Raw genomic sequence first — 55,840 nt, forward strand, 5'->3', positions numbered from 1 at the left:
GTCCCCGCGTCCCCGCGTCCCCGCGTCCCCGCGTCCCCGCGTCCCCGCGTCCCCGCGTCCCCGCGTCCCCGCGTCCCCGCGTCCCCGCGTCCCCGCGTCCCCGCGTCCCCGCGTCCCCGCGTCTCGGCGTCCCCGCGTCCCCGCGTCTCGGCGTCTCGGCGTCTCCGCGTCCCCGGATCGCGTCGCCCGGGTCGCGTCGCCCGGGTCGCGTCGCCCGGGTCGCGTCCCTCGCCCCCGCCGCAGACATGACGGCGAGCGTATGGGAGCTGCGGAGCCCGTCGTTTCTGAACCGTTCTCAGCCTTTGGCGCCACCCGTCTCCGGGCGCTCTCGCGGCCTCAACCACAACCCAAGACCCTGCGTTCCACTGATCCGCCGTAAGGGCGCCCGGCATCCTGGAGTTGGTGGACGTAGTGGGGCTTCGGACCGTGCGGCTCGCTGGTCCGTTGGAGGGGCGTGCGGGGTCCTGGAGTTGGTGGACGTAGTGGGGCTTCAGATCGTGCGGCTCGCTGGTCCGTCGGAGGGGTGCCCGGCGTCCAGGAGTCGGTGGACGCAGGGGAGGCTGCGGGGGTTTCAACTCCGCGCGAAGGCTGGCCGCTTTGACTAGTGAATGTCAGCGAAACGACGAAGATATCGGTGAAATCAGGGGTGTGAGGGGCTTTGTCTGTGCTGGTCAGGGCATTGATCATGGGCTGTGACAAAGTCGGAGTCACTGGTTGCAGATCCCCTTCGCGAACCATCCCGCGGGGAGCAGACTGATGTCTGCGGCCATCGCTCTGCACTCCTTCGGTCTCGACTTAGGCCCTCGAAGGATCAAGCGATGGCCGTCACCATTTCACGACGCCATGCCTGTGAGCAGGCAAACTCATACGCCGCCCCCGCGGACGCAACCGCTCGTCGCTCTTGAATCTTCAATTCCCCACTGGTCGCTCGGGTTCGCTCGGTCCTATGACGCAACTCGCACGATCAAGCTGGGGTGGCGGTGCGCTGCGCCGGCTGCTGTCGTGGCCGAAAAAGGGGCCAAGATGAGGATGCGCGGCCAGGTGGCGTGACTCTCCTTCATGGTGCTCGGACCGCTCAACCGGGGGAAGGCGTCTGCCGAGGGAGACCAGGTCAGAAAGGAGGGTCCTGGAGCCGTTCACTGCAGCACAGATGAGAAGTCGCACATCCGCTAGAACGGACGGTTGAAAGGCCGTGTGCGTTCCAGGCGGGCCGGAGTCGGCAGGCCCCGGTCGCGGGTCTGGCCTGGTGGGAAATCCGGTCCCGGGTGCCCCCAGAGGTTGGCAATCCTGGCGAATCGACCTGAGCCATGGCTTGGCTCGTGCTTGAGCGTTGTGGTGATGTTCTGACTCCGGTGGCTATGGGTTGTTCCTGGGATGGGGTTGGGCTTGAGTGGGGCGGTGAAGTTTTCCGGGTGCCGTGGCGTGGCAGTTGGTGGGAGTGAGCTGGAGATGGGGGTTATGGGGTGAGTGGGGGTGTCGATCGTGAAGAAGTGGTGGGGGAGTTCGGGCGGCATCTGCGGTTTGAGCGGGATCTTTCACAGCACACAGTGCGGGCCTACCTGACTGATGTGAACTCCTTGCTCGACCATGTGGATGGGCGGCTGGAAGGACTTGATATCGGGGTGCTTCGCGAGTGGCTGGCTGGGCAGCATCGGGCGGGAAAGGCTCGGGCCACGTTGGCGCGGCGGACCGCTTGCATTCGTACCTTTACCGCCTTCTGCCACCGTCGCGGCTGGCTTGCAAGTGATCCGGGGTTGTTGCTGGGCAGTGCGAAGGCGGCTCGGCCGTTGCCGGCTGTTCTCGCTCAGAAGCAGGCGCAGGCCGTCCTGGAGGTGCCCTCGGCCGGGGAACCCAAGGAGCTTCGAGATCAAGCCCTTCTCGAGCTGCTGTACGCCACCGGTGTGCGGGTGAGTGAGTTGTGCGCGCTCGACGTCGATGACGTGGATCGGGAGCGGCATGTCATCCGGGTCCTGGGTAAGGGGCGCAAGGAGCGGTCTGTTCCTTTTGGGCTGCCTGCTCTTCGGGCGGTGGACAGGTGGTGCATTCACGGGCGGCCCTTGTGGGTTCGGGCGCGGTCAGGGGCTGCGCTCTTCCTTGGGGTACGGGGTGGTCGCATCGATGCGGGGACCGTCCGGCGGGTCGTGCATGCGCGGCTGGCCCAGGTGGACGGGGCTCCGGACATGGGGCCGCATGGGTTGCGGCACAGTGCGGCGACCCACTTGCTTGAGGGTGGTGCGGATCTACGGAGTGTTCAGGAACTGCTTGGGCATGCGTCTCTGAACACCACGCAGATCTACACGCATGTCTCGATCGAGCGCCTGCGGGCGGCCTACCGTCAGGCGCATCCGAGGGCCTGACGAGGGATGGAGATGATCAATCCCTCGAGTAGGTCGATGGTTGACTGGCTGATGCTGGTGATAGCACGGCGGGTCTGCTGTGACTGGGCGCATCGCTGGGTGATCTTCTAATTCCTGTCGTTCGCGGTTTTGCGGTGGCGGCCGGCCTTTGTGTTGGTGGTTGTGGGGCGGCTGGGCGATGGGTGCTTCTCATGACGATCCCGGGCGCTGGTGTTCTCCGGCTCTTGCTCTTCTCCCGTGGTGGCCCGGTGCTGGCCCCTTCTCCGGAGGCGGTGATTCGTTCGGGTACGTCTGTGGCTGCGCAGGGCTGTGATCAGGAGGCCTATTCCAAGCAGCGTGCCGAGGCCGATGGCGGATGTCGTGGTGGTCGAGGCCGAGCGGGTCAGGAAGCCGAGTGTTGTGGACGGAGGGGGGTGGCGTTTCTGGCGTGAGCTGATGGGAGTGAAGGGGCCTGCTCCTGACAGGGGGCGGCGCTGGCTTGGCGCGCTGTCGTGTCTGCTTTGCGATGAGGTGCCGGGGGGCAGGCTGCGGGACACGCGGGTGATCAAGGTGAGGGGGGCCGGCGTGGCAGCCAGGGCCTTTGGCGTTGTTGGTGGTGCAAAGTTGAGGGCAGCTGAGGATCTTCGTGGCTGTGTGGTGAGCGGTCTGGTGATCTTGCCATCTGATGGCCGGAGGGAATGCTCGTGTTCGTCGACATCCCGCAGAGAGTGCTCACTTACGGGGTTCTCGTCTTCGGGCCAGAAGGGGAGGAGGCGGATGGAGGCCTGGCCCAGGAGTAGGAGGGGATCGAGGTAGTGGGTGCCGCGTCGGAGGCCCCAGTGCAGGCATGACTCCGGGCAATGGCCTGGTGAGGCTTCTACGACGCCGAGCGTGGATCCCGGGGCGACGGGCTGGCCTCGCCGCACGGACGCTTTGACGGGGAGGTACGTCGTACGGAGGCCGCTCTCGTGCTCGATGGTGACCACGCCTTTTCCCGCTACGGGGCCGGCGAAGCGGACTGTGCCGGGGCCGGCTGCCAGGACCGGGGTGGAGGCGGGAACGGCCAAGTCGATGCCGCGGTGTCCGGCAAGCCAAGGCTCGGGTGGTGGGGCGAAGGGGCGCAGCACGCGAGGGATTCCGTCCAGCGGCCAGCGCCATGTGGGTGGAGACGCTCTTGCCGAGGTGGCGGGGAGGAGCAGGATCGCAGCGGCAGCGAAGAGCAGGGTTGTCAGGGCGCCTTGGGCTGCCATGAGGGCGTGGCGAGTGGACGGTGGTGCGGCTTCGTGCCCGGGTGTGTGGTGAGTGAGGGGTGGTGCGGCTTCTTGCCTGAGCGTGTGAGCGCGGGCCGTTGCGGCTTCTTGGGTGGGTGTGTGGGCGTGGCGAGCGTTGGGCGGTGCGGCTTCGTGCCTGGGTGTGAGGGCATGGCGACCGTGGGGCGGTCTGTCTTCTCGGGGCGGATTGAGGGGGTGGTGGGCCGGAGATGAGGTGGCATCTTGGGCCGGTCTTGGGGAGTGGTGGTTGAGCGCTGGCGGGGTGGCTGGTCTTGGCCTGCGGGTGTTGCGCGTTCTGTTGGGGTGAGGGGTTTGGAGGAGGCTGCTCAGGGCGGAGGCGCCGATGGGGTGGCGGATCTCGGGCTCTGTGGAGTGGTGGGGCAGTCCTGGGGGTGTGAGGGCGGTCGTTCGCGCTGATGGGTGGATTGCCGGGGTGGGAGGGAGAGAGGTCATGGCGCGAGTTTGGTTGAACGCGCGCTGGCGGTTGAGGGGCGAACGGGATTCTGGGGATGGAGTAGGTCCGGGGCTTGGGGGCTGTGGATAACTGGCGGGATGGTGGCTTGGGGTGGGATCAAGAACTGCGATGATGAGGATGCCGGTTCAGGCCTTAGGGTGGGGCGGCCCTGGTGCGGGGCCATGCAGGTCGCAGGGAGTGGATACCTGCTGGCGGTCTTGGGCGGGGCGTGTGGATCACGCAGGGTTGGCGTGTGAACGGGTCGAGCCGTGGACATGTGCTGGTGGTCTTGGGCGGGCTCGTACGTGGGAGCTCGGGTGGGCTTCGTGCAGAGGCGATTTGCCTGGCGATCCAGAACAGCCGCCCGAGATCATGGGCTATCTGCTCAACGACTCGCTCGCCGGGCAGCTCGGGTGGATCGCAGAGAGCTTCGAGCGGTCAACCGACCTGCCCTACGACCGGGAGCAGCTTCTCACAATCGCCAGCCTCTACTGGTTCACCGGCTCTGGGATCTCCGCCGCTCGTTTCCTGTACGAGCAGGCCCACTCTTCCGACTGGGGTGCGCCGCCGGCCGTGCCGCAAGGCTTCGCGGCGTTCGGCGCCGATCCCACCGTCCGCAAGCTCGTCAATCCGCCGGCCGAGGCCCACTGGTCTGAGTATGAGCGGGGCAGACACTTCCCGGCCATGGAGGCACCGGAGGTTCTGGCGACGGACCTTCGGGTCTTCTTCGGGGGGTGAAGTGATCGAACGCCCATGAATCGCTCTCACCCTTGCCCGCCTGGGCTCGGATTGGGCTTCGTCTGAGGGTGGGTCAGCGAGGAGCGTGGCGCTTGGAAGCGATCAAGGAGTTCGTGGTTTGGGCCGGGGACGGGTCGCTGCTGGGTTTCGTCAGGCCGGTGGGGCGTGGGTGGCGGCGAGGGCGTAGGGGGGATGTCCAGATCCAGACGGTGCTCAGGGCTATGCCTGCTGCGCAGATGAGGATGACCGGGCGGAGGCCGACGAATTCGGCGAGGATGCCGCCGGTCATCCCGCCGAGGGCCAGGACGCCTTGCACGGCGAAAGTCATGGTGGCGTTCACCCGGCCGCGCAGCTCTGGGGAGGTTTCGCGCAGGATGATCGCGCCCATGCAGGTGGCGAAGGCTACGACGATGCCGCCTGTGATCGTTCCGGTCAGGGCGAGCACGGAGAGTTTCCACCACAGGGGGCCGGTCAGCAGGCCTACCGCGAGGATCTCGATGGGGAAGAAGAGCACGGAGATGAGCAGGATGCGGTTCTCGCCGTGGCGCTTGGACAGGCGGGCCGTGACCCAGGCGCCCAGTACGCCGCCAAGGCCGCCCAACGCTATGAGCGCGCCTATCAGGGGCTTGGGGATATTGAGCGTGTTCACCATGTAGAGCATGTAGATGGCCGTGTACGCCATGGCGAAGAAGTTGATCGTGACGCCTGCGCCCAGGAGAGCGCGGAGTACGGGATGGGTGACGCTGGTCCGCAGACCCTCCATGACGTCGTTCCACATGCCTCGGGAGGTTGCCGGCTCGTGCTCCTCCCGGGTGCGGACGGCGCGGAGCAGGAGGGCTGAGGCCAGGAACGACAGTGCCTCCGCCAGCACGGCCAGCGGGGCCGTGAAAAGTTGGACCAGGAGGCCGGCCAGGCTGGGGCCGCTGACCGACGCCACCGAGTAGGAGGCGTGCAAGCCGGCCATCGCCTCGGTTCGCTGGGAAGGGGCGGCGATCGCTGTCACGTAGGGAAAGTTCGCCGCCTTGAAGAGTACGCCGGCTGCGCCGATCACCAGGGCCACGGTGATCAGCCATGTGACGCTGAGGAGGTCGAGGAGCCAGGCCACGGGGACTGTGGCGGCGGCTGCGCACGATATGAGTTCGCAGATGATCACAAGGGGGCGGTGCCGGGTGAGCCGGTCCACGATGGCGCCTGCCTGGAGGCCGAACACGAGGGCGGGCACCGAGGCTGCGGCGGTCAGCAGTCCCATCTGGGAGGGGGAGGCGGCCAACAGGGTTACCGCGGTCAGGGGGATGGCCAGCTTGGACACCTCCGAGCCGGTGACGGAGATCGTCCGGGCGGCCCAGAGGAAGCGATAGTCCCGCTGCTTTCTGAGTGGGACGGGTGAGTCTGAGCTGCGGTCATCGTGGTGCTGGTTTGGGCTGGGGGTGCGGTTGGCGGGGGTGTCGTCGCGGGCTGCTTGGTTGTGGTGGTTTGGGTTGGGGCTGGGGTGGGTGGGGGTGTCGTTGCCGGTTGTTTGGTTGTGGTGGTTCGGGTTGGGGCTGGGGTCGCCGGCGGGGCCGTCACCAGCTGTGTGGTTGTGGTCGGGGGTGTGGCGCTGGGGGATGCGGCCCTCGCTGGAGGCATGGTTGCCGGTGGTGGCGTGGCTGTGATCGGGGGCGCGGTTTTGGTTGGGGAGCTTGCGATCAGGCATTCGATCCTCGGTCATGGCGCTGTGGTCTCGGTCAATGGCGCTTGCGGTTCCGGGCGTGGTGGTCTCGGGCGTGGCGCTGCCGTCCCGGATGGGGGTCTGGGGCGTGGCGCTGCGGTCTCGGTGGTGGCTGGCGTGCGGGCGGGCGTACTGAGCTGATGGGTGGGCTGAGCTGACGGTGGGTTGAGCTGGCGGACGGGCTTGGTCACTGCCCTCGTGGTTGGCCATTGGGCTGTGGGGAGGAAGGGCTGGGCGGGTGGTGAGCGGTCGTAGGCGGTGGGGCTGGCGACCGGGGTGGTACCGCGCTGGGCGAGGTTGGCCTGGGCGTTGGGCCTTTGGGCTGGTTATGGGTTTGCGGGGATGCGGTCTGGGCTGCCCTCGGTCGCGGGGGTGAGTTGTTGCGTCTGTGGGTGATCGCGGTGGTGTTGGCGTCGGCGTTGTAGTGGCGGGACCGGCTGTGGTGGGGGCTGGCTGTGGTGGTGGAGCTGGCTTCGGGCTGTCCGGTGTGTCGCGGGGTGCTGGACGGGTCGGTTGGCTGTTGACGTCGCTGTTGTGGGGGTGGGACCCGCTGCGGTGGTTCGGGGCTGGTGTTGTGCGGTGGGTGGTGGAGTGCTGGACGGGGGTCAGTTGGCTGTTGGTGGCGCTGGGGGGTGGCATGGGCTGGTCGGGAGGGGTTTTGGCTGGTGGGGGTTAAGTTGTGAAGGGAATCCTTCATAACTATGAAGATATCCCTTCATAGTTATGAAGGCAATGCTTCAGATCTCGGGGCGGGTAATCTTGGCGCCATGAGTGAGGGGCTCAGTGATCCCAGGGCGATGCGGGCGCTTGCCCATCCGGCGCGCCTGATGATCCTCAACCGGCTGGGTCTCGAGGGCAGTGCGACTGCCACTGAAGTGGCGGAGATCGCGGGGATCACGCCCAGCGCCGCGAGCTATCACCTGCGCATGCTGGCCAAGTACGGCTTCGTGGAGGACGCGCCGCCGCGTGGCGATGGCAGGGAGCGGCTGTGGAAGGGCGTGAACAAGCCGATCAGTGTCGGAGTCAAACCGGGCGATCATCCGGACGTACGGGATGCCAAGGTGACGCTGATGCTGGCGTTCCGCCGGGAGGCGAATCAAGAGGCCGATCGCGCGCTGTCCGCCATAGAGGGCGAGTCTGACGAGTGGCGGGATGTCACGCGGTTCAACCGGATGCGGATCAGGGTGGCCCCGAAGGAGATGGCCCGCCTCAACGAGTCGATCGAGAAGCTGGTCGAGCCGTACCTCATCGCCAATCGCGACGAAAGGGCCGCACCCGATGAGGCCAGGGTTGCCGAAGTGCAGCTGAACCTCTTCCCGGTCGCGAAGAGGCCGACGCCGGGGCTGCCCACCGAGGATCACGACGCGGCTGGGTGATGTGGAGCTGCGGGTGGTGCCTCCGGGAACGGTGGAGCGGAGATGAGCCGGTCGACGAGGCCGGTGACGGCGCCGAGGCTGACACCGAGGCGGTGGGCGAGCTCCTGGCACTGATTGAGGTGGCCATGGACGGGCGGGGCTGTGGTTTTGGGGCTGAGCGTTCGTCCGTCTCGGCTGTGGTGTGGGTTTGGCTGTCCGCCTTCTGTGAAGTGCCGGTGCGGTGGTTGAGGGCGCGTCGTGTCGCAGGACCGTGCAGTGTCAGTGCCGGTGTGTCAGGTGTTGATGGTGTTTGGTGCCTGGATGCCTAAGAGATCACCATTGGGGGTGGGTGTGGAGCAGAGAGCTGGATGTCTGATTGACGGTTGACGGTCAGGCTGGGCTGGTGTGGGAGGTAGACTTTTCGGTGGCCTGTGACCACAGGCCGACTTCGCATGCCCCACTGCGGACCGCGCCATCGGTCCGGGCCATGTGCCCGGCTGGCGGGGTTTCGGGGCATCAGGGCGGCAGACGACGCGCTGCTGCGGCACAACCGAGAACCGCGCCCTTCGCAGGGCGCCAAGACCTGGAGGACCAGCACATGGCCCCCGTCGTCACCATGCGACAGCTGCTTGAGAGCGGCGTTCACTTCGGTCACCAGACCCGGCGCTGGAACCCGAAGATGAAGCGATTCATCTTCACCGAGCGCAACGGCATCTACATCATCGACCTGCAGAAGTCGCTCTCCTACATCGACCGTGCGTACGACTTCGTCAAGGAGACCGTCGCCCACGGCGGCACCATCCTGTTCATCGGCACCAAGAAGCAGGCTCAGGAGGCCATCTCCGAGCAGGCTGCCCGAGTCGGGATGCCGTACGTCAACCAGCGCTGGCTGGGCGGCATGCTCACCAACTTCTCCACCGTGCACAAGAGGCTTCAGCGGCTGAAGGAGCTCGAGGAGCTCGACTTCGACAACGTCGCGGGCTCGGGGCTCACCAAGAAGGAGCTCCTCATGCGCCGTCGCGAGAAGGACAAGCTTGAGCGCACGCTCGGCGGTATCCGTGACATGGGCCGCGTGCCCAGCGCGGTGTGGGTTGTCGACACCAAGAAGGAGCACATCGCGATCAGCGAGGCCAAGAAGCTTGGCATCCCTGTGGTCGCGATCCTCGACACCAACTGCGACCCCGACGAGGTCGACTACCCGATCCCGGGCAACGACGACGCCATTCGCGCCGTCGGTCTGCTGACCAGGGTCGTCGCCGACGGTGTCGCGGCCGGTCTGATGGCTCGCTCCGGCGCCGCCCGCGGTGACGAGAAGCCGGCCGCCGCCGAGCCGCTGGCCGAGTGGGAGCGTGAGCTCATCGAGCAGGGCACCGGCGACGCCGCGGCTGAGGCTGCTCCTGAGGCCGCTGCCGAGGCTGAGGCGCCCGCCGCCGTGGCTGAGGCCCCCGCTGCTGAGGCCCCTGCTGCTGAGGCCCCCGCTGCTGAGGCTGCTCCTGAGGCCGCCCCCGCCGAGGCTGACGCCGAGCCGCAGGCCTGACGTCTGCGCTCACGTACCCGGGGTTCCCCAGGTACGGGCCCGTCCCGGTCGGGTGGGTGAAGAGTCCACCAGGCAGGGCGCGCGCCTTGCTCCGGTGAACGGAACGGCAGGACGAGGGATCTCCCTGGTCCTGCTGTGATCGGGCAAGGAACGGGCCACGAAGACAAGTGAACTGTTGAGCTAGGGGCCGCGGCCTCGCCGGGTGAGTGATCGCCGGGCGAGGACGCTTCCCAGCCAGGCAAGGACCAAGCGTCCGGGTTCGGGCCGCGCTCGAAGGTCTGGGCCGCGGTTCGGGGCCGGGTCCATGAGGTCGTGGTTCAAGGGCCGCGACTGAGGCCGGGATCCAAGGTTCGGGCCGCGGGCTGAGGCCGTGACCAGAGGCCTGGGTCGCGGGCTGGAGCTGGGCGCTGAGCCGAGGTCCGGCCCCGAGGCCGGGGCTGAGGCTGTGAGCCGGGGTCTGGGTCCGGGCCTGAGGGCCAGGGCCGGGGCTGAGGTCTGGCTGGGGTTGTGAGCTGAGGTCCGGGTTGCGATCCAGGGTTGGGTCGGAGGCCGGGCCGGTGGTCAGCCGGGCCGTTCCGGGTGACCGGGCCGAGTGATCGGGCCGGTGGTCAGCCGGGCTGTTCCGGGTGACCGGGGCGGGTGACTGAGCCGGGTGACCGGGCCGGGTTGGGCCGGATGGTTCGGCGGGCCAGGGTGGTCGGCCGGGCCGGGGAGGGCGGGTTCGCCCGAACCGGGCGCGGCGGGCCGGCCGGGTGGCGTCGGTGATGGTCCAGGATGGTAAGCCAGGGCGAGGCTGGGCAGTATGCCAGGCGAGCCGGGCCCCGAACGCAAGACAGAGGCTGACGCAAGACAAAGGCTTCCGTACGGCAAGCGCCCGCCGTACGAACCAAGGGTGAGCAGGCGTGCCGTTGCCCACCTGATCCACGACGACGACGAAATCCCACAAGGAAAAGCAATGGCTTCCGTGAACATGGCCGATGTCAAGCGGCTTCGCGAAATCACCGCTGCCGGCATGATGGACTGCAAGAAGGCGCTCGAGGAGTCCGAGGGCGACTTCGACCGCGCTATCGAGCTCCTGCGCCTCAAGGGCGCCAAGGATGTCGGCAAGCGCGAGGCCCGTACCGCCTCCAACGGCCTGGTCGCGCTCAAGCAGGACGGCGACTCCGCCGCCGCGCTGCTCGAGCTCAACTGCGAGACCGACTTCGTGGCCAAGGGCGAGCGCTTCCAGGAGCTGGCCGGCCAGGTCGTGGCGCACATCCTCGAGACCAAGCCCGCCGATGTGGCGTCGCTGCTCGAGTCGTCCTTCGACGGCCAGACCGTCAAGGAGCACCTGGACACCGCCAACGCCGCGCTCGGCGAGAAGATCGAGATCCGCCGGTTCGCGGTGCTCGAGGGCGGCTACATCGGCTCCTACATGCACAGGACCGACCCGGCGCTGCCGCCGGCCGTCGGCGTGCTGGTCCAGCTCGACAAGCCGAACGCCGAGATCGCCAAGGACATCGCGCAGCACGCCGCCGCGATGGCCCCGCAGTACCTCAAGGCCGCCTCCGTCCCGGCCGACGTGGTCGAGAAGGAGCGCAAGCTCTTCGAGGAGATGACCCGCGAGGAGGGCAAGCCCGAGGCTGCCATCGCCAAGATCGTCGAGGGCCGCGTGAACGGCTGGTACAAGGACTTCACGCTCCTGCAGCAGGCCTTCGTCAAGGACAACAAGAAGAGCGTGGGCAAGTACGCCGAGGAGAACGGCGTCGAGGTCCAGGCCTTTGTCCGCTTCAAGGTCGGTCAGGCTTAGGCTTAGGCAAGCCCTCCGGCCAGGCAGGCTCACCGATCAGGGTGAGCCGGCCGGCCAAGGCAAGAGCAAGCCGAGAGCCCAGACTGATCCACCGAACGAAGGAGGCCGCCGCCGTGCAGGACCACCGGGAGCCAGCCCACGAATCCACACGGACGGCGGCTTCCTCATCTCAAAATCCGCAGAGCCCGCTCAGATGGAAGCGGGTGATGCTGAAGTTGTCAGGAGAGGCGTTCGCCGGTAGCGAGCCGCTGGGCATCGATCCGGTGGTCGTCGATCATCTGGCCGATTCGATCGCCGAGGCCGTCAAGGAAGGCGTACAGGTCGCGGTCGTGGTCGGCGGCGGCAACATGTTCCGCGGCGCCACCCTGTCGCAAGGAGGCATCGACCGCGCCAGAGCCGACTACATGGGCATGCTCGGCACGGTCATCAACTGCCTGGCCCTGCAGGACTTCCTCGAGCGGCGGGGCGTCGAGACGCGCGTCCAGACCGCCATCACCATGCAGCAGGTGGCCGAGCCGTTCCTGCCGCGCCGCGCGATCAGGCACCTCGAGAAGGGGCGCGTGGTCATCTTCGGCGCGGGGCTCGGCTCGCCGTTCTTCTCCACCGACACCGCGGCGTCCCAGCGGGCCCTGGAGATCGGCGCGGAGGCGCTGCTCAAGGGAACGCAGGTGGACGGGATCTACGACTCCGATCCACGCAAAAATCCGGATGCGGTCAGGTTCGACCATCTTGACTACGGCGAGGTGCTGCTCCGCGACCTCGCGGTCATGGACGCCACCGCGATCAGCCTGTGCAAGGACAACGACCTGCCGATCGTGGTCTTCGACCTCATGGGCGAGGGCAACATCCTGCGAGCGGTACGCGGTGAGAAGATCGGCACGCTGGTGAGTCCCGCAGGCAAATGAGGGAGCGAGCCCGATACCGCCAGCTAGAAGACAGGGAGCCGCTGTGATCGACGAAACCCTCCTCGAAGCCGAGGAAAAAATGGACAAGGCCGTCTCGGTCGCGAAGGAGGACTTCGCGACCATCCGTACGGGCCGCGTCACCCCCTCGATGTTCAACAAGATCAATGCCGAGTACTACGGCACGCCGACGCCGATCCAGCAGCTGGCGTCGTTCCATGTGCCGGAGGCGCGCATGGTGCTCATCCAGCCTTTCGACAAGAGCTCGATGGGCGCCATCGAGAAGGCCATCCGCGACTCCGACCTCGGCGTCAACCCCACCGACGACGGCCAGGTCATCCGCGTGACGTTCCCGGAACTCTCCGAGGAGCGGCGCAAGGAGTACATCAAGGTCGCCAGGAACAAGGGCGAGCACGCCAAGGTGTCGATTCGCAACATCCGCCGCTCCGCCAAGGAAGTCCTCGACAAGATGATCAAGGATGGCGAGGCGGGCGAGGACGAGGTCAGGCGGGCCGAGAAGGAGCTCGACGACCTCACCCAGAAGCACGTCGCGAAGGTCGACGAGCTGCTCAAGCACAAGGAAGCCGAGCTGCTCGAAGTCTGAGCGGCACGCTGCAAGTAGCAGCTTGGACCTGCGGGCCGCCGCAGGTAGCGGGTCTTGAACGGCCCTCGCCCCGAGTGGCGGGGGCCGTGGCTCTTGGAGAACTCTGTGGAAGAACGTACGGCTGACACCAGCTCGAGCGGCGGCGGCCGTACCGGAAGGAACCTGCCCGCCGCGATCGCGGTCGGTGTGGTGCTGGGCGCGCTGGTCATCGGCACGATCTACACGATCAAGGAGCTGTTCCTCGTGGTGGTCGCCGGGGCCGTGGGCGTCGGCGTGATGGAGCTGATCAAGGCCTTCGCCACCCGCGAGATCAAGGTGCCCGCCGTGCCGGTGCTCGCGGGCCTGGTGGCGATGCAGGCGGGCGCGTACTGGGGCGGGCCGGTGTGGCTGCTGGCCACGTTCGCGGTGTTCGCGTTGGTGCTCCTGATCTGGCGCATGTTCAGCGACGGGACCGACGGTTACGTACGGGACGCGTCGGCCTCGGTGTTCACGTTGTTCTATCCCGCCATGCTCGCGGCGTTCGTGCCCATGCTGCTGCGTTCCGCCGACGGCGACCACCGGGTGCTGATCTTCATCGCGGTGACCGTGGCCAGCGACATCGGCGGCTACTTCGCGGGCGTGCTGTTCGGCCGGCACAAGATGACCGCGATCAGCCCGAAGAAGACCTGGGAGGGGCTGGCCGGGTCGGTGATCGCGTGCACGGCCGTGGGGGCGTGGCTGGTGGTCTGGCTGATGCACGGCGCCATCTGGCAGGGCGCGCTGATCGGCGGGCTCGCGGCGCTGCTGGCCACCGTGGGCGACCTGATCGAGTCGATGATCAAGCGGGATCTCGGCATCAAGGACCTGGGCACGATCTTGCCCGGTCACGGCGGCCTGATGGACCGGCTCGACTCGCTGGTGACGACGCTGGTGCCGGTCTGGCTGCTGATGACGCTGTTCTTCTAGTGTCGTCCGCCTGAAATACGCCAGGTAAATCCGTAAGGTGTTGGATGGGGCGCATCCCAGGACCGTCCGCCGGTGGAGATCCGCTTATCGGACAGTGAGCGGGCTCAGCTGATCGGAATGTCGGCGGAGTCTTCGAGGGTGGCCGTGCGGGCAAAGATCGTGCTGGCGTGTGAGGGGCCGGGGATCAGCACCGCGCAGGTGGCGCGAGATCTGCGCCTTGCCGAGAGCACGGTGTGCAAGTGGCGTGCAGCTTTCGCCCGGGGCGGGCTGGAGGCACTGGCCGACAACGCGCGCACGGGCCGGCCCAAAGCTGAGTTGACGGTGTCCGATGCCGAGCGGGTGGTGCTGCAGCGATGGGCGCGGCGGGCCAAGTCCGCGCAGATCCTGGCGATGCGCGCGAAGATCGTACTGGCGTGCGCGGACGGCAAGGACAACAAGCAGATCGCCGAGCAACTGCGGGTGCACCCGGACACCGTCTCCAAATGGCGTCAGCGGTTCCTGCGCCTGCGGCTGGATGGGCTGATCGATGAGCCCCGCCCCGGCCGTCCACCGTCGATCAGCCTGGACCAGGTCGAGCAGGTGGTGGTGGCCACGCTGGAGGAGACACCGGCTGGCGCCACGCACTGGACCCGCGCCTCGATGGCCCGGCGCAGCGGGCTGTCGGAGTCGACGATCGGCCGGATCTGGCGAGCCTTCGACCTCAAGCCACACCGCACCAGCACGTTCAAGCTGTCGGCCGACCCACTGTTCGTTGAGAAGGTCGTCGATGTGGTGGGTCTGTATCACGACCCGCCAGAACGCGCGGTGGTGCTGTGTGTGGATGAGAAGTCCCAGATCCAGGCGCTGGACCGCTCCCAGCCGGTGCTGCCGATGATGCCGGGCATGCCCGAGCGGCGCACCCACGACTACGTCCGCCACGGCATCACCAGCCTGTTCGCCGCTTTCAACATCGCCGACGGGAGCGTCATCGGTGAACTGCACCGCCAGCACCGCGCCGCTGAGTTCAAGAAGTTCCTGGCCACCATCGACAAGACGATGCCGGCCGAGCTGGACGTCCACCTGATCTGCGACAACTACAGCACTCACAAGACGTCGGCGATCAAGGCGTGGCTGGCCCGTCATCCCCGCTTCCACATGCACTTCACCCCGACCGGCTCCTCCTGGATCAACCAGGTCGAGCGCTGGTTCGGCTACCTGACCGACCAGCTCATCCGCCGAGGAGTGCACAAGAGCGTCCAGGCGCTGGAGGACGACATCCGCGCTTGGATGGACCACTGGAACGCCGACCCCAAGCCCTTCATCTGGACCAAGACCGCCGAGGAGATCCTCGAATCCCTCGCTAAATATTGCCGACGAATTTCGGGCGGCCGACACTAGTGCTGTGACCGGAAACGTTCACCGGCTCCGCGGGCAGCCGGATGGGGCCTGTGTGATTTGATACACAACTGCCATGGAGATACAGGTCTGGGCTTCGCTGCTCGGTGTCGTGTTAGGAGGGCTGCTGTCGTATCTGGCTCAGTTCACTACCGTGCGAGTTGCCGCCAGGAACGAGGAGAAGCGGCAAGCGGCTCAGCGGGCCGAGGCTCGACGTTCGGAGCAGTTGGAACCGCTCCGCGAGTTCATCACGATCACGCAGGAGAGTATTCGCATCGCCGAGGAGCGCGATCAGGCCCCTGACTGGGATGCCGCCGGAACGCCTGAGTGGTTCGCGGCGGCCCGAGCGCCATCGACCGCCTCTGGGTGGCCGAGCGATGATCGTCCAGGTCTTGTTCCGTCCGGAGATGTACCGGCTCGCCCGGGCCTACGCGACGGCGGTTGACCATGTGCTGTGGCGCCTGCCTGACGAGATCGCAGCCGAGGGTCGATGTGGAACCACCTCAGAGGTCCGCAGCACGAGTTCCTGGAGGCGGCCCGCACAGCGATTGGTTCGCACTCTTGAGACGAATGGAAGGCGCCGGGGCCAGGTGAACGTTTCCGGTCACAGCACTACGCGGCTGATCGAGGACAGTAGACCGCCCGGTCTGAAACCTCCTTGTGGCGCAGGTAGGGCGGGTGGTGGAGTCGCCGACTTCGAAATCGGCCTGTTCACTTGTCGTCGGCGTTGTTCGCGACGTAGACATAGCCGGTGCGATGGCGTCGCGTCACGTGATGCCATGTCGCCGCGTCACACGATCCTGCGACGCGCTGAATCGCCTGGTCCCAGATGAAATAGCTTTCACCCAGGTCGAGCCAACTGTCTTTCCGCGCTCGCTTGTCCCAGCTTGCCGTCGGTATCTGTATGCAATCGTGCCGGTGCGACTTGTCTTGGCTGGTGATTTTCAGAACTTCTACGCCCTTCTCATGGGTGCGTATCACAAGACAAGGGCGAATTTTCCACCCAGAACGATCGGCGAAGTGGAGGGACGCCCAACAGATTTGTCCTGGGTGCAGCCGGGATCGCCAGGACGCGTTCGGAGGTTGGAGGTGCACCGAGGGGCGCGTGGCGGCCCGGCGTTGGGTGGTGTAGTTGGCAAGCCGCACAAGCAGGCTCATAAGGGCGATCAAGAACACGGTCCCGAGGATCATGACCAGCGGGGAGGGCGTTCTGCCGGAGGCGGCCATCGCATAAGCGGGCGTGTCCATCACCAAAGGCACCTTACATATACATCGCACACCACAGTGGCGTTTCCTCTGTCTCATCAGTCATGTGGAACGGGAGCCGGGGAACGCGTTCGGGAAGTTTGACGCGCTGCTGGCGACGCGGTTCAGGGAATGCACGGCTTGGGCGGTGTCACCTGCCGTTTGTCCTTGAGGAACGCACGTAGTGCCGCGGGGTGCAGGCCGGAATCGATGTAATGGACTCCGGCGTCGTACAGCTTCTGCCAGGCGCCGCTGTCGGCATGGTAGACGCGGAAATACTGGCCACGGGAGTTCGCCGTGCGTACGAGATGCCAGAGTACGGCCGGGTCGTTGTACGCGTCGGTCCAGGCGCTGCTCACCAGCGGGACCCGCTTGCAGCGGCCCATGCGATGAGGACCGTTCAGCTCGGAGGCCTCACCGTCGATTCCGACGAAACGCCAGCCGTCGATCACGGGATTCGTCGGCCTGTTTCCGGTCACGACCACGTCGACTCGGCCCGAGATCTTACGGCCGTCATGCCAGCGGGTGACCACGGTGCGGTAATGGTCGCGAAGCGTTTGATGCAGGAGTTCGAACGCTCGTCGGCCTTCCTGGCCGGTGGACTTGATGTCGATGAGCAACTGGAAGCGGCCGTAGTAGCGCGGCAGGACGGTCGGGCTGCCGTATTTCCTCCGGTTGTGCTCGATGACGTCGCGGAGTTTGTTCAGGTAAAGCTCGTCCAGCCTGCCGGCAGTGGGGGAGGTGTGTCCCACCTGGAGGCTTTCCTTGCCGGCGATGTTCTTGACGTACCAGATGTCGGCTTCCACGCTGGTGTGCCCGTTGAACAGCGCGTCGCACAGAGGCCGTCGGTTCTCGTAGTCGTTGTGGGAGTGGGCGTTCGGCAGCCAGGGCGGTTGGAACGCCGTGCAGGGCTGGAACGGTGGGGGTGGTTCCTTCGCGGCCGAGGCGGTGGTGGGATGGAGGAGCGCGGCTGCCAGGGCGGCGAAGGCGGCGGTCCGTGCCCGGGTAGTTCTGGTGGTCATCGGGACTCCCTTGATCAACGTGGGCAGGTGATGGAGGGGCCGCGCAGGGTCGAGGTGCGGTTCTGGGCGCCGCCGAGTGACACGTTGATGGTGATGTCCCCGTGGTACCGCTTGCCGGGCCGGCACGCCGCGGGCGTCTCGAGCGCGGTGTTGATGCCGGCCTGTGCGGGGTTCTGGAACCCGTCGAACTGGTACCACGTCTCGACCGCGTCCGGGAGTCCGCCCCGGTGTCGCCTCAAGGCTAATGTGGCCTTTACGTACCGAATGCGACGGTTATTGCATGAGAAGTAGTAATTTACTCTGATTCGCTGGCCGGCCACGATGTGCGGATCCGGCTGGTAAATGCGACATCCGGGGACGGGCGCCCCATCTGTGGCCGCTGCTGCTTCCGTAGCCGTTATCCCCGTGGGGATGAGCGCCAGAACCATGGTCGCGAAGAGGGCTTTGCCCCTGCTGTTTCTGTTCATGTCCCGACATTCGCGCCCCGGGAGGCCGGTGGGCAAGGGATGTCGTGTCCGCGGACACATTGCGGACAGAGCGCTCGCCATCAATGTCGGAATTCCGGCACAATCTCAGACGTACCGGTGACTTCGGGATTGGACAGATAAGTGGAAACCGGACAATGGTACGATTATCGCCACGTTCTCCGCCAGTTCTATGGTGACCTCGAAGAGTTGCGCAAATCTGCCAATTCGCCCAGTATGCGCAAAATTGCCGGTGCTATTAACCGTAGCAAGACCGTGGTCGGTGATCTCTTCTCCGGTCGTGGCATCCCGCCCGAACCGGCCGTGCGGGACATCATCGAGTATCTGGGCGGCGAGTGGGGTGAGTGGGAGCAGCGCGTCCGTGAGGCGCGACAGGCTGAAGCGAGAGTGCGCGCCGGCGAGCGATCCCCGCGGCCTGGTCGTCCGTGGCTGCGGCATCTCGTCATCGCCTCGGTCAGTGCGGTGCTCGCCGCCGGAGTGGGCCAACTCATCGGCGCCGCGCTGGAGCCGAAGACGACGACGCAGGCGCCGAACCCCGCCCAGATGCCCATCGTGGGGCGTCAGCACTGCGCCGTGGTGATCGTCGACTCGGCCCCCGTCTACCACCTGCCGGACCCGGAGGCGGGCATTCTCAGGGAGAAGAGCAGGCAGCAGCTCATCACGTATGACGACAAATACTCCGACAGATGGGTGAACGGAGTCCTGTTTCGCGCCGTGCGGACGCCGAACGACCGGCCTCAGTACCACTGGATGATGGCCGACCACCTCAAGGTGGCGGCATGCGCTCCCTAGCTAGTGCTGCGTTCCTCAAAGCGTGTGGGATTGCCTCTGGCCAGGAGCCTTGAGCAGGCGGATTGTCATGGCAGGAGGGTTTCCGCCATGCCGAAGCTACTGTTCGCGCGGGCTCCGCGCGATGAGAAGGAAGACCACGATGTGCGCCGGTTAGCCGGTGCCCGGCACGCTCCCGGTGACTGGATCCAGCGCGCCCGGATCGTCGTGGCCAGCTGGGACGGGCTGCGAGTCCCCGCGATTTCCGCCGCACTGGGCTGCCATGCTGAAACAGTGCGCCGGCGGTTACACCGGTTCAACGCTGAAGGAACCGATGGCCTGGGCGACCGGCCTGGGCCTGGTCGGCGGCCCCGGCTCACCGAAGGCGAACGCAGCCAGATCATCGCCCTGGTCAAGACGATCCCGCCAGGACGACCGGTACTCGATCCATGGCTGAACGGGCTGGCCGCCGCCGAGGAGGAAGGCAAGCCCGGCGTGTGGACGCTGGACTCGCTGACCGCCGCCGCCCAAGCCGCCGGAATCGACGTCCACCGCTCCCAAGTCCGCCGAATCCTGCTGAAAGAGGGGGTGAGATGGCGCCGCCCCCGATCCTGGACCACCAGCAAAGACCCGAATTCGCGGTAAAAGAACCCGGATCGTGGACCTCTATGAGCGCCCGCCGTCGGACGCGGTAGTGGTCTGCGCCGATGAACTCGGCCCCGTGCTGCCCTGGGCCTTCCCACCCGCGTCCGGCTGGTCGCCCGACGGGCACCGGATCAAAGCGCCGCTGGACTACGCCCGCGGTCCCGAAAGACCTGGGTCTACGGATGCCTGCGCATCGCCGACGGGACTGCGGTCACCATGACCGCACCGTCGCGCAGCAGCCTCTACTATCAGCAGTTTCTTGCCAAACCGCCCAGCTCAACGCCCAGGCGAAACCCTGGGTCTGGGGACGTCCACCACCGCCACCACGGCAGCTACGCCGACGGTTCACCTACACCCTTTGAGGAACGCAGCACACTAGCTACCGCTGCTGCGCCTGCAGCGTCTCGGTGGTGACCGGCGAGAGCCAGAGCCACCGTACGGCCTCACCCCCGAACGCGAATCCCGACATGTCGGGCATGTGGGGTGCGTTGGCAAGCATCAGGACCCCCGAGTACCGCGGCCCCAGCGGGAACGTCGAAGGCTCGTGATACCACTTCGCCGTGTGCCCGTGGCCGAGCCACGTGACCGAGTGCCATGGATACTGCGACAGCCACACCAGCAGCAGCGCCGCGTCGCGCGGATCCTCGCGGGTGGCCACGGCCAGCTCGATCCTGGCGTACGCGCCCGGCTTGTCGATCCACTGCTCGACCGTGGGCATGCGCTGGCAGCTCATCCCCACCGTGGACAGCACGGTGTAGGCGCGGCCCTGATGCGGCGGCCGTTCGGTGATGCCGACGGTCGGCAGCCGATCGCCGCTGGCGTCCCAATAGCGCCCCGCGGGGCCGAGCGCCCCGTCCAGGTGCCCCATCACGAACTGCTGGAACGACGGCCACGACCCCTCGCTGTGCCGCCAGTCCCAGTAGGACCTGGCGTTGGAGATGCGGGGCTGCAACCCTTCGAGCGCCTCCGACAGCGCCCACGCGAACGGCGACTCGCCCACCGCGTCGCGGGCGTAGCCGGGCATGCCCCTGCTCATGTCGGCCCAGCCGGGGATGACCGCCAGCAGCTCCTCGTCCTCGTACAGGGCGACCCCGTCCCCCTCCTCGAACCAGAGGGCGGTGAGCTGGCCGAGCGGCCTGCGGCCGTCCGGGTGGAGGGTGTTGGCCCTGGGCATCAGCGGTGGCAGGCCGGCGTTGAGCCGGGCCAGGTCGACCAGCGCCGGCGCGGGGCGATGGTTGGCGAGCCAGACGGCGCCGTGCACCGCGCCGTCGGGCGAGCACAGGTAAGCTACCGAGGAGTCCTCGTCACGCTCGACCACGAGCGTCCGGCTGCCGTACGGGTTACCGGCGGCGAGAACGACCTCGGCGCCACCCTCGCCAGATGCCGACCGAAAAATCGCCATACGAGATGACTGTAGATCCGGGGTATCCATGACGCGAGGAATGCCACCTCCGATCCGAACGTTCACTACCCTGATTGACAGCCACTCAAAGCAAAGGCAGGAACGTGTCCCAGCCCCCAGGCCAGCTCACCTTTGTCGCGCCCCGGCGGGCCAAGCCCGCACGGCACCTGGCCGACCTGTCGATGGCCGACCGGCGGGCCGCGGTCACCGAGCTGGGCGAGAAGGCGTTCCGCGCTGACCAGCTTTCGCGCCACTACTTCGAGCGCCTCACCACCGACGTCGGCGCGATGACCGACCTGCCGGCGGCCTCCCGCGAGAAGCTGGCCGCGCTCCTGCCCGACCTGCTGACCTCGGTCAGGGAGCTGACCACCGACGGGGGCACCACGCGTAAGACGCTGTGGCGGCTGTTCGACGGGGCGCTGGTCGAGTCGGTGCTCATGCGCTATCCCGACCGGGTCACGATGTGCGTCTCCTCGCAGGCCGGCTGCGGCATGAACTGCCCCTTCTGCGCCACCGGCCAGGCGGGCCTGACCCGCAACATGTCCACCGCCGAGATCGTCGAGCAGGTCGTCGCCGGCGCCCGGGCGCTGGCGGCCGGCGAGGTGCCCGGCGGGCCCGGCCGGGTGAACAACGTCGTGTTCATGGGCATGGGCGAGCCGCTGGCCAACTACAAGCAGGTCATCGGGGCAGTGCGGCGGCTGGTGGAGCCCGCCCCGCACGGGCTGGGCATCTCGGCGCGGGGCATCACCGTCTCCACCGTCGGGCTGGTGCCCGCGATCGGCAAGCTCGCCGACGAGGGACTGCCCGTCACGCTGGCGCTGTCACTGCACGCGCCCGACGACGAGCTGCGTGACACGCTGGTGCCGATCAACACGCGGTGGAAGGTGGCCGAGGTCCTCGACGCGGCGTGGGCGTACGCGGCGAAGACCAAGCGGCGGGTCTCGATCGAGTACGCGCTGATCAAGGACATCAACGACCACGAGTGGCGGGCCGACCTGCTGGGCAAGCTGGTACGGGGCAAACTGGTGCACGTCAACCTGATCCCGCTCAACCCGACGCCGGGGTCGAAGTGGACGGCTTCCCGGCCTGAGGACGAGCGGGCGTTCGTGCGGCGGCTGGAGTTCCACGGCGTGCCGGTGACGGTGCGCGACACGCGCGGCCGCGAGATCGACGGCGCCTGCGGCCAGCTCGCGGCCGCCGAATAGCCACCCAGCCTCCGCGACCCGGACTAATGGGGGGCGATCGAGCGGGCGGCGAAGCCCTCGATCAGATCGGCGATCATGGCGGCGCCCCGGCTGTTCAGGTGGATGTTGTCCGTGGTGAGCTGGAGGCCGCGCCCCCTGGAGATGGCGTCCAGGCTGCGGCCGAGCAGGAAGTGCTGCATCGCGGCGGTCTGTGCCAGCCGCCCCTCCGCCTGATAGCGGGTGCCGGGAGCCCGGCCCCGCTCCTCCAGGTACGCGGTCATCCGCTCGTTGAGCGGCAGGTACGTGACGCCCTCGGCCGCCGCGCCCCGCCGGACGATCTCGCTGTACTCGGCGGCCCGCCGCGCCGGGACCGAGTCGAGCTCCTCGCCGATGACGGGCAGGGAGAGCAGCGCCACGCGGGCCATCGTCTCGTCCTGGAGACGGCGGGCGATGGTGGTGAGGTTGGCGGCGTAGGACTCCGGTGCGGGGTCCGCGGAGAGCTTCCAGCGCTTGCGTAGCGTCTTGAGGAGTTTTCCGCTGAGCGTGGAGTTCGCGTCGTTCGTGCCGATCAGTACGGTCACCACGTCGGGGTCCTGGCCCACGACGTCGTCGAGCCGCTTGACCGTCTCCGACGACGGCTCGTAGTTGACCCCGGCGTTGATCACGCTCGCCTCGGGCAGCCGCGAGCGCAGCATGGCCACGTAGTCGGCGCTCACCTGTGCGCGGGTGATGCTGTCACCCAGGCAGATCATTTTCACCGTCGTCTCCTCTAGGGTGAGTGAGTGCTCACTAACGTACCCTACGCCGGAGCCACACGTACGCCCCCAGGCCGATCAGGCACCAGGCCAGGGAGATCGCGCCGAGTTCGGGGAGCTGGTCGAGGAGGTGACCCGTGTTCGCCGCCTTCATCCAGGCGATGAGCGGGACGGTGAGCCAGTGCAGGGAAGAGGAGCTGAGCAGCAGCATCGCCAGGAACCCCAGCACCAGTCCCATGATCGAGAGCGCGGGGGAGCGGATGACCGCGCGGCTGGTGAGGGCGCCCAGCGCGGTGCCGGTGAGCGCGGCCAGGGCGTTCAGGGCGATCGCGGCGGCCAGCACGCCACGCGACGGAGCCTGGCTCACGCCGAGCAGGAGCGCCGCGCCCATGCTGAGCGCCGCGAACCCCGCGCACGTGGCGAAGGCCGCCATCAACCCCGCCGCCACCTCCCTGCCCCGGCCGCCCACCTGGATGGCCGACAGCTCCCGCTGCTGGTCGGGCTCGGTGTCGAGGAGGCTCCTGGTCGCCCAGGCCAGGATGGGGATGATCAGTACGGCGCCGTCCGTGAGGGCCGCGGCCTCGCCGCCGCGCGGCGCCCGGCTCCCGTAGACGATCGCCAGCATGGCGAAGGCCAGGAGGAGCGCCTGGAACATGCGGTGCGAACGGATGTAGGCGGCCAGGCGGAACGTGGCCAGGGCGATCATCCGGACTCCTCGATCTCGCGGGCCAGGTAACCCTCGCCGCGCATCCTGGCGAGGAAGTCGGTGAGCTCGGACGCGGGCACCGTGACGGCCACGACCGTCTCCCTCTCCTCGACCGGTTCGAGGCCGGGTGCCGTCGTGCTCTCCTTGAGGCGGCCGTCCACCAGCGACCAGTGGCGCATCCCGGGCAGGGAGCGCAGGCCGCCCTGGTGGTCGCTGACGATGACGATGCCGCCACGGCGCGCCACCTCGCCCGCGATCGAAGGGAGCGCTTCACGGGTGTCCACGTCGAGCCCCGCGAACGGCTCGTCCAGGATCAGCAGTCCCGGCTCCGCCATCAGCGCCTGGACCAGCCCGACCTTGTGCGCGCTGCCTTTCGACAGCTCGCCCAGGGAGACGGTGAGGAGGTGGTCCATGTTCAGGCGCTCGGCCCACGGCTCCCAGCGGGCGCCCCCGCGTACCCGGGACATGTGGCGCAGATACGCCGTGACCGTGAACGGCTGGGCGGTCGGGAAGCGGTCGGGAGCGAAGCCGACCACCTCGGGACGGTCGGCGACCGTGCCGGTCGTGGGCCGGGTGAGGCCCGCCAGGAGGCGGAGCAGCGTCGACTTGCCTGCTCCGTTCACGCCGGTCAGCTCGATCACGTCGCCGGGGGCGAGCTGGGTGTCGACGTCTTCGATGACGAAAGGTTCACGTCTTCGGTAGCGGAAAGAGACCTTGGACAGACGCATGGTCCTGTAACGCTATATGTCGGGTCGCATCACCCACATAAAGAGCCTCACAATGGAGACACCCCCAGCACGTTCTCAAGAGGAGTGGGCTTGAATCGCTTTCCGCGCGTCATGGGTATGCGTTCAGGCTATGACCCCGCCGAAGTCGACGCCCTGATCGGCCGGATCGAGTCGACCCTGGGCAGGGGCATGCCCACTGTGGAGCCCGTCAGCGCGGACGACGTGCGACGGGCCACGTTCCGTGCCAAGCGTGGCGGCTATGTCGAGACCGCGGTCGACTTCGCCCTGGAGGCGTTCGTGGTGGCGCTGGAGACCCAGGCCAAGCGGCCGGTACGGCTGGCCATGGCCGAGCCGACCGGCGAGATGCTGCGCGAGGAGTGGTTCGAGACCCAGGCGGCCCGCGTCGAACGGGTGGCCTTCCGCCCGGGTCGCATGGGCACCGGCTACAACGAGGACGAGATCGACGCCTTCCTCGACCGCATCGTCGCCACCCTGCGCGGGACGACCGACTTCCCGGTGACGGCGAAGGAGGTGCGGGCGGCGAAGTTCTCGACCGTGCTCTTCCGCTCCGGCTACCTCATCGCGGACGTGGACTCCTTCCTGGCCGGCATCGCGGACGTGCTGGAGCAGCGCCGTTAGGCGTTCTCGACCACGGAGAGGAGCCCGCCGAGGTCGGGCAGCAGCTGCTGGATGATCTCCTCGTCGGCGGGCCGCTCGTGCTCGCGGTTGATCCACACGCGCGGGATGCCGAGACGGTGGGCGGGGACCATGTCGTGGAAGTAACTCTGCGCCACATGAACCCATCGATCCGGTTCGTACGAGCGCCTGAACGTCTCGAAGTGCGCGTCGGCCGGCTTGTACGCGCCCACGTCCTCCGACGTCAGCACCGCGTCGAACGGCACGGGCAGCCGCCGCCGCGTCTCGGCGATGAGGTCGCGGTCGCAGTTGGTGAGCAGCGCCAGGCGCCAGCCGGCGTCGCGCAGCTTCGACAGCTCGGTGCCCACGTCGGGGAACACCGGCCAGTACGGGAGCGTCGTGCCCAGCACAGAGGCGCTGTCCTCGTTGAGCTCCACCTTCTCCTCGGCGCAGGCCCTGCGCAGCGCCTCGGCCAGCACATGGCGGTAGCGGAGCGTCGGGGACTCGGCCTGCACGACGTGCTCGTACCGGTTGTACGCCTCCAGCAGCCGCGCCCCCTGGCCCGGAGCGATCAGCTCGGCGCTGGTGCGGATGCCGTGCCGCCAGTCGACAAGTGTTCCGAAGCAGTCGAACGTTACCCATCGCATAGATCTCATAATGAGGGACATGGCGATATCCGTGCGTCCCATCGAGCCGCAAGATCTCGCGAGCGTCACCCGGGTGCTGACCGGGAGCTGGGGCGGCTCGACCGTGGTGGCCCTGGGCCGCGGGGAGCTGATCGACGCCGCCGCGCAGCCGGGCTTCATCGCGGAGATCGACGGCGAGCCGGCCGGGGTCATCACTTACGCCCGGCGTGGCGACTCCGTGGAGATCATCACGATCGACGCCGTGGTGCCGGGCAAGGGGGTGGGGGCGGCGCTGCTGGACGCGGTACGCGCCGTCGCGGCCGAGGGCGGGGCGGCCAGGCTCTGGCTGGTCACCACCAACGACAACACGCACGCCCTGCGGTTCTACCAGCGGTACGGCTTCGACCTGATCGCTCTGCGCCGCAACGGGGTGGACCGGGCGCGCGAGCTCAAGCCGGGGATCCCCGCCGAGGCCGACGGCATCCCGATCCGGCACGAGCTGGAGCTGGAGCTGCTCCTCTGACCCCCGCTTCCCGCGGCGGGCCGGTGAGGGTCGGCGCGCGGAGCCGGCGCGCCGCGGCCGTTGATGGACGGGGCCCTCGTTGAGGCGGAGCGTGGTCGCTGGGGGGCATTGAGCGGTGGGGGGTGCCCTGGGCCGGGGGCGGCTCGCCGGTGGGATCGGGCGGGGTCAGTGGAGGATCTGGTGGAGGGCGGTTGTCAGGCGGGTCGCCGGATCGTCCTCGCTCGCCGGATCGTCCGAGCGCCAGGCCACGTAGCCGTCCGGGCGTACCAGGACCGCGTCGCAGCCGTACCGCGACTCCCAGCGACCCTCGACGTCCACGAGCTCGGACCCCACCCGGTACACCCGCACGCCCTCGACCGCCGTCCCCGCCCACTTCTCCCCGCCGGGCCCGCACAGCAGCACGAACGAGTCGTGGAACAGGTCGTGCACGCCGATCCGCCGCCCATCCAGAGAGAGCCAGAGGTGCGGGGCCCGGGTCCCGGGGCGGGCGTGCTGTGACACCCCGTCGCCGAACACCGACTCGGGCAGGGTCCCGGCCATCGCCGTGGACGCGTACCGCTGCCCGAGCACGCACGTGATCGGGTCGACCGGGTCGTCCTCCGGGTTGGGGCTGAACCTGGCGGCCTGGCTGCGCACGGTCAGGTCGGCCAGCTCCAGCGCCACCGGGCGGCGCTCGGCCTCGTAGGTGTCGAGCAGCGCGTCGGAGGCCCGCCCCGCGAGCACGGCGGCGAGCTTCCAGGCGAGGTTGTGCGCGTCCTGGACGGCCGAGTTGGCGCCCAGCCCCTGGGCGGGCGGCCACACGTGCGCGGCGTCCCCGGCGAGGAAGACCCGGCCGGAGCGGTACCTGTCGGCCACGCCGACCGCCTCCGTCCAGGACGCCTTGCTGACGATCTCGACCGGTACGTCGCGGCCGATGACGGCCTTGGCCGCGGCGACGCAGCGCTCGTCGGTGAAGTCGTCAGGCGACTCCTCGTCCGGGTCGTAGAGCAGGGACAGACCCCAGTGGTCGCGCAGCGCGTGGGAGACGAACGCCGCCGAGGCGGTGCCGCCGGGTTCGCCGACGATCCAGAACAGGGCCCGCTTGGTGATGATCTCCGACAGGTCCGCCTTGAAGACGAAGGTCACGAAGTGCCGCAGGGGGCCGAGGCCGGTGCGGGCGATGCCGAGCCGCTCCCTGATGGCGCCGCCGTAGCCGTCGGCGCCGATCACGTACCGGGCCCTGATCGTGTGCCGCTCGCCGGTGGCGCGCTCCTCCACCACGGCCGTCACGCCGTCGGCGTCGGGCTCGATCGATCGGCACTGCGTGTCGAACCACAGCTCCGCACCGTTCGCGCGGGCGGCCTCGATCAGGATGGGCTCGACCGTGCTCTGGTCGGCCAGGCAGTACTCGCCCGCGGTCAGCTCGGGCAGCGCCCGCGGGGACTCGTCACCGAACAGCCACTGCCACTCGCCCGCCAGCGTCGCGCAGCGGGCCACGCCGGCCTCCTCGTCGAAGGGCCGGCCCGCCTCCTTCACGCGCTCGTCCAGGCCGAGCGGCCGGTAGATCTCGAGGGTGCGCGGGTTGATCCCCCGGGCCCTGCCGAGGAGCGAGGCGCCGGCGTGGCGGTCGACCAGCAGGCAGGGCACGCCCTGGTGGGACAGGAAGAGCGCCGAGGCGAGGCCGGCGTAGCCGCCGCCGACGATCAGGACGGGGGTCTGCTTCATGACGCCCTCTCCAGGCTGCGCGCGGGGTCGTCGACGCTCGGGTGGGTGCCGTTCCTGTGGGCCTGGCGGACGTCGCGTACGTACTCGGGGGACAGCATCGCGGTGATGATCGCGACGCCGCCGCGGCGGACGCGGATCTCGCTGCCGGCGGCCCTGCCCACCAGGCGGATGCGCCGCGCGGAGCCCTCCGCGGGCGCCTGGTGGTCCTTGACCTGGCCCCTGCCGCTCCAGCGCAGGTCCCGGTGCTCGACTGTGGCGTCCTCGGGGACCAGCAGCTTGACCACGCCGTGGTCGAGGTCGAGCCGGAGCTCGATCTCGGCGGGCAGGCCGGGGGAGCGCAGATCGACGGTGGTCTGCCCGTAGCGGGTGCGGACCTCGAAGCGGCCCGCGGTGGTCCAGTTGCCCAGACGCCGGGTGACGGCGTGATCGGTGTGGATTCGCTCGATATCGCTCATGGCTTGATAGTTGCAATGAAACTAGTTTCTCGTCAACTAGTAATTTTGAGGCTAGTATTGGCCCATGGCTCTGGATCGCGGCTCGCCGCTCGCCCTGACCGTGCTGGCCCTGCTGCGCCACCAGCCGCTGCATCCGTACGGGATCCAGCGCCTGCTCAAGCAGTGGGGCAAGGACCTGGTGGTCAACGTGGGCCAGCGGGCCGGCCTCTACCGGACCATCGACCGGCTGCTGGAGGCAGGCCTGATCAGCGTCAGGGAGACGGAGCGCGACCAGCAGTACCCGGAGCGCACGGTCTACGAGCTCACCGCCGAGGGCGAGGCGGCGGTGCTCAAGTGGCTGGACGAGATGCTGAGCACGCCGAAGCAGGAGTTCCCCCAGTTCCCGGCCGCGCTGGCCAACGCGCTCATGCTCTCCCCGGAAGACCTGGCGGCGGCGCTCGAGCGGCGCGAGCGGGCGGTCGCCGAAACGCTGGCCGGGCTGGAGGCGGGCCTGGCGGCCGAGTCCGACCTGCCGCGCGTCACCATGCTGGAGATCGAATACCTGCGCGAGGTGACGGCCGCGGAGACCCGATGGCTGCGCGCGGTCATCGACGACCTGCGGGCCGGGCGGCTCACGTGGTCGCGGGAGTCGCTGGAGGAGGTCGCGGCGGAGCGAGAGTGACCGGGCCGGGCTCGGCCCGCGGCCTGCGCAGCAGCGCCACGACCACCGCCGTCACCGGGGCCGCCAGGAACGCGCCGATGATCCCCGAGATCAGGCCGCCCACCGCGATCGCCACCAGGATGACCGCTCCGGGCAGTTCGAGGGCCCTGCCGTAGATCTGGGGCGCCAGCACGTGCCCCTCGATCTGCTGCACCGCCACGGTCACCCCGACCACGATCAGCGCCACCAGCCAGCCCTTGGCCACGAGCGCCACCACCGCGGCCAGCAGCCCCGCCATGAACGCCCCCACCACCGGCAGGAACGCCCCCACGAACGTCAGCACCGCCAGCGGCAGCGCGATGGGCACGCCCAGGATCCACAGCGCCATGCCGATGAAGAACCCGTCCACCGCGCCCACGATCGCGATCCCGCGGACATAGCGGCCGATCACGGAGAAGATCAGGCGGCCGGTCTCGGTGATGCGCGGCCTGGCCGGAGCGGGCGCGAGGTCCACGAACCAGTGGAAGAGCCGGTCGCCGCCGTGCACGAAGTACACCGACAGGACGACCGCCACCGCCGCCCCCACCACGATCTCGCCCGCCGTCCTGACCCCGGCCAGCGCGCCCGTGGTGATCTGGCGGCCCTGGGCGGCCAGATACTCCTTGGCCTGCGCCGCGAGCTTACGCGGGTCGATCCCGAACCGGGCGGTCAGGTCGGACAGGTTGTCGAGCACCTTGCCGATGCTGACCCGCAGCTGCGAGACGCTCTCGATCGTGGGCGGCACCAGCAGCGCGATCAGCGCCCCGGCCAGCACGAGCCCGCCGACGAAGACGATCGCGGTGGCCAGGGCCCGGTTGAGCCCGCGTGACCTGAGCCAGCGGGCCGGGGGCAGCAGCAGCGCCGTGATGAACAGGGCGACGACGACCGCGATGGCCACCGAGGCGACGTGGGAGAGGCAGAAGCCGGCCACCGCGACCAGCGCGATCCACCCGAGCAGCCGCCACGGCCCCATCCCCTGCCCCCTATCGTGCCTGGTCAGAGGCCTTCCCCAGGGGAGCGGAGGGCAACCCTGGTCAGTCGGGCGGCGTCAGGTGGAGGCGCTGGGAGCGCTTGCTCTCCTCGTACGTCTCCCGCGCCGCGCCGGTCGTGCTGCCGGTCTCCGCGACCGGCACGTCCCACCACGCCTCGGAGGACGGGGCGTCGTCCGCCATCGGGTCGGTGCGTACGTAGATCACCGTGGTCCCGGTCCCCGAGCGGGCCTCTTCGAGCGCCTTGCGCAGGTCGGCGACCGACTCGGGGCGCAGCACCGCAGCACCGAGGCTGGCCGCGTTGGCGGCCAGGTCGACGGGCAGCGGCCCGCCGTCGCGATGCCGGTACGAGGTGCCGAGCCGCTCGGCGCCCACGCTCTCCGACAGACGGCCGATGGAGGCGAAACCGGAGTTGTCCACCAGGACGACCACCAGCTTGATCCCCTCGGAGATCGCGGTGATCAGCTCCTGGGCCATCATCAGGTACGAGCCATCGCCCACCAGGACGAACACCTCGCGCTCTGGCACCGCCATCTTGACGCCCAGCCCGCCGGCGATCTCGTAGCCCATGCACGAGTAGCCGTACTCGACGTGGTAGTTGCCGGGCCCGCTCGGCCGCCAGAGCTTGTGCAGGTCGCCGGGCATCGAGCCGGCCGCGCACACCACCACGCCGTCCTCGGCCGCCGCCGCGTTGACCGCGCCGATCACCGCGGACTGGGGCAGCGGAGAGCCCTCCAGCGAGTAGGCCCGGTCCACGGTCGCGTCCCACTCCCTGGTCAGCTCCGCGGCCCGCGCGCGGTAGTCGTCCGGCGTGCCCCTCCAGCCCGCGAACGCCTCCACCAGGTCCGCCAGCCCCTCGCGCGCGTCGGCGACCAGTTGCAGGCCCGACAGCTTGGCGGCGTCGAAGGCGGCGATGTTGAGGTTGAGGAAGCGGGCGTCGGGGGCGAAGATCGTCCGGGAGGCGGTGGTGAAGTCGCTGTAGCGGGTGCCGATGCCGATGATCAGGTCGGCCTCGCGGGCCAGGGCGTTGGCGGCCGTGGTGCCGGTGGCGCCGATCGCGCCCACGGCGAGCGGGTGCCCGTAGGGGAGCGCGCCCTTGCCGGCCTGCGTCTCGGCGACCGGGATGCCGTACGTCTCGGCGAAGACCCGCAGCTCCTCGGTGGCCTCGCTGTAGATCGTCCCGCCGCCCGCGACGATCAGCGGGCGCACGGCCGACTTGACGAGCTGGGCCGCCCGGAACACGGCGGCCCGCTCGGGGCTCGGCCTGGGCACGTGCCAGACGCGGCGCGCGAACAGCTCCTCCGGCCAGTCGTAAGCCTCCGCCTGCACGTCCTGCGGCAGCGCCAGCGTCACCGCGCCGGTCTCGGCCGGGTCGGTGAGCACGCGCATGGCGGCCAGCAGCGCCGACGGGAGCTGCTCGGGGCGGTTGATCCGGTCCCAGTAGCGCGAGACCGGCTTGAAGCAGTCGTTGACCGAGATGTCGTACGAGCGCTGGTCCTCCAGCTCCTGCAGCACCGGGCCCGCCACCCGGGTGGAGAAGATGTCGCCGGGCAGCAGGAGCACCGGCAGCCGGTTGATCGTCGCGCCCGCCGCGCCCGTGATCATGTTGGTCGCGCCTGGGCCGATGGAGGTGGTGCAGGCCAGGGTCGCCAGGCGGTTGCTGGCCCGGGCGTAGGCGGCGGCCGTGTGGACCATGGCCTGCTCGTTGCGGCTCAGGTGGTAGGGGAGGTCCTCGGTGGAGGTGGCCAGCGCCTGGCCGAGCCCGGCCACGTTGCCGTGGCCGAAGATGCCGGAACAGCCGCCGAAGAACCTGCGCTCCACGCCGTCGCGTTCGCTCCACTGCCGGGCCAGGAAGCGCACGACGGCCTGGGCGACGGTCAAACGCGTCATGAAGTCCTCCCGAAGGGCAGTCTCGGGTCTGTGGGCTGGCTTTCCCATGAGGAGCGGATCCAAGCGTGGCGGGGGTCGTCGCAGAAGGCCATCGAGCGTTCCTCCGCCGGGCCCGCCAGGACGTTGAGGTAGTAGAGGTCGTAGCCGGGGGCGGCCATGGCGGGGCCGTGGTAGCCGTACGGGACGAGGACGACGTCGCCCGAGGACACCTCGGCCAGGGTGTCGATGTGGCCGCGTTCGGAGGAGTAGACCCGCTGGTAGGCGTTGCCCTGGCCGGCTACCTCGAAGTAGTAGATCTCCTCCAGGACCGCCTCGCCGGGGTTGTCGGTGTCGTGCTTGTGCGGCGGGTACGACGACCAGTTGCCGCCCGGGGTGATGACCTCCACGGCCACGAGCTTGTCGCAGTCGAAGGCGTCGGGGGCGCAGAAGTTGTTCACCTGGCGGGTGGCCTGGCCCGCGCCGCGGATCTCGACCGAGACCTGGTCGGCAGGCACGTAGCGGGGCTCCAGGGCGCGCGTGGCGAGGGCGGCGGGCAGGGCGACGCGCCCGGCGCCCCGGAGGGTGACGTGGGAGCCGATCGGGACGTAGGCGAAGTCGCTCGGCCCGCTGAAGACCGAAGGCCGTCCCGTCAGCTCGAACGTCGCGGCGGAGGTGGTGACCGTGCAGGATCCCGACAGCGGGAGGACCAGCATCTCCTCGTCGCCGGTGTCGAACGAGACCGGCGTGTCCGCCAAGTCCACAATGCGCAGGCCCGAGTACGTCCAGCCCGCCAGGGACGGGGTGATCTCGACGGACCAGGGGCCGTTCGCGGCCTTGCCGAACGGAACGTATGTCATGCGCGGGTCTCCCGTACCAGTGCCGCGGCGTTGTCCACCGCTTTTGCGACGTCGTCATCCGGAGGGTAGAGCAGGGCCCGGCCCACGACGAGGCCGCGTACGCCGGGAAGGCTCAGGGCGCGCTCCCAGTCGGCGTAGGCGGCGTCGATGTCCGGCGGGTCGCCTCCGAGCAGCAGCGCGGGCAGCGTGGTGGCGGCCATCACGCGCTCCATCTCCGCCAGCGCCGGGATCTTGAGCCAGGTGTAGGCGGAGGTGGTGCCGAGCGCCTGGGCGACGCTGATCGCGCGGATCACGGCCTCGGGAGACAGGTCGTTACGCAAGGCCCCCGACTCGGAGCGCCGCGCCCAGAAGGGCTCCACCATGGCCGGCAGGCGGCGGCCGGCCAGGTCGGTGACGGCCCGGGCGCAGGACTCCAGGGTGGCCGCCGTGGAGGGGTCGGCCGGGTCGATGCGGAGCAGCATCTTGCCGCCGTCCAGGCGCATCGCCTCGATCGAGGCCGCGTCGAAGCCGGTGAAGCGGTCGTCCACCTCGAAGACCGAGCCCAGCAGGCCGCCCCGGTTCATGGAGCCGAAGGCCAGCTTGTCCTCCAGGGCGCCGAGCAGGAGCAGGTCCTCCATGACGTCGGGGGAGGCGAGGATGCCGTCCACACCGGGGCGCGAGAGGGCCACCTGGAGGCGGTCGAGCAAGTCGGCGCGGCTGGCCATGGCCATCGGCCGGTCGCGCACGCCCAGGGCGCCGCGGGCCGTGTGGTCGGCGGCGATGATCAGCAGCCGCTCGCCGTCGCCGGGCAGGCCGCGCCGCTGCCGCCGGGCCGCGGCCTCGGCGATCTCCTCCGGCCGGGTGGCCCGGATCTGGGTGAGCCGCTCGTAGCCGGAGGTCCTGGGCAGGGTGAGGTCGCTCAAGAGCCCGCTCCGTTCAGCAGGTCCTCGACCTCGGCCGTGGACGGCATGGCGTCGGCGCAGGCCAGCCGGGCGGCGACGAACGCGCCCGCCGCGTTGGCGAAGCGCACCGTCCGCTCCAGCGGCCAGCCGCGCAGCAGCCCGAGGCAGATCGCCCCGCCGAACGCGTCGCCCGCTCCGATGCCGTTGACCACCTTCACCTCCACCGGTTCCGCCACCACGCTCTCCTCGGAGGTACGCGCGAGAACTCCCTCAGGGCCCATTTTCACGATCGCGACCTTCACTCCGGCGTCCAGGAGCGCCTGCGCGGCGGCCTCCGGGTCGCGCACGCCGACCGCGTTCTCCACCTCGTCGAGGTTGCCGACCGCCACGTTCGCGTACGGGAGCGCCCGCCGCGCGGCCTCGTGGGCCGCATCCCGCGACTTCCAGAGCGACGGCCGCCAGTCCAGGTCGAACACGGTCCAGCCCGACGTGCGCGCCGACAGCGCGGCGGCGTGGGCGGCGGCGCTCGGCTCCTGGCTCAGCCCGGTCAGCGAGAACCAGAACAGGCTCGTCTCCGCGATGGCGCCGAGGTCGAGATGGGAAGGAGAGATCTGCAGGTCGGGCGGGTGCTCACCACGGTAGAAGTAGATCGGGAAGTGGTCGGGCGGGAAGATCTCGCAGAACGTCACAGGGGTGGGCGGGCCCTCCACGGTGCTCACGAAGACGTCGTCCACGCCGAACCCGCGGATCGCCCTGCGGACGAACTCTCCGAAGGGGTCCGCTCCCACGCCGGTGATCACGGCGGAGCGCAGCCCGTGGCGGGCCGCGGCGACGGCGACGTTGGTGGGGCTGCCGCCGAGGAACTTGCCGAAGGACTCGACGTCGGCCAGTCCGACGCCGGTCTGCAGCGGGTAGACGTCGACGCCGGAGCGCCCGAACGTGATCAGGTCGTACAAAGCACCTCCAGGAATGGAGCTTACCTGCGACACTATGGCATATTGTCATGACATACGGATGTCCGCTATGTAGCCTATTGTCCCTCCGCTCAAACCCTCCGCGCCTCACAACGCGCCGCTTCGGACGGTTAGGTCCCGGCCTGCCGAGGCAAAAACACAGCGTGTGAGCACTCTCCGTAAATTTGGCCAAGCCTTTACGTCATATGCATGTCATGACATATTGGCCCATGGCGTTACCTCCTTACGGACCTGTCGGAGGGTTTGCATGGCATTGCGGAAACGGTCGATGGGTGTGGTCGCGGTCATCACCGCGGCCGGGCTGGGGCTCGCAGCCTGCGGCCAGTCGTCCGGTGGCGGCGGAGGCGGCGACGCCGTCGAGCTGACGATCACCCAGAACGCCATCGCCGGTGGCAAGAACGCGGCCGGCGCCAACTTCATCGCGAACTGGGTGATCCCCAAGTTCGAGGCGGCGCAGAAGGCCAAGGGCAAGAACGTCAAGGTCAAGTTCGTCCCCAGCGGCGTCGACGACGAGCAGTACAAGACCAAGCTCTCCCTAGACCTCAAGTCAGGCAAGGGCGCGGACGTGATGGACATCGACAGCATCTGGGCCGGCGAGTTCGCCGAGGCCGGCTACCTCAAGCCGCTGTCGGACCTGGCCGGGGCGGACGCCGACAATTGGGACGGCTGGGCGCAGATCCCCGAGGCCGTGCAGGGCATGGCCACGTTCAACGGCAAGAAGTACGCGCTGCCCGTCGGCACCGACGGCCGGGTGCTCTACTTCAACAAGACGCTCTTCCAGAAGGCCGGGCTGCCGGCCGACTGGCAGCCGAAGAGCTGGCAGGAGATCCTCGACGCCGGGACGAAGCTGAAGTCCTCCGGCGTGCCCGTGCCGATCCAGATCAACGCCGGCACGGCGATGGGCGAGGCCACCTCCATGCAGGGCGTCCTGCCGCTGCTCGCGGGCGCGGGCGGCGAGGTGCAGAAGGACGGCAAGTGGGCGGGCGCCTCCCAGCCGCTGAAGGACGCGCTCGGCCTCTACCAGAAGATCTACGGCGGCGGCCTCGGCGACCCCAAGCTCCAGCAGGAGGCCAAGGGCCGCGACAAGTCGTTCCAGCAGTTCGCCGCGGGCAAGATCGGCATCCTGATGGAGGGCGACTACTTCTGGCGCGGCGTCGTCAACCCCGCGACCGGCGTGGCCAAGATGGCCGATCGCGACCAGGTCGTCGGCTATGCCATGATCCCCGCGATGGAGCCCGGCAAGGGCATCCGCGGCCAGGACTTCGTCAGCATGTCGGGCGGCGCGCTGCGTACGGTGAACCCCAACAGCAAGCACCCGAAGGAGGCCTTCGAGCTGGCGACCTTCACGCTCTCGCCGGAGGGGCTGAAGGAGGAGACCAAGGACGGCAACGTCCGCATCACGCCCCGCACGGACGTCAACAAGGAGATCCTCGCCGGTGAGCCGCTGCTGACCTACATCTCCGAGAAGGTGCTGCCGCTGACGGCCTACCGGCCGCCGGTGGCCGTCTACCCGCAGGTGTCGGTGGCGCTGCAGGAGGCCACGGCCGCGGTGGTCGGCGGCACGGCGCCCGACCAGGCGGCGGCCGACTACCAGAAGAAGCTCGAAGGAATCGTCGGTGGCCCTGGCAACATCGCCTCCTGAGGCCACCGAGGCCGCCGCGCCGAGCCGCTACAGCTCGGACGCGGCGGGCCTGGGCAGGCTGCGGGCAGGGGTCTTCGTGGCCCCCGCCCTGCTGCTCATCGCCGCGTTCCTGGTCTTCCCCGCGCTCTGGGTGCTCTATCTCGCCCTCACGAACTACCGCCTGACCGGCGCCGCCGCCGCGGAGCCGAAGTTCGTGGGGCTCGCCAACCTCATCGACGCGGCCGGCAACCCCGAGTTCTGGAGCTCCACCTGGCTGACCGTCGAGTTCGTGCTGGGCTCGGCGGTCATCGGGCAGGTCGGGCTCGGCTTCACCATCGCCTGGCTGCTGCGCGACCGGCGCGGGCCGCTGAAGAGGCTGGTCGAGGGCCTGGTCATCCTGGCCTGGATCCTGCCCGGCGCGATCGTGTCGTTCCTGTGGGTGGCGCTGCTCGACCGCGACGGCGGCACGCTCAACGCGCTGCTCGGCATCGAGGGCTTCGCCTGGCTGCTCGACCACCCCATGCTCTCGATCATCGTGTTCAACACGTGGCGCGGCACCGCGTTCTCGATGATGCTGTACGGCGCCGCGCTCGGGAACGTGCCGCCCTCGCACCTGGAGAGCGCCCGCCTGGCCGGGGCCTCCGGCTGGCAGCAGCTCAGAGACGTGGTGTTCCCGCACATCAGAGGGCACGTCCTGACCAATCTGCTGCTGATCAGCCTGTGGACGTTCAACGACTTCACCCCGTTCCTGCTGACCGCGGGCGGCCCCGACGGCAAGTCCGAGGTGCTGGCCGTGCACGTGTACAAGGTCGCGTTGCAGAGCGGCGAACTGGGTTACGGCGCCGCGGTCTCCGCGATCATTCTGCTGATCAACCTGGTCGTGGCCGTGTTCTACCTGCGGCTGCTCCGGAGTAGGAAATGACGCGTTTCGTGCTGGGCCGGATCGGCTTCTACACGCTGATCGCGGTGCTGCTGGCCTTCTTCACGATCCCGCTGCTGTGGCTGGTGACGGCGCCCTTCACCTCCGACCCGACCTACGAGGTCAGGGTCCCCGACTTCACCCTGGACAACTTCAGGGCGGTGGCCGAGCATCCGTACGCGCTGCCGTCCCTCTACAACTCCCTGGTGCTGTCCGTCGGCACGGCCGTGCTGGTGGTGCTCCTGGCCTCGCTGGCCGCGTACGCGCTGAGCCGGGTGCGGCTGCCCGGCCGGGACGTGCTGCTCTACGCGTTGCTGCTGCTGTCGTCGATCATCACGGGGACGGCGGCCATGGTGCCGCTGTTCCAGCTCGCGGTGGAGCTCAACCTCATCGACTCGCAGCTCGGGCTGATCCTCATCCTGACCGGCGGGCTGCTGCCGGCGGCGATCTTCATGCTCAAGGACTTCATGGACTCCACGCCGAAGTCGTACGAGGAGTCGGCGCGGGTCTTCGGGGCCACGCCGCTGCAGATCGTGCGGCACGTGGTCGTGCCCCTGGTGCGGCCCGGCCTGGCGACGGTCGGGGTCTGGGCGGTGGCCAACGTGTGGGGGAACTTCCTCATGCCGTACCTGCTGCTGAGCGACGTCGAGAAGCAGCCGGCGGCGGTGATCACCTACACCCTCTACACCGAGGGCGGCCAGGCCAACCTCAGCATGTTGTCCACGTTCGGCCTGCTGTACTCCGTCCCCGTGGTGCTCATGTACCTGTTCGTCAGCAAGAAGTACGGCTTCCGCTTCCACGGAGGGATCAAGCGTTAATGGCCGGAATCGAACTACGCGGGCTGACCAAGGTCTATCCCGGCGGCGTGAAGGCGCTCGACTCGCTCGATCTGGTCATCCCCGACGGCGAGTTCTTCGCCCTGCTCGGCCCCTCCGGCTGCGGCAAGACCACGCTGCTGCGCACGATCGCCGGCCTGGAGACCGCCACCGGCGGGGCCGTGGTCATCGGCGACCGGGACGTGACGGGCGTGCAGCCCGGAGGCCGGGACGTCGCCATGGTCTTCCAGGACTACGCGCTCTTCCCGCACATGGACGTCACGGACAACATCGCCTACCCGCTGCGCATCAAGAAGGTCGCCAAGGGCACCCGCCGCGACAAGGCCGCCGAGGTGGGGGCGCGGCTCGGGCTCGAACAGCTCATGGACCGGCGGCCGGGCCAGCTCTCGGGCGGCCAGCAGCAGCGGGTGGCGCTGGCCAGGGTGATGGCCACGCAGGCGCAGGCGTTCCTGTTCGACGAGCCGCTGTCCAACCTGGACGCCCGGCTGCGGCTGGAGGCGCGGACGTTCCTGAAGAAGCTCCAGCGCGAGCTGGGCGTCACCACCGTCTTCGTCACCCATGACCAGGCGGAGGCGCTGGCCATGGCCGACCGGATGGCCGTCATGGAAGCCGGGCACATCCGGCAGATCGGCACGCCGGTCGAGGTCTTCCAGCGGCCCGCGAACACGTTCGTGGCCGGATTCATCGGCTCGACACCCATGAACCTGCTGGACGGCGTCGTACGAGGTGACACGCTGGAGGTGGCAGGGTGCAAGGTGGCGGTCCCGGCCTCGGCCCAGGGACGGCTCTCCGACGGGGAGAAGATCGTGTACGGCGTGCGACCCGAATACCTGGCCTACTCGCCCGAGCCCGGTGAGGGCACGCTGGGCGGCAAGGTGGCCATCGTGGAGAACCTCGGCGCGTCCCACCTGGTGACCCTCGACGTCAACGACGTGACCGTGCAGGCCGTCGTGCCCGAGGGGAGCGAGCCCGGGATCGGCGACGACGGCTACGCGACGCCCCGCCGCGACCGAGCCCTCGTCTACCGGGACGGAGAGCTGGTGTGACCAATAGAAAAGGTGCGAAGCGGACTGCCGCTACGGTCTTCGCCGGGAGGGAGAGGGGGGCGGCAGTCTGATGGGCAGTTCTTCTGTTGGCCGGGGCCGCTGGAGCCTGGACGATCGGCTGGAGCGGATCCTGCGCGAGGTGCCCTTCGAGGTGCCCGCGGGGACCGCGGCCGTGACCGTGCGGCTGGCGTACGACCGGTCGCAGGGTGTCATCGACCTCGGCTGCGGCGCGCCCGGCGGCTTCCGCGGCTGGTCGGGCGGCGCGCGTGACGAGTACACGATCACCCCGGACTGGGCGACGCCCGGCTACCTGCCGGGCGAGCCGGAGGCGGGCACCTGGCACGTGTGGCTGCGGCTGCACCGCATCCCGCCGCAGGGCCTCGACTACTCGCTGGAGATCACCACCTCGGCCGTCGCTCCCGCCGAGCCGGTGGCGGAGGAGCCGCCGCACGGGGAGCGCCCGCCCCGGCGGGACGTCCCCTCCGTCGACGGGCTGCGGTGGTTCGCCGGAGACTTCCACGCCCACACCCTGCACAGCGACGGCAGCCTGACCATCGCCGAACTGGCCGAGCTGGCCCACGGGCGCGGGCTCGACTTCCTGGCCGTCACCGACCACAACACCGTCAGCCACCACCCCTGGCTGGGCAAGATCGACCGTGGGATCACGCTCATCCCCGGGCAGGAGGTCACCACCGACCGGGGCCACGCGAACGTGTTCGGGGAGGTCGGCTGGGTGGACTTCCGGCAGCTGGCCGACTCCTGGGTCGAGCACGCCGAGCGCGCGGGCGGGCTGATCTCGATCAACCACCCGCTCGGCGGCGACTGCGCCTGGCTGCTGCCCGTCACGCGGCGCCCCAAGATCGCCGAGGTCTGGAGCTCCGGCTGGTGGGACCGCCGCTGGGGCGCGCCGCTGGCCTGGGCGGACGCCTGGCGCGACGACGTGATCGCGATCGGCGGCAGTGACTTCCACCGCCACGGCTCCGACGGCCTGCCCGGCGCGCCGACGACGTGGGTGCTGGCCGAGGACACGAGCACGGTGCTGGACGGCGTGCGCGCCGGGCGCACCGCCGTCTCCACCGGCCCCGACGGGCCGCTGCTGCTCAGGCTGGGCGACGAACTGCTCGCCCTGGACGCCGACGGCCTGGTCCTGGTACGCCCCGACGGCACGCGGCAGGTCGTACGCGGAGAACGCGTGCCGCTGCGGGCCACCGACGGACGGCACCGCCTGGAAACCTATGAGAACGAGGTGATCGCGCTATGCGAGTGAAAGTGGCCAACGCGCCTGTGAGCTTCGGTGTCTTCGAGCTGGCCACCGAGGCGCCGCCGTTGAGCGCCGACGAGATGGTCCGCGCGCTGTCCGAGGCCGGTTACGAGGGCATCGACTCCGGACCGATCGGCTACCTGGGCACCGGGTCCGGGCTCGCCGACCGGCTGGCCGGCAACGGGCTGCTGCTCGCGGGCGGCTGGGTGGACCTGCCCTACAGCGACGCGGCGGCGTACGAGGCCGGGCTGCCCGCGCTGGAGGCCGCGCTCGACGTGTTCGCCGCCGCGCCGCCCGCGCCCGAGGGGTTCGGGCCGCGGCCCACGCTGGCCTGCTCGGGGTCGCCGGAGCGGTTCGCGCGCCCGGGTGGGAGCGTTCCAGGATTGGCGGCCTCCGAATGGACGGGGTACGCGGCTCGCCTGCAGAGGGCGGTCGACCGGTGCCGCGAGCGCGGCCTCGACCCCGTGTTCCACCACCACCTCGGCACCTACGTCGAGACCCCTGACGACGTCGAACGGCTGCTGGAGCTGACCGACGTGCAGCTCTGCCTCGACACCGGCCACCTGCTGCTGGCCGGGGGCGACCCGGTGAGCGCGCTGCGCGACTGGTCGGGCCGGGTCGGGCACGTGCACATCAAGGACGGCGACACGAAGATCCTTGCCCAGGCCCTGGTCGACGGCGTGGACCTGCGCGAGCTCATGGGGCGCGGCGGATTCGCCCCGCTCGGGGAGGGCGAGCTGGACCTGCCCGCCGTGGTGCGCGTCCTCGACGAGATCGACTACGCGGGCTGGGTCGTCATCGAGCAGGACACCCTGCCCGGACGCCGCACCGTCGCCCAGAACATCGCCGACCAGGCGGCCAACCGCCGCAAGCTGGAGGACTTGGGACTGTGAGAATCGCGCTGGTGGGATGCGGCGCCGTCACGCAGGCGGTCTACGTGCCGCTGCTGTCGAGGCGGCGCGACCTGTTCGAGGTGGTCGCGGTCTGCGACCTGTCGCGGACGCTCGCCGACGCGGTGGGTGACCGGCTGGGCGCCGCCGGGCGCTTCACGTCGGTGGCGGAGCTGCTCTCGGCGGGGGGCTTCGAGGCCGTGCTCGTCCTGGCCTCCGGCTCGCACGGGGAGACGGTCAGCCGGGCGCTGGCCGGCGGGTACGCCGTGCTGTGCGAGAAGCCGCTCGCGCTGACCAGGGCCGAGGTGGCCGCCCTCCCCGAGGGGCGGCTGATGGTGGGCTACATGAAGCAGTACGATCCGGCCGTGCGCCGGGCCGAGGAGCTGCTGGCCGAGCTGGGCGGCCCGGAGGCGATCAGGTCGGTCGAGGTGACCGTGCTGCACCCGACCGGGGAGTCGCAGCTGGCGTTCGCGAACCTGACGCAGGCGCGGGACGTGGATCCCGGGCTGCTCGACTCGCTGCGGGCGGCCGAGCGCGACCTGGTCTCGCGGGCGCTGGGGGAGTCGGCGCCGGAGCAGGTACGGGCGCTGTACGGCGTGGCCTTGGGCTCGATATGCCATGATTTGTCGCTCTTGAGGCGCTTTACCGGGTCGCCTGCGGAAATTTCGTACGTCGAGACCTGGGGGGCCGCGCCGGGGTCCATCGAGATCAGCGGGCCCCTGCCCGCCCGGGGACGGTTCTCGATCCGCTGGCACTACCTGGAGGACTACCCGGCCTACCGCGAGACCGTGGCCATCCACCACGACAAGGGCTCGCTGGAGCTGGTCTTCCCCTCGCCCTACCTGATGAACGCGCCCACGACGCTCACCGTGGTGTCCGGCGCCGAGAGTCGCACCGAATACCGCGACGTGACCGAGGCGTTCGAAGTACAGCTGGCCGCCTTCCATGCTTTCGTGAACGATGGCAAGCCGCCCCTCACCGACACGGGCGGCGGGCTGGAGGACATCGTGACCGCCCAGCGGATCGCCGCTCGTTACGCCGTACAGCACGATCTGCCCATCGGAGGGGAGGCCGCATGAGCGGGGAGATCGTCGTCGTACCGCACACGCACTGGGACCGGGAGTGGTACGAGCCGTTCCAGCGCTTCCGGCTGCGGCTGGTCGCGCTGCTCGACGAGGTGCTCGACACCATGGAGCGCGAGCCCGCCTACCACTTCACCCTCGACGGGCAGCTGGCCTGCGTGGACGACTATCTGGAGGTCCGGCCCGAGAACCGCGACCGCATCGCCGCGCTCGTCGAGTCGGGGCGGCTGGCGGTGGGGCCGTGGCAGATCCTGCTCGACGAGTTCCTGTGCTCGGGCGAGAACATCGTGCGCAACCTCGAACTGGGCATGAGCCGGGCGGACAAGCTCGGCGGGGCGATGCCGGTGGGGTATCTGCCCGACATGTTCGGGCACACGGCGCAGATGCCGCAGATCCTGCGCAAGGCCGGGCTGCTGCACGCCTGCGTCTACCGCGGTGTGCCGTCCTCGGTGACCACCGACGCCTTCGCCTGGGTGGCACCGGACGGGACGGCGCTGCGTACCCAGTACCTGCCCGCGGGCGGCTACGGGAACGGGGCGCACCTGTTCTCGGACTCCGCTGGGCTGGCCGAGCGGGCGGCCGGGTTCGTCACAACCATGCGGGAGTGGCACGGGCCCGAGGGGGCGCTGCTGGCCATGTACGGCACGGACCACTCGGCGCCGGTGCGCGGGCTGCCGGAGATGGTGGCGGCGATCGGCGCCCGGATGGACACCCTGTCCGGATATACCGGGAAGTATTCGGGCGAGGTGGACGGGCTGCCGCGCGTCGAGGGCGAGCTGCGCTCCCACGCCCGCGCCAACATCCTGCCCGGCGTCATCTCGGTCCGGGCCCACGTCAAGCAGGCCATGGGCCGCGCCGAGCGGATGGTCGAGCGCTACGCCGAGCCGCTGGCCACCCTCTGGGGCGCCGAGTGGCCGGGCCGCTTCCTCGACATGGCGTGGTGGCGGCTGGTCGACGCCAGCGGCCACGACTCGGTGACCGGCTGCGGCGTGGACGACACCGCCCAGCAGGTGGCCGCCCGCATCGCCGAGGCCGAGCACCTCGGCCAGGCCGTACGCGACATGGTGACCGCCCGGCTGGCCGGGCCGGTGCCCTCCGACGGGGTGCTCCTCGTCAACCCGACGCCCGCCGCGCGCAGGGGCGTCGTGGTCGTGGACGTGGCCGGCACCGACCCGCTGGTGGACCCCTCGGGCGCGCCGGTGCCCACCCAGCCGCTGGAGTACGCGCCGACGCTGCTCCTGGACGAGGAGATGGACGCCGCCACGGCGCTGACCTTCGTCCACGGGACCGAGCTGTACGGGCAGCACATCACGGCGTGGTCGGTGGAGGGCGAGACGCTGACGTTCACGGTGGCGCGGGAGACGTCGGCCGTGTTCGACCTGGACGACCTGCGCGCGGCGACCGGCGGCGTGCGGCGGGTGCGCATACTCGCCGAGCCCAGGCGCACGGTCGCCGCCCTGGTGGAGGTCCCGCCGCTGGGCCACACGAGCATCCGGCCGGTGCCCCACGAGCAGGTGCAGGGGTCGCCCGCCGGCGAGGGCCGGCCGGTTCCGACGCCCGTGCGCGGCGACGAGCAGGTGCTGGACAACGGTCTGCTGCGGGTCACGATCGCCGGCGACGGCACGCTGACGCTGGTGGGCGCCGACGGCACGACGGTCACGGGGGCCGGGCGCATCGTGGACGGAGGCGACGTCGGCGACACCTACAACCACGCGCCTCCGGCCGGCGACCTGATCGTGTCCGAGCCGTCGGCCGTCGAGACGGAGCTGATCTGCTCGGGTCCGCTGGTGGCGGCGGTGGACGTGCGGCGTACGTACCGCTGGCCGGCGTCGGGTGACGGGATCGACGGCGCGCCCGAACTGCCCGCGCCCTCGCGGTCCCGCCGGACCGAGGAGATCGCCGTCGCCACCCGCGTCGAGTTGCGGGCCGGCGAGCCGTACGTACGGCTGCACGTCGAGTTCGACAACCGGTGCGCGGACCATCGGGTCCGGCTGCACGTGCCGCTGCCCGCTCCCGCGACGGAGTCGCACGCCGAGGGCCAGTTCGCGGTGGTCACCCGCGGCCTGACCGCGGAGGGCGGCTGCGGCGAGACCCCGCTGCCCACCTTCCCCGCCTCCTCGTGGGTGGCGGCCGGAGGCGTGGCGGCGCTGCTGGAGCACGTGACGGAGTACGAGGTGACGGACGGCGAGCTGGCCCTGACGCTGCTGCGCTCGGTCGCCTACCTGTCGCGCAACCGCAACGCCCTGCGTCCCGAGCCGGCCGGGCCCCAGCTGCCCACCCCGGCCGCCCAGTCGCGCGGGATCCGGTCGGTGAGCCTGGCGCTGATGCCGTACGCGGAGTCCTGGCAGGAGGTCGTGCCGCAGGCCGAGACCTTCCGCCACGACCTGCTCGTGGTCCCCGGCCAGGGCAGGCGCGGCCTGGAGCTGCCCGCTCCCGCGTCCGGGCTGTCGGTGACGGGCGACGGCGTGGTGATGACCTCGCTGCGGATGCGTGACGACCGGCAGGAGCTCAGGGTCGTGGCCCTCACCCCGGCCGCCACGGAGGCCGTGATCGAAGGCGCCTTCGCCCAGGCCCGCCACGCCGACCTGCGCGGCCGTCCGGGCGATCGGCTCCCGGTGGAGGACGGCGTGCTCCGCCTGGCGCTGAAGCCGTGGGAGATCGCGACGGTTCAGCTCTCCGGATAGTCGCCGAGCCGCCCCAGCGCCTGCTCGCGCGCCTCCCTGGCCAGGTCCTCCTCCGACCGGGGCAGGCCGAGCGCCAGCGCCCGGTCCAGGTCCGACAGCGCGCCGCGGAAGTCGCGCAGCGCGATCCGGACCTGGCCCCGGCCCTGGAGTGCCCGGGCGGCGTTGCGGTCCAGGTCGAGCGCGTCGTTGTAGGCGGCCTCCGCGTCCGCGGGCGAGCCGGCCCGCCAGAGCGCGTGGGCCAGGAGCGTGCGGGCGGCGACGTCTCCGGGCATCCTGGCCACCGCCTGCCGGCCCAGGTCCACCGCCTCGTCCGGGCTGCCCATCGACAGGCAGACCTCGGCGAGCGCCGTCAGGACCCGTACGGTGGCCAGGGCGTCCTGCTGGCTCTCGAACTGCGAGCGCGCCGCGGTCAGCGTCTCCCTGGCGGCCTCCAGGTCGCCCTCGACCCTGGCGACCTCCGCCTTGAACGCCAGCAGGTTGGCGAACTGCCGCTCGTCGCCCTGCTCCAAGGAGCGGCTGGCCGCCACGTCGGCGAAGCGGCGGGCCGAGATGAAGTTGCCCTCCCCGAGCGCGGCCTCGGCGGCGGCGCGGAAGTCGGCGGGCGTGTGCTCCTGGGGCCGGTCGCGGGCAGGTGCGGCGTGGTGAGCGGTGCGAATGGCTTCGACCAGGCGCTCCTGGCCGAGCTGGTACCACAGGCTCCTGGCGCGCTGCTCCTCCGTGAGGATGTGCCGTGCCACCAGGGCGTCCACCACGGTGTTGGGCATGTCGGCGGTCTGCGTCAGGCCCCGGTAGGCGGTGCCGCGCGTGCCCCGCTCGGTGATGAAGGTCGACTCGATCCAGGCGCGCAGCTCCGGCTCGGACACGCCGGTCTCCAGGCTCACGTCGCGGACCGTGCGGTCGAAGTAGGCGGCGAGGATCCCGGCGAGGTCGCCGAGCTGGGCGAGCAGCTCCGCGGTGATCGTGTCGTCGGAGCCGCCCAGGCCCGACCAGAGCGCCGCGCAGGCGATCTGCAGCTCGAAGGGCGAGACCCGCTCGCTGACGATCTCGACGCTCTCGCCCAGCCGGTCGGTGTAGGTCGTCTTGCGCAACCGCTCGACCAGCTGCTCCGCCACGCCGGGCGCGTAGCGGCGGCCGCTGTGCGAGGCCGGTCCCCTCACCGCGGCCACCGCGGACGCCTGCCCCAGACCGTCGAGGCGCACATAGGCGAACGGCTGGGGGCTCAGCAGCCCTTCGTAGCCGCTCAGCGTGGCGAGCTGGTCGTCGCGCACCAGGAGCAGCAGGTTGAGCGGCAGCTCCCGCAGGGCCTGGGCCAGCTCGCCGATGAGGCGGTCGCGCTCGGGCAGCCGGGCGGGGAAGGCCGTGAACAGCTCCTCCATGTGGTCGATCGCGGCCAGGACCCGGTGCGGCGAGGCTCCGGCGACGATGCTCTCCAGCGCCGAGCTGACCGTCTGCTCGGGGTCGGGGGTCTGACGGGCGGGGGTCCAGCTGCTGATCAGGGTGAAGCGGTAGCCGCCCGGCCCGGACGTGTGAGCGAGCGGCCAGGTGGGCTGGTGGATCAGCCGTCCGACGGGCAGGGTCAGCGTGCGCGGCTCGTCGTCGAGCAGCGGGAGGACCCCGGCGTGCAGCAGGGACGTCTTGCCGACGGCGGCGGGGCCGTGCAGCACCACCACCCGCTCGGACAGCCAGGCGTCCCGCAGGTGGCGGGCCTCCTCCGACCTGCCGTGGAACAGGGCCGACTCGGTGCGGCGGAAGGGGCGCGGTCCGACGTACGGCTCGGTGGGATTGCTTGTCATGGCGTCCCCCGGAGTCCGGCGGCCAGCTTGTCGTTGAGCGAGCGCGGGGTCTCCCACAGGATGCGGATGCTCTGGGCCTGGAAGTAGCGCTCGAGGTATTGGCGCTCCTCGGCGGAGTGGTCGTCCGGGTTGAGCTGGACGCTCGTGTGTTCCCTGCGCATGGTGCCGGGCAGGCCGTGCAGCAGGGTCCGGAACATGACGTGGAACGTCCAGTCGCGCAGGCCGTAGCCGATGAACAGCAGCGCCTTCGTCCGCAGCGCGGTGCGGACCGGGAAGGGCAGCAGCGTCATCGGGTGTCCGCCGCGCGGGGAAGCGGAAGACGCGTTGGTGTGCCTGCCGTCCTGTGCCAGCCTGACCAGGAAGTCGAGGTAGTCGTCCTCGATGAGCACGATCGAGTGCGGCTCCTTGTGGTGACCGTGCAGGTGGTACACGAGTGGCCGCTCCACGCACGGGGTGAAGGCTGGTTCACGAAAAGGGCTCCCGGTCCAGTCGTCGGAGGACATCGCGTACCACGGACATAAGTCCCAAATGGGCTGTTTTCTCGCCTGCTGCAGCGCCAGGAACATGAAGTCGTCGTAGTTCGTGGTGATGTACAGGGGGAGAGGGTAGCGGGCCAGCACGGCGTGCACCGGGAATTGATCTGTGCGGTCGGGTGGGGTCGCGTTGGCGAACTCGGCCTTGAGAAATTCGCGTTTCGTCCTGGTTGCGTCACGATAGACCATCGTGGTCGCGTATTGCATCACGCGTGCCAGGTTGTCGGAATCCGCGTACGGATAGTTGATCTTGCTGGCCCATTTCGCCGCGAGCTGGCCACCGAGCGGGAGCCGCTCCGCGCTGGCTCCCGCGCCGAGAAAGGGGATGCAGTCACCATTGTTGAGATCCCCGATCAGCAGATCCCAGGCGGCCTCGTTGTCGCGGTCGATGCCACCGGCGTGCACGCGTCACCGCCTTCCGGTCATGGCGGCGAGGTGCGGAACCCTTCAGAGGGTCCATGAAAGGGCCGCCGCAGTCAATAGCCGAGAATGGCCGCATAGTGGCGCTTGGTCATCTCCGACATAGCACAATATATGTTAGTAATCCCGGCAAAGAGCGCTTTATGTGACGGGGCAAACCGCCATTAAGGGCTGTCCGCTTCAGAGGGAAAGCGCTCTTTCCGCTGCGTGCGGACACGACCTGCGGCGGGCAGATATCGCATTAGGATCGGTGGCGATAGCCGAATAGCGACCAGTGGCGGTGATCGTGATGGAGGACGTCGCGCGGCAGGAGCGCCGCCCCACCCTCTGGGGGCGGGAAATCCCGTTCCGCAACCGCTGTTTCACCGGTCGTGAGCGCGAGCTCGCCGAGCTCCACAGCCGGCTCGCGCAGCACTCGACGGCGCTGGTCGGCCAGCCGCCCCAGCCGGTCTACGGCATGGGCGGCATCGGCAAGACCGAGATCGCCGCCGAATACGCGCATCGCCACGCGGAGGACTACGACCTCGTCTGGTGGATCAGGGCCGAGCAGGAGGAGACCATCGTCAACTCGCTGATCGGGCTGGGCCGCAAGATGTCCCTCGACGGCTTCCGCCCCGACGATCGCGACTACTCCGCCAGGCTGGTCCTGTCCGCCCTCGCCAACCGCGAGCTCTACGAGCGATGGCTGCTGATCTACGACAACGTCGAGAGCGCCAACGCGGTCCAGCACTACCTGCCCAGCGGCGGCGGCCACGTCATCATCACCACGCGCGACCGGCACTGGCGGCGGGCGATGGACCTCGACGGGATCGAGGTAGGGGAGTTCCTTCCCGACGAAACGGTCAAGTTCTTTCATAGGCGGGTGACCGCCCTGGCCGACCCGGGTAGGTCCGGCTCCGTGGAAGCCGAGGCCGACGCGAAGGAGCTGGCCAATCAGCTCGGAAACCTCCCGCTGGCCGCCGAGCACGCCGCCGCGTACCTCAACGAGACCGGCACGAGCATCTCCGAATACCTGGAGCTGTTCCGCGACAACGCGCACGCGCTGCTGGCCAGCTCGGTCGACATCAAATACCCGCAGACCGTGGCCACGACGTGGAGCGTCTCGCGCAGCAAGATCTCGCCGGAGGCCGACGCGCTGTTCAAGCTGCTGGCCAGCCTCTCCGCCGAGCCGATCGCCGAGGAGCTGCTCGTGCAGCCGGCCGTGGCCTCCAAGCTGCCGCAGCCGCTCGACCGGGTGCTGAGCGGCGTGACCGAGTTCCGCAGGGCGGCCAGAGAGCTGGGCCGCTACTCCATGCTCAAGCTCGACGGCGTGCGCAACGTCGTGCAGCTGCACCGCGTTGTGCAGGCCGTGACCAGGGACCGCATGGTGCGCGAGGACCCGGAGGCCGCGGCCCGCTTCCAGGAGGCCGCCCACCTCCTGCTGGCCGCCTCCGATCCCGGGGCGGTCGACCGCGAGGACAGCGAGCAGATCTACCAGCGCTCCCTGCAGCACCTGGTGCCCTCGCGGGCGGTCGAGTCCGGCGACCGCCTGGTCCGCAAGCTGATCATCAACCAGGTCGAGCAGCTCTACCGCCGCGGCGGCCACCAGGAGAGCCTGCGGATCGGCCTGCCGACGCTGGAGCTGTGGCGGCAGCGGTTCGGCCAGGACGACAAGCAGACCCTGGCCCTGGCGGTCCAGGTCGGCAACGCGCTGCGCACCGCCGGCCAGTGGGAGGAGAGCCTGCGGCTGCAGGCCGACACCCTCCAGCGGCTGCGCGACAACTTCGGCGAGCTCGACGCCGTCTACCTGAGCTGCGCCCGCGTGCACGACGTCGGGCTGCGGCTGCTCGGCCGCTACGCCGACGCGCTGGACAACGACCTGAGGCTGCTGCCGCTCTTCGAGCAGCAGCTGCGGGCCGACCACCCCGACACGCTGCGGATCCGCAGCAACGTGGCGGTGAGCCTGCGCTGCCTGGGCCGCTTCGAGGAGGCCCTGCGCTACGACGACGAGACGCTGGCCGAGCGGCAGCGCATCTTCGGCCCGGTCGAGCACGCCACGCTGAGCTCGCAGTTCGGCCGCTCCCGAGACCTGCGCGGGCTGGGGCGCTACGAGGAGTCCCTCGACCTGATCAGGCGGATCAGCAACGCCATCGACCGCAAGAACCAGCCATGGAACCAGTTCCGGCTCCTGGTCGCCATCGACTTCAGCGTGGCACTCAACCGGGCCGGCCTCTACGAGGACGCCTTCGTCCAGGGGCTGAAGGCCTGGGAGCGGCACAAGTCGACCCTCGGCAAGGAGCACCGCCAGACGCTGCAGTCGGCCACCAACCTCATCAACGACTACCGGCTCACCGAAGACCTGGCCGGCGCCCAGCGGCTGGGCGAGGAGACGGTGCTGAGCCTGGAGAAGGTGGCCGGGCCCGACCACCCCAACACGCTGGCGGCCTGCAGCAACCTGGCCGTCGTGCTGCGGGTCAGGAACAATCCGGGCGGCGCCCGAAGGCTGAGCGAGCGGGCGGCCGAGGGGATGAAGGCCCTCCTGGGCGACAACCACCCCAACACCCTGATCGCCATGCACAACCTCGCCAGCGACCTGGCCGCGCTGGGCGAGGTGGGGCAGGCCCGGAGGCTGGGCGAGACGGTGCTCGAGCGCAGCCTCAAGACGCGCGGGGCCGACCACCCCAACACCTTGGCCGCCATGGCCAACCTGTCCCTCGACCGCAACGCCGACGGAGACAAGGACGGCGCCCAGAGCCTGCGGGAGAAGATGCTCGACGGCTACCAGCGCTCGATCATGCCCGACCACCCGCACGCCCGGCTGGCCGCCCAGTACGGCCGGGTCAACCTGGGCATCGAGCCCATGAACGACTGACGGTCTAGATCGAAAACCCGGGATTGGCGCTCAGCCAGCGCGTACGGTGCCCGTCCCGGAGTTCGGCCGCCCGCCGCTCGGCCGAGGCGGGCACCGGCTCGCGCAGCCACTCGCCGAGCCGGTCCAGCAGCCCGTCCACGAGCACCTCGCCCGGCCCGGTCAGACTCCCCGAGCCGCTCGCGCGGGTCAGCGCCTCGAACGTGATGGCCCGGCGGTAGGCGAACTCCGCCTCCGCCCGCTCGACGGCCGGGCTCGCGTGGCGTCCGACGGCCGGGCTCGCGTGGCGTTCGACAGTCGGGCTCGCGTGGCGTTCGCCGGCCGGGCTCGCGTGGCGTTCGGCCCGCCAGAACGCGGTGATCGCGAAATTCGCGAAACAACCCTGCAGCAGCGCGCCGAGCGGTCGCGGGTCGGAGCGCCAGGGCGCGTACCAGCGGCGTCCGTCGTCGGGATCGGTCAGCTCGACCACGTCCTCGACGGCGCCGAGCACCAGGTGCCAGACCTCGTGGACCAGGCTCTCCGCGAACGCGACCGGGTCGGGCGGCGGTGAGAGCGCTACCGCCCCGTACGCCCAGCCGGACGTCGCGCTGGCGGGCCGCACTCGATCACGGCCCTCCAGCGGCACCAGCGTGGTGAAGACCGCCGCGATCGTCTCGGCGGCGTGGTGATGCCGTTCGCACAGCACCCGCCAGGCGAGGCCGAGCTCCCGCTGCCACCACGCCGGATCCGCCTCGCCCCGCCTGCCGAAGCCCGCCAGGTACGGATCGACCGCGTCGAGCTTGACGTCCAGCCCCAGCCCGTTCGCCTGCGCGTGCAGGGAGGGGATCGGGACGAGCCCGGACTCCGCGAACGTGCCGAGCCCCGGGACGAACGCGCCGGGGCGCAGTGGTGGCCGCCGTCCGGCCCGCAGCGCCGCGCCGGCGCTGAAGGAGACGAGATAGCCGAGGTCCGGATCCTCGCCGTCGCGCAGCCGCCGCAGGCAGTCGACCGCCCAGCAGCCCACCTGGGGGAGCACCAGCAGTTCCGCCATGAGGCGCGGATCGCTCTCCTGCAGGTCGGCCAGCGCGCGGAACGAGGCATCGGCGGCCGTCCCGCGCACCTGCCGCCGCACGGCCTCCACGAGCAGCTGATTCCTGTGGAGCTGGATCTCCCTGAGCCGGGTCAGCAGCTCGGAGGTGAGGTCGTCGCCGGCCAGGCGATGGCAGATCTCGTACGTCTCAGCGGTCGAACACTCGTTCAGCCATCGCACGGGACGGCACCGTTGTTGGAATCCTCCTGCCACAGCCGATCCCACGGCCCTCTTCGCCCGAGGATCTTGCCCACCAGCCCGTCGAGGGTGGCGTCGTCGAGTTCGGTCAGTTGGAGCAGCGTCATGTCAGTCAGCTCCGCAAGCCCGGTGCCAACCGCGTGAGCCGGTTCCCCCATAGAGAGTCCCTCCTAGGCTCTGCCGAGATGATACGACGGCGCTTTGTCCGAATGAAATGCCGGTGAATACGGCTCGCTTTTCGGCCGGTGCCAAACTCTTGCGCCGGCCTGCTTGTTACCGGGCACAACACACACCGGCCCACTTCGTTGGCTCCACAATTGCCGCAGGTCAAAGGCATGACGAACACTGGGCCGCATGAACCTTGGCCCTGTCGACTCCTCTCAGGTCCCCCGCTTCGCCGGGCCCGCCACCTTCGCCCGCCTGCCCAGGCTCGACCAGGTCGAGCGGGCCGACGTGGCCGTGGTCGGCGTGCCGTTCGACACCGGCGTGTCCTACCGGCCCGGCGCCAGGTTCGGCCCGGCCGCGGTCAGGGAGGCCTCCCGGCTGTTGCGGCCCTACCACCCGGGGCTGGACGTTTCACCGTTCGAGCGGGTGCAGGTGGTCGACGCCGGCGACATCGCGGCCAACCCGTTCGACATCGGGGCGGCCATCGAGAGCATCGAGGGCGCGGCGGACTCGATCGACGCCAAGCTCGTCGCGATCGGCGGCGACCACACGATCGCGCTGCCGCTGCTGCGGTCCGTGGCCAGGAAGCACGGCCCGGTGGCGCTGCTGCACTTCGACGCCCACCTCGACACCTGGGACACCTACTTCGGCGCCGAGTACACGCACGGCACCCCGTTCCGGCGGGCGGTGGAGGAGGGCCTGCTGGACACCGAGGCCCTCAGCCACGTCGGGATCAGGGGCCCGCTGTACGGCAAGAAGGACCTGGAGGACGACCGGCGGCTCGGGTTCGGCATCCTGACGGCGGCCGACGTGCTGCGGCGCGGCCTCGACGAGGTGATCGACGTGCTGCGGCAGCGCGTCGGCGACCGGCCCCTGTACGTGTCCGTCGACATCGACGTGCTGGACCCGGCCCACGCCCCGGGCACGGGGACGCCGGAGGCGGGCGGGCTCACCAGCCGGGAGCTGCTGGAGATCCTGCGCGGCCTGGCCGGCCGCAACCTGGTCGGGGCCGACGTCGTCGAGGTGGCCCCGGCGTACGACCATGCGGAGATCACCTCGGTCGCCGCCTCCCACGTGGCCTACGACCTCGTCAGCCTGCTGGCGTTGCAGGAGAAAGCATGAGCCTCACCGAGATCGAGACGTACGGGGTCGAGCGCATCCCCGACGCGGACCGCAACGCGCGCCCGATCGACCTGTTCCGGCTGGCGTTCGGGGGCGCGAACACGTTCGCCACCTGCGTGCTCGGCGCCTTCCCCATCCTGTTCGGGCTGTCGTTCTGGCAGGGGCTGGCCGCGACCGTGCTCGGGCTCGTGGTCGGCGCGCTGATCCTGGCGCCGCTGTCGCTGTTCGGGCCGCTCAACGGCACCAACAACGCCGTCTCCTCCTCCGCCCACCTGGGCGTGCACGGCCGGATCGTGGGCTCGTTCCTGTCGCTGCTGACCGCGATCGCGTTCTTCTCGATCTCGGTCTGGTCGTCGGGGGACGCGCTGGTCGGCGGCGCCCACCGGCTGGCCGGGCTGCCCGACACCGACCTGTCGTACGGCGTCGCGTACGCGCTCTTCGCCGTTCTCGTGCTGATCGTCTGCGTGTACGGCTTCCGCTTCATGCTGTTCGTCAACAAGATCGCGGTCGCGGCGGCGTCGCTGCTGTTCGTCCTGGGGGCGTTCGCCTTCGCCGGGGACTTCGACCCGTCCTATCCCGGCACGCTCCCGGCCGGCGACCCGCTGTTCTGGCCGTCGTTCATCGGCGCGGCGCTGATCGTGCTGTCGAACCCCGTGTCGTTCGGCGCCTTCCTGGGCGACTGGTCCAGGTACATCCCGGCCACGACGCCGAAGTCCCGGGTGATGGCCGCGGCCTTCCTGGCGCAGATCGCCACCATCCTGCCGTTCCTGTTCGGCCTGACCACGGCGTCGATCATCGCGACCAAGGCCGCCGACTACATGGACCCGGCCGCCCCCAACTACGTCGGCGGGCTGCTGGCCGTCTCGCCCGGCTGGTACTTCGTACCGGTCTGCCTGATCGCCCTGATCGGCGGCATGTCCACCGGCACGACCTCCCTCTACGGCACCGGGCTCGACTTCTCCAGCGTCTTCACCCGCTTCTCCCGGGTGCAGGCGACGGTGTTCATCGGCACGCTGTCGATCGTGTTCATCTTCATCGGCCGCTTCGCCGCGAACCTCACCCAGAGCATCTCGACGTTCGCCACGCTGATCATCACGTGCACGGCGCCGTGGATGGTGATCATGATGCTCGGCTACGTGACCCGCAGGGGCTGGTACGACCCGGACGCGCTCCAGGTCTTCAACCGGCGCCAGCGCGGCGGTCGCTACTGGTTCACGCACGGTTGGAACTGGCGCGGGCTGTCCGCCTGGATCGTCTCCGCGGGCCTGGCGCTGCTGTTCGTGAACCTGCCGGGCCAGTTCGTCGGCCCGCTGGGGAACCTGGCGGGGGGAGTGGACATCTCCCTGCCGGTGGGGCTGGCCGTCGCCGGGGTGCTCTACCTGGCGCTGCTGACGGCCTTCCCCGAGCCCCGCGAGGTGTACGGCCCCGAGGGCCCGCGCTTGGTGCGCACGGCGGACACGCCTATCCTGCCCATCATGGAGACGGCAGGCTAGCGGGTGCCCCAGGAGTAGGTCTGCTTACGCAGCTTGAGATAGACGAACGACTCCGTGGCCCGCACGGCGGGGATGGCGCGGATCTTGCTGAGGATCTCCAGCAGGTGCCCGTCGCCCTCGCAGACCACCTCGACGATCACGTCGAAGGAGCCCGCGGTGAGGACCACGTAGTCGATCTCGTCGATGGCCGCCAGCTCGTCGGCCACCGCCTCCAGGTCGCCCTCGCAGTTGATGCCGATCATGGCCTGCCGCGGGAATCCCAGCGTCAGCGGGTCGGTGACGGCGACGATCTGCATCACGCCCGCGTCCTGCAGTCGCTGGACACGCTGACGCACGGCGGCCTCCGACAGGCCCACCGCTTTCCCGATCGCCGCGTACGGCATGCGCCCGTCGGTCTGGAGCTGCTCGATGATCTGCTTCGACAGATCGTCGAGCACCACCGGCCCGGCATTGGCGTTGTTGCGGCGTACGCGGGGCGGCGTCGTCATCGACGGAATCCTCCTACTGGTCCGGCGTTACGGGTGCGTTCCCGCTGAGTTGCCGTCCTGGTGCGACATGTTGTCAGTTCCTGGCGGCCTGTCAAGCGAATTCGTAGCAATTTGGTATCTTCACCACGAAATCCCTTGTCGAGATGCATCTGCTCTGTAAGAGTCGCGGCATCTCAGCCACCCACTTGGAGGGCGCATGATCCGTCTGCAGAACTTCATCAATGGTGAGTTCGTGGACGCCAAGAGCGGCAAGTTCTCCGACATCATCGACCCGTGCACAGGCGAGGCCTACCTGCAGGCCCCTGTCTCCGGCCCGGAGGACGTCGATGCCGCCTTCGCCGCCGCTGCCGCCGCGTTCGAGTCGTGGGGCAGGACCACGCCGGGTGAGCGGGCCAACCTCCTGCTCAAGGTCGCCGACGCGATCGACGCGCGGGCTGACGAGATCAACGAGGCGGAGTGCCTCAACACCGGCAAGCCGCGGGCCCGGATGTCCGAGGACGAGACCCCGGTGGCCGCCGACCACTTCCGCTTCTTCGCGGGCGCGGCGCGCACCCTGGAGGGCCCCACGGCCGGTGAGTTCCTCGCCGAGCACACCAGCGTCATCCGGCACGAGCCGATCGGCGTAATCGGCCAGGTCACGCCGTGGAACTACCCGATGATGATGGCGGTCTGGAAGATCGCCCCGGCCCTGGCGGCCGGCAACACGGTCGTGCTCAAGCCGTCCGACACCACCCCGGCCTCCACGCTCAAGCTGGCCGAGATCCTCGGCGAGGTGCTGCCCGCGGGCGTCTTCAACGTCGTCACCGGCGACCGCGAGACCGGCGCCCTCGTGGTGGGCCACCCCACCGCCTCCATGGTCGCCATCACCGGCTCGGTCGGCGCGGGCATGTCGGTCGCCAAGAGCGCCGCCGACGACCTCAAGCGCGTGCACCTGGAGCTCGGCGGCAAGGCCCCGGTCGTGGTGTTCGAGGACGTCAAGGACCTGCGCAAGGCCGCCTCCGACATCGCCACCGCCGGCCTCTACAACGCCGGCCAGGACTGCACCGCCGCCTGCCGGGTGCTGGTGCACGAGAGCGTGCACGACGAGTTCGTGGCCGCGCTCGCCGAGGCCGCCGCCGGCACCGTGACCGGCGACCTGGGCAACGAGGACGCGCTCTATGGGCCGCTCAACAACGAGAACCAGCTCGCCAGGGTCCAGGGCTTCATCGACCGGGTCCCGGCGCACG

The 55,840-nt window shown here is 69.6% G+C and carries 50 protein-coding genes (1 of these 50 cut by a window edge); 28 read left to right on the top strand and 22 right to left on the bottom strand.

The window, feature by feature from the left end:
* Positions 1 to 1,490 precede the first annotated feature (1,490 nt).
* The gene (locus ACFKCF_RS21060) at positions 1,491 to 2,357 is read left to right on the top strand and encodes a tyrosine recombinase XerC (protein WP_394495883.1); all 867 of its coding nucleotides are present in this window, start codon (positions 1,491 to 1,493) and stop codon (positions 2,355 to 2,357) included.
* Positions 2,358 to 2,464: 107 nt separating this feature from the next.
* Here ACFKCF_RS21060 and ACFKCF_RS21065 read toward each other — a convergent pair whose 3' ends face one another.
* Positions 2,465 to 4,060: a M23 family metallopeptidase gene (locus ACFKCF_RS21065; protein ID WP_394495885.1), complete on the bottom strand. Its 1,596-nt coding sequence runs from the start codon at positions 4,058 to 4,060 to the stop codon at positions 2,465 to 2,467.
* 373 nt (positions 4,061 to 4,433) lie between these two features.
* Between ACFKCF_RS21065 and ACFKCF_RS21070 the strand changes: the two genes are divergently transcribed.
* Positions 4,434 to 4,799 carry a hypothetical protein gene (locus tag ACFKCF_RS21070; RefSeq protein WP_394495887.1) on the top strand — a complete coding sequence of 122 codons (366 nt, stop codon included), beginning with the start codon at positions 4,434 to 4,436 and terminating at the stop codon, positions 4,797 to 4,799.
* Positions 4,800 to 4,872: 73 nt separating this feature from the next.
* Here ACFKCF_RS21070 and ACFKCF_RS21075 read toward each other — a convergent pair whose 3' ends face one another.
* A complete protein-coding gene (locus ACFKCF_RS21075; protein WP_394495889.1) occupies positions 4,873 to 6,492 on the bottom strand; it encodes an MFS transporter in 1,620 nt (539 codons plus the stop codon).
* A 782-nt stretch (positions 6,493 to 7,274) separates the two neighbouring features.
* Between ACFKCF_RS21075 and ACFKCF_RS21080 the strand changes: the two genes are divergently transcribed.
* The 8 genes from ACFKCF_RS21080 (at position 7,275) to ACFKCF_RS21115 (ending at position 15,458) form a co-directional block, all read left to right on the top strand.
* On the top strand, positions 7,275 to 7,883 hold the full coding sequence (locus ACFKCF_RS21080) for an ArsR/SmtB family transcription factor (RefSeq protein WP_394495891.1): 609 nt from the start codon (positions 7,275 to 7,277) through the stop codon (positions 7,881 to 7,883).
* Between the two features lie 577 nt (positions 7,884 to 8,460).
* Complete coding sequence (gene rpsB / locus ACFKCF_RS21085; RefSeq protein WP_394495893.1) at positions 8,461 to 9,399, top strand: 30S ribosomal protein S2; 939 nt, start codon at positions 8,461 to 8,463, stop codon at positions 9,397 to 9,399.
* Positions 9,400 to 10,354: 955 nt separating this feature from the next.
* The gene (gene tsf / locus ACFKCF_RS21090; protein ID WP_394495895.1) at positions 10,355 to 11,188 is read left to right on the top strand and encodes a translation elongation factor Ts; all 834 of its coding nucleotides are present in this window, start codon (positions 10,355 to 10,357) and stop codon (positions 11,186 to 11,188) included.
* A 206-nt stretch (positions 11,189 to 11,394) separates the two neighbouring features.
* Positions 11,395 to 12,093 (top strand): UMP kinase, encoded by a 699-nt coding sequence (gene pyrH / locus ACFKCF_RS21095; protein ID WP_043634871.1) that lies wholly within the window; start codon positions 11,395 to 11,397, stop codon positions 12,091 to 12,093.
* Positions 12,094 to 12,136: 43 nt separating this feature from the next.
* Positions 12,137 to 12,694: a ribosome recycling factor gene (gene frr / locus ACFKCF_RS21100; protein ID WP_394495897.1), complete on the top strand. Its 558-nt coding sequence runs from the start codon at positions 12,137 to 12,139 to the stop codon at positions 12,692 to 12,694.
* A gap of 105 nt (positions 12,695 to 12,799) precedes the next feature.
* The gene (locus ACFKCF_RS21105) at positions 12,800 to 13,639 is read left to right on the top strand and encodes a phosphatidate cytidylyltransferase (RefSeq protein ID WP_394495899.1); all 840 of its coding nucleotides are present in this window, start codon (positions 12,800 to 12,802) and stop codon (positions 13,637 to 13,639) included.
* Between the two features lie 138 nt (positions 13,640 to 13,777).
* Positions 13,778 to 15,016: an IS630 family transposase gene (locus tag ACFKCF_RS21110; protein WP_394495901.1), complete on the top strand. Its 1,239-nt coding sequence runs from the start codon at positions 13,778 to 13,780 to the stop codon at positions 15,014 to 15,016.
* A 73-nt stretch (positions 15,017 to 15,089) separates the two neighbouring features.
* A complete protein-coding gene (locus ACFKCF_RS21115) occupies positions 15,090 to 15,458 on the top strand; it encodes a hypothetical protein (protein WP_394495903.1) in 369 nt (122 codons plus the stop codon).
* Between the two features lie 266 nt (positions 15,459 to 15,724).
* Here ACFKCF_RS21115 and ACFKCF_RS21120 read toward each other — a convergent pair whose 3' ends face one another.
* From ACFKCF_RS21120 to ACFKCF_RS21130, 3 genes are all read right to left on the bottom strand, one after another.
* Positions 15,725 to 16,264, bottom strand: a complete 540-nt coding sequence (locus tag ACFKCF_RS21120) for a hypothetical protein (RefSeq protein WP_394495904.1) — start codon at positions 16,262 to 16,264, stop codon at positions 15,725 to 15,727.
* 119 nt (positions 16,265 to 16,383) lie between these two features.
* Positions 16,384 to 17,280: a hypothetical protein gene (locus tag ACFKCF_RS21125; RefSeq protein WP_394495906.1), complete on the bottom strand. Its 897-nt coding sequence runs from the start codon at positions 17,278 to 17,280 to the stop codon at positions 16,384 to 16,386.
* A gap of 14 nt (positions 17,281 to 17,294) precedes the next feature.
* Positions 17,295 to 17,519 carry a hypothetical protein gene (locus ACFKCF_RS21130; RefSeq protein ID WP_394495908.1) on the bottom strand — a complete coding sequence of 75 codons (225 nt, stop codon included), beginning with the start codon at positions 17,517 to 17,519 and terminating at the stop codon, positions 17,295 to 17,297.
* A 369-nt stretch (positions 17,520 to 17,888) separates the two neighbouring features.
* Between ACFKCF_RS21130 and ACFKCF_RS21135 the strand changes: the two genes are divergently transcribed.
* A complete protein-coding gene (locus ACFKCF_RS21135; protein WP_394495909.1) occupies positions 17,889 to 18,557 on the top strand; it encodes a hypothetical protein in 669 nt (222 codons plus the stop codon).
* Between the two features lie 87 nt (positions 18,558 to 18,644).
* Complete coding sequence (locus ACFKCF_RS21140; RefSeq protein WP_394495911.1) at positions 18,645 to 19,178, top strand: helix-turn-helix domain-containing protein; 534 nt, start codon at positions 18,645 to 18,647, stop codon at positions 19,176 to 19,178.
* A gap of 379 nt (positions 19,179 to 19,557) precedes the next feature.
* Here ACFKCF_RS21140 and ACFKCF_RS21145 read toward each other — a convergent pair whose 3' ends face one another.
* Positions 19,558 to 20,580: a suppressor of fused domain protein gene (locus ACFKCF_RS21145; protein WP_394495912.1), complete on the bottom strand. Its 1,023-nt coding sequence runs from the start codon at positions 20,578 to 20,580 to the stop codon at positions 19,558 to 19,560.
* Positions 20,581 to 20,684: 104 nt separating this feature from the next.
* Here ACFKCF_RS21145 and rlmN point away from each other — a divergent pair, with 104 nt between their 5' ends.
* A complete protein-coding gene (gene rlmN / locus ACFKCF_RS21150) occupies positions 20,685 to 21,785 on the top strand; it encodes a 23S rRNA (adenine(2503)-C(2))-methyltransferase RlmN (protein ID WP_394495914.1) in 1,101 nt (366 codons plus the stop codon).
* Positions 21,786 to 21,808: 23 nt separating this feature from the next.
* Here rlmN and ACFKCF_RS21155 read toward each other — a convergent pair whose 3' ends face one another.
* Genes ACFKCF_RS21155 through ACFKCF_RS21165 form a run of 3 tightly spaced genes read right to left on the bottom strand, consistent with a single transcriptional unit; the run spans position 21,809 to position 23,953 of the window.
* On the bottom strand, positions 21,809 to 22,516 hold the full coding sequence (locus ACFKCF_RS21155; RefSeq protein ID WP_394496060.1) for an SGNH/GDSL hydrolase family protein: 708 nt from the start codon (positions 22,514 to 22,516) through the stop codon (positions 21,809 to 21,811).
* 37 nt (positions 22,517 to 22,553) lie between these two features.
* Positions 22,554 to 23,225, bottom strand: coding sequence for a hypothetical protein (locus tag ACFKCF_RS21160; protein WP_394495916.1), 672 nt, complete (start codon positions 23,223 to 23,225; stop codon positions 22,554 to 22,556).
* Positions 23,222 to 23,953, bottom strand: a complete 732-nt coding sequence (locus tag ACFKCF_RS21165; RefSeq protein WP_394495918.1) for an ATP-binding cassette domain-containing protein — start codon at positions 23,951 to 23,953, stop codon at positions 23,222 to 23,224. The genes ACFKCF_RS21160 and ACFKCF_RS21165 overlap by 4 nt, the downstream gene beginning before the upstream one ends.
* A 117-nt stretch (positions 23,954 to 24,070) precedes the next feature.
* On the opposite strand from ACFKCF_RS21165, the gene ACFKCF_RS21170 reads away from it, so the two are divergent.
* Complete coding sequence (locus ACFKCF_RS21170) at positions 24,071 to 24,592, top strand: DivIVA domain-containing protein (protein ID WP_394495920.1); 522 nt, start codon at positions 24,071 to 24,073, stop codon at positions 24,590 to 24,592.
* On the opposite strand, the gene ACFKCF_RS21175 is transcribed toward ACFKCF_RS21170, so the two are convergent.
* Positions 24,589 to 25,236, bottom strand: coding sequence for an HAD family hydrolase (locus ACFKCF_RS21175; RefSeq protein WP_394495922.1), 648 nt, complete (start codon positions 25,234 to 25,236; stop codon positions 24,589 to 24,591). The genes ACFKCF_RS21170 and ACFKCF_RS21175 overlap by 4 nt on opposite strands.
* 19 nt (positions 25,237 to 25,255) lie before the next feature.
* Between ACFKCF_RS21175 and ACFKCF_RS21180 the strand changes: the two genes are divergently transcribed.
* Positions 25,256 to 25,738, top strand: a complete 483-nt coding sequence (locus ACFKCF_RS21180; protein ID WP_394495924.1) for a GNAT family N-acetyltransferase — start codon at positions 25,256 to 25,258, stop codon at positions 25,736 to 25,738.
* A 165-nt stretch (positions 25,739 to 25,903) separates the two neighbouring features.
* On the opposite strand, the gene ACFKCF_RS21185 is transcribed toward ACFKCF_RS21180, so the two are convergent.
* Positions 25,904 to 27,442 (bottom strand): FAD-dependent monooxygenase, encoded by a 1,539-nt coding sequence (locus ACFKCF_RS21185; protein ID WP_394495926.1) that lies wholly within the window; start codon positions 27,440 to 27,442, stop codon positions 25,904 to 25,906.
* Positions 27,439 to 27,897 (bottom strand): hypothetical protein, encoded by a 459-nt coding sequence (locus tag ACFKCF_RS21190; RefSeq protein ID WP_394495928.1) that lies wholly within the window; start codon positions 27,895 to 27,897, stop codon positions 27,439 to 27,441. The genes ACFKCF_RS21185 and ACFKCF_RS21190 overlap by 4 nt, the downstream gene beginning before the upstream one ends.
* 64 nt (positions 27,898 to 27,961) lie before the next feature.
* Between ACFKCF_RS21190 and ACFKCF_RS21195 the strand changes: the two genes are divergently transcribed.
* Positions 27,962 to 28,558, top strand: coding sequence for a PadR family transcriptional regulator (locus ACFKCF_RS21195; protein ID WP_394495929.1), 597 nt, complete (start codon positions 27,962 to 27,964; stop codon positions 28,556 to 28,558).
* Here ACFKCF_RS21195 and ACFKCF_RS21200 read toward each other — a convergent pair.
* The 5 genes from ACFKCF_RS21200 to iolC form a co-directional block, all read right to left on the bottom strand.
* Positions 28,509 to 29,549 carry an AI-2E family transporter gene (locus tag ACFKCF_RS21200; protein ID WP_394495931.1) on the bottom strand — a complete coding sequence of 347 codons (1,041 nt, stop codon included), beginning with the start codon at positions 29,547 to 29,549 and terminating at the stop codon, positions 28,509 to 28,511. The genes ACFKCF_RS21195 and ACFKCF_RS21200 overlap by 50 nt on opposite strands.
* 61 nt (positions 29,550 to 29,610) lie before the next feature.
* Positions 29,611 to 31,455: a 3D-(3,5/4)-trihydroxycyclohexane-1,2-dione acylhydrolase (decyclizing) gene (iolD, locus tag ACFKCF_RS21205; RefSeq protein WP_394495933.1), complete on the bottom strand. Its 1,845-nt coding sequence runs from the start codon at positions 31,453 to 31,455 to the stop codon at positions 29,611 to 29,613.
* A complete protein-coding gene (gene iolB, locus ACFKCF_RS21210) occupies positions 31,452 to 32,291 on the bottom strand; it encodes a 5-deoxy-glucuronate isomerase (protein WP_394495935.1) in 840 nt (279 codons plus the stop codon). The genes iolD and iolB overlap by 4 nt, the downstream gene beginning before the upstream one ends.
* The gene (locus ACFKCF_RS21215) at positions 32,288 to 33,193 is read right to left on the bottom strand and encodes a deoxyribose-phosphate aldolase (RefSeq protein WP_394495937.1); all 906 of its coding nucleotides are present in this window, start codon (positions 33,191 to 33,193) and stop codon (positions 32,288 to 32,290) included. The genes iolB and ACFKCF_RS21215 overlap by 4 nt, the downstream gene beginning before the upstream one ends.
* Entirely contained in the window at positions 33,190 to 34,128 is a 939-nt protein-coding gene (iolC, locus tag ACFKCF_RS21220; protein WP_394495938.1) for a 5-dehydro-2-deoxygluconokinase, read from the bottom strand. The genes ACFKCF_RS21215 and iolC overlap by 4 nt, the downstream gene beginning before the upstream one ends.
* A 265-nt stretch (positions 34,129 to 34,393) precedes the next feature.
* On the opposite strand from iolC, the gene ACFKCF_RS21225 reads away from it, so the two are divergent.
* From ACFKCF_RS21225 to ACFKCF_RS21260, 8 genes are all read left to right on the top strand, one after another.
* A complete protein-coding gene (locus ACFKCF_RS21225) occupies positions 34,394 to 35,788 on the top strand; it encodes an extracellular solute-binding protein (protein WP_394495940.1) in 1,395 nt (464 codons plus the stop codon).
* Positions 35,763 to 36,689: a carbohydrate ABC transporter permease gene (locus tag ACFKCF_RS21230; protein WP_394495942.1), complete on the top strand. Its 927-nt coding sequence runs from the start codon at positions 35,763 to 35,765 to the stop codon at positions 36,687 to 36,689. The genes ACFKCF_RS21225 and ACFKCF_RS21230 overlap by 26 nt, the downstream gene beginning before the upstream one ends.
* Positions 36,686 to 37,504, top strand: coding sequence for a carbohydrate ABC transporter permease (locus ACFKCF_RS21235; protein WP_394495944.1), 819 nt, complete (start codon positions 36,686 to 36,688; stop codon positions 37,502 to 37,504). Before ACFKCF_RS21230 ends, ACFKCF_RS21235 begins: the two co-directional genes overlap by 4 nt.
* Complete coding sequence (locus ACFKCF_RS21240) at positions 37,504 to 38,568, top strand: ABC transporter ATP-binding protein (protein WP_394495946.1); 1,065 nt, start codon at positions 37,504 to 37,506, stop codon at positions 38,566 to 38,568. The genes ACFKCF_RS21235 and ACFKCF_RS21240 overlap by 1 nt, the downstream gene beginning before the upstream one ends.
* Before the next feature lie 70 nt (positions 38,569 to 38,638).
* The gene (locus tag ACFKCF_RS21245; RefSeq protein WP_394495948.1) at positions 38,639 to 39,835 is read left to right on the top strand and encodes a CehA/McbA family metallohydrolase; all 1,197 of its coding nucleotides are present in this window, start codon (positions 38,639 to 38,641) and stop codon (positions 39,833 to 39,835) included.
* Positions 39,826 to 40,722: a TIM barrel protein gene (locus tag ACFKCF_RS21250; RefSeq protein ID WP_394495949.1), complete on the top strand. Its 897-nt coding sequence runs from the start codon at positions 39,826 to 39,828 to the stop codon at positions 40,720 to 40,722. Before ACFKCF_RS21245 ends, ACFKCF_RS21250 begins: the two co-directional genes overlap by 10 nt.
* A complete protein-coding gene (locus ACFKCF_RS21255; protein WP_394495950.1) occupies positions 40,719 to 41,798 on the top strand; it encodes a Gfo/Idh/MocA family protein in 1,080 nt (359 codons plus the stop codon). Before ACFKCF_RS21250 ends, ACFKCF_RS21255 begins: the two co-directional genes overlap by 4 nt.
* Positions 41,795 to 44,485 carry a glycoside hydrolase family 38 C-terminal domain-containing protein gene (locus ACFKCF_RS21260; RefSeq protein WP_394495951.1) on the top strand — a complete coding sequence of 897 codons (2,691 nt, stop codon included), beginning with the start codon at positions 41,795 to 41,797 and terminating at the stop codon, positions 44,483 to 44,485. Before ACFKCF_RS21255 ends, ACFKCF_RS21260 begins: the two co-directional genes overlap by 4 nt.
* On the opposite strand, the gene ACFKCF_RS21265 is transcribed toward ACFKCF_RS21260, so the two are convergent.
* Together ACFKCF_RS21265 and ACFKCF_RS21270 are read right to left on the bottom strand one after the other, a co-directional pair.
* Complete coding sequence (locus tag ACFKCF_RS21265; RefSeq protein WP_394495953.1) at positions 44,470 to 46,278, bottom strand: tetratricopeptide repeat protein; 1,809 nt, start codon at positions 46,276 to 46,278, stop codon at positions 44,470 to 44,472. The two genes, ACFKCF_RS21260 and ACFKCF_RS21265, sit on opposite strands and share 16 nt — an antisense overlap.
* On the bottom strand, positions 46,275 to 47,216 hold the full coding sequence (locus ACFKCF_RS21270; RefSeq protein ID WP_394495955.1) for an SIR2 family protein: 942 nt from the start codon (positions 47,214 to 47,216) through the stop codon (positions 46,275 to 46,277). The genes ACFKCF_RS21265 and ACFKCF_RS21270 overlap by 4 nt, the downstream gene beginning before the upstream one ends.
* Positions 47,217 to 47,505: 289 nt before the next feature.
* Between ACFKCF_RS21270 and fxsT the strand changes: the two genes are divergently transcribed.
* Positions 47,506 to 50,082, top strand: coding sequence for an FxSxx-COOH system tetratricopeptide repeat protein (fxsT, locus tag ACFKCF_RS21275; RefSeq protein WP_394495957.1), 2,577 nt, complete (start codon positions 47,506 to 47,508; stop codon positions 50,080 to 50,082).
* Between the two features lie 4 nt (positions 50,083 to 50,086).
* On the opposite strand, the gene ACFKCF_RS21280 is transcribed toward fxsT, so the two are convergent.
* Together ACFKCF_RS21280 and ACFKCF_RS21285 are read right to left on the bottom strand one after the other, a co-directional pair.
* Positions 50,087 to 51,328, bottom strand: coding sequence for an aKG-HExxH-type peptide beta-hydroxylase (locus tag ACFKCF_RS21280; RefSeq protein ID WP_394495958.1), 1,242 nt, complete (start codon positions 51,326 to 51,328; stop codon positions 50,087 to 50,089).
* Positions 51,316 to 51,453 (bottom strand): hypothetical protein, encoded by a 138-nt coding sequence (locus ACFKCF_RS21285; RefSeq protein ID WP_394495960.1) that lies wholly within the window; start codon positions 51,451 to 51,453, stop codon positions 51,316 to 51,318. The genes ACFKCF_RS21280 and ACFKCF_RS21285 overlap by 13 nt, the downstream gene beginning before the upstream one ends.
* Before the next feature lie 247 nt (positions 51,454 to 51,700).
* On the opposite strand from ACFKCF_RS21285, the gene speB reads away from it, so the two are divergent.
* Entirely contained in the window at positions 51,701 to 52,633 is a 933-nt protein-coding gene (gene speB / locus ACFKCF_RS21290) for an agmatinase (RefSeq protein WP_394495961.1), read from the top strand.
* The gene (locus ACFKCF_RS21295) at positions 52,630 to 54,126 is read left to right on the top strand and encodes a purine-cytosine permease family protein (RefSeq protein ID WP_394495963.1); all 1,497 of its coding nucleotides are present in this window, start codon (positions 52,630 to 52,632) and stop codon (positions 54,124 to 54,126) included. Before speB ends, ACFKCF_RS21295 begins: the two co-directional genes overlap by 4 nt.
* Here ACFKCF_RS21295 and ACFKCF_RS21300 read toward each other — a convergent pair.
* Positions 54,123 to 54,614: an Lrp/AsnC family transcriptional regulator gene (locus tag ACFKCF_RS21300; protein WP_185071603.1), complete on the bottom strand. Its 492-nt coding sequence runs from the start codon at positions 54,612 to 54,614 to the stop codon at positions 54,123 to 54,125. The two genes, ACFKCF_RS21295 and ACFKCF_RS21300, sit on opposite strands and share 4 nt — an antisense overlap.
* A gap of 196 nt (positions 54,615 to 54,810) precedes the next feature.
* Between ACFKCF_RS21300 and ACFKCF_RS21305 the strand changes: the two genes are divergently transcribed.
* A protein-coding gene (locus ACFKCF_RS21305) for a gamma-aminobutyraldehyde dehydrogenase (RefSeq protein ID WP_394495965.1) crosses the window boundary here: on the top strand, positions 54,811 to 55,840 show its 5' portion. The gene runs 401 nt beyond the window's last position; 1,030 of the gene's 1,431 nt are visible here — the first part of the coding sequence; it begins with the start codon at positions 54,811 to 54,813; the stop codon falls past the right edge of the window.

This window comes from Nonomuraea sp. JJY05, from assembly GCF_043496855.1.
Lineage (GTDB): Bacteria > Actinomycetota > Actinomycetes > Streptosporangiales > Streptosporangiaceae > Nonomuraea.

What these genes read in the sequence shown, in the direction of transcription:
- ACFKCF_RS21065 (WP_394495885.1), bottom strand. Translation starts at nt 4,060, where the DNA reads ATGACCTCTCTCCCTCCCACCCCGGCAATCCACCCATCAGCGCGAACG.
- ACFKCF_RS21070 (WP_394495887.1), top strand. Translation starts at nt 4,434, where the DNA reads ATGGGCTATCTGCTCAACGACTCGCTCGCCGGGCAGCTCGGGTGGATC.
- ACFKCF_RS21075 (WP_394495889.1), bottom strand. Translation starts at nt 6,492, where the DNA reads ATGCCTGATCGCAAGCTCCCCAACCAAAACCGCGCCCCCGATCACAGC.
- ACFKCF_RS21080 (WP_394495891.1), top strand. Translation starts at nt 7,275, where the DNA reads ATGAGTGAGGGGCTCAGTGATCCCAGGGCGATGCGGGCGCTTGCCCAT.
- rpsB (WP_394495893.1), top strand. Translation starts at nt 8,461, where the DNA reads ATGGCCCCCGTCGTCACCATGCGACAGCTGCTTGAGAGCGGCGTTCAC.
- tsf (WP_394495895.1), top strand. Translation starts at nt 10,355, where the DNA reads ATGGCTTCCGTGAACATGGCCGATGTCAAGCGGCTTCGCGAAATCACC.
- pyrH (WP_043634871.1), top strand. Translation starts at nt 11,395, where the DNA reads ATGCTGAAGTTGTCAGGAGAGGCGTTCGCCGGTAGCGAGCCGCTGGGC.
- ACFKCF_RS21115 (WP_394495903.1), top strand. Translation starts at nt 15,090, where the DNA reads ATGGAGATACAGGTCTGGGCTTCGCTGCTCGGTGTCGTGTTAGGAGGG.
- ACFKCF_RS21125 (WP_394495906.1), bottom strand. Translation starts at nt 17,280, where the DNA reads ATGACCACCAGAACTACCCGGGCACGGACCGCCGCCTTCGCCGCCCTG.
- ACFKCF_RS21140 (WP_394495911.1), top strand. Translation starts at nt 18,645, where the DNA reads ATGCCGAAGCTACTGTTCGCGCGGGCTCCGCGCGATGAGAAGGAAGAC.
- ACFKCF_RS21145 (WP_394495912.1), bottom strand. Translation starts at nt 20,580, where the DNA reads ATGGCGATTTTTCGGTCGGCATCTGGCGAGGGTGGCGCCGAGGTCGTT.
- ACFKCF_RS21155 (WP_394496060.1), bottom strand. Translation starts at nt 22,516, where the DNA reads ATGATCTGCCTGGGTGACAGCATCACCCGCGCACAGGTGAGCGCCGAC.
- ACFKCF_RS21160 (WP_394495916.1), bottom strand. Translation starts at nt 23,225, where the DNA reads ATGATCGCCCTGGCCACGTTCCGCCTGGCCGCCTACATCCGTTCGCAC.
- ACFKCF_RS21165 (WP_394495918.1), bottom strand. Translation starts at nt 23,953, where the DNA reads ATGCGTCTGTCCAAGGTCTCTTTCCGCTACCGAAGACGTGAACCTTTC.
- ACFKCF_RS21170 (WP_394495920.1), top strand. Translation starts at nt 24,071, where the DNA reads ATGCGTTCAGGCTATGACCCCGCCGAAGTCGACGCCCTGATCGGCCGG.
- ACFKCF_RS21175 (WP_394495922.1), bottom strand. Translation starts at nt 25,236, where the DNA reads ATGCGATGGGTAACGTTCGACTGCTTCGGAACACTTGTCGACTGGCGG.
- ACFKCF_RS21180 (WP_394495924.1), top strand. Translation starts at nt 25,256, where the DNA reads ATGGCGATATCCGTGCGTCCCATCGAGCCGCAAGATCTCGCGAGCGTC.
- ACFKCF_RS21185 (WP_394495926.1), bottom strand. Translation starts at nt 27,442, where the DNA reads ATGAAGCAGACCCCCGTCCTGATCGTCGGCGGCGGCTACGCCGGCCTC.
- ACFKCF_RS21190 (WP_394495928.1), bottom strand. Translation starts at nt 27,897, where the DNA reads ATGAGCGATATCGAGCGAATCCACACCGATCACGCCGTCACCCGGCGT.
- ACFKCF_RS21195 (WP_394495929.1), top strand. Translation starts at nt 27,962, where the DNA reads ATGGCTCTGGATCGCGGCTCGCCGCTCGCCCTGACCGTGCTGGCCCTG.
- ACFKCF_RS21200 (WP_394495931.1), bottom strand. Translation starts at nt 29,549, where the DNA reads ATGGGGCCGTGGCGGCTGCTCGGGTGGATCGCGCTGGTCGCGGTGGCC.
- iolD (WP_394495933.1), bottom strand. Translation starts at nt 31,455, where the DNA reads ATGACGCGTTTGACCGTCGCCCAGGCCGTCGTGCGCTTCCTGGCCCGG.
- iolB (WP_394495935.1), bottom strand. Translation starts at nt 32,291, where the DNA reads ATGACATACGTTCCGTTCGGCAAGGCCGCGAACGGCCCCTGGTCCGTC.
- ACFKCF_RS21225 (WP_394495940.1), top strand. Translation starts at nt 34,394, where the DNA reads ATGGCATTGCGGAAACGGTCGATGGGTGTGGTCGCGGTCATCACCGCG.
- ACFKCF_RS21235 (WP_394495944.1), top strand. Translation starts at nt 36,686, where the DNA reads ATGACGCGTTTCGTGCTGGGCCGGATCGGCTTCTACACGCTGATCGCG.
- ACFKCF_RS21240 (WP_394495946.1), top strand. Translation starts at nt 37,504, where the DNA reads ATGGCCGGAATCGAACTACGCGGGCTGACCAAGGTCTATCCCGGCGGC.
- ACFKCF_RS21245 (WP_394495948.1), top strand. Translation starts at nt 38,639, where the DNA reads ATGGGCAGTTCTTCTGTTGGCCGGGGCCGCTGGAGCCTGGACGATCGG.
- ACFKCF_RS21250 (WP_394495949.1), top strand. Translation starts at nt 39,826, where the DNA reads ATGCGAGTGAAAGTGGCCAACGCGCCTGTGAGCTTCGGTGTCTTCGAG.
- ACFKCF_RS21260 (WP_394495951.1), top strand. Translation starts at nt 41,795, where the DNA reads ATGAGCGGGGAGATCGTCGTCGTACCGCACACGCACTGGGACCGGGAG.
- ACFKCF_RS21265 (WP_394495953.1), bottom strand. Translation starts at nt 46,278, where the DNA reads ATGACAAGCAATCCCACCGAGCCGTACGTCGGACCGCGCCCCTTCCGC.
- ACFKCF_RS21285 (WP_394495960.1), bottom strand. Translation starts at nt 51,453, where the DNA reads ATGACGCTGCTCCAACTGACCGAACTCGACGACGCCACCCTCGACGGG.
- speB (WP_394495961.1), top strand. Translation starts at nt 51,701, where the DNA reads ATGAACCTTGGCCCTGTCGACTCCTCTCAGGTCCCCCGCTTCGCCGGG.
- ACFKCF_RS21295 (WP_394495963.1), top strand. Translation starts at nt 52,630, where the DNA reads ATGAGCCTCACCGAGATCGAGACGTACGGGGTCGAGCGCATCCCCGAC.
- ACFKCF_RS21300 (WP_185071603.1), bottom strand. Translation starts at nt 54,614, where the DNA reads ATGACGACGCCGCCCCGCGTACGCCGCAACAACGCCAATGCCGGGCCG.